This window comes from Prochlorococcus sp. MIT 1201 (assembly GCF_047303415.1).
GTDB classification, from domain to species: domain Bacteria; phylum Cyanobacteriota; class Cyanobacteriia; order PCC-6307; family Cyanobiaceae; genus Prochlorococcus; species Prochlorococcus marinus_D.
In genome coordinates, this window is record NZ_CP138947.1 from 568206 (window position 1) to 624110 (window position 55905).

Annotated in this window: 57 protein-coding genes and 3 pseudogenes (2 of these 60 running past the window's edge); 26 read left to right on the plus strand and 34 right to left on the minus strand. The window is 52.7% G+C overall.

Going from position 1 to position 55905, the window contains the following annotated elements; genetic code table 11:
• Positions 1-532: the 5' portion of a DEAD/DEAH box helicase gene (locus tag SIB41_RS02750; RefSeq protein WP_413361339.1), read on the minus strand. Its footprint begins 890 nt before the window's first position; the window shows 532 of its 1422 coding nt (coding positions 1-532); its start codon is at positions 530-532; its stop codon lies off the left edge, out of view.
• Between the two features lie 124 nt (positions 533-656).
• On the opposite strand from SIB41_RS02750, the gene SIB41_RS02755 reads away from it, so the two are divergent.
• A complete protein-coding gene (locus tag SIB41_RS02755; protein WP_413360256.1) occupies positions 657-833 on the plus strand; it encodes a hypothetical protein in 177 nt (58 codons plus the stop codon).
• 6 nt (positions 834-839) lie between these two features.
• Here SIB41_RS02755 and SIB41_RS02760 read toward each other — a convergent pair whose 3' ends face one another.
• Complete coding sequence (locus SIB41_RS02760; protein WP_413360258.1) at positions 840-1418, minus strand: EF-1 guanine nucleotide exchange domain-containing protein; 579 nt, start codon at positions 1416-1418, stop codon at positions 840-842.
• A 125-nt stretch (positions 1419-1543) separates the two neighbouring features.
• On the opposite strand from SIB41_RS02760, the gene SIB41_RS02765 reads away from it, so the two are divergent.
• From SIB41_RS02765 to SIB41_RS02780, 4 genes are read left to right on the plus strand one after another with little or no spacing between them, the layout of a single operon-like run.
• Complete coding sequence (locus tag SIB41_RS02765) at positions 1544-2686, plus strand: Re/Si-specific NAD(P)(+) transhydrogenase subunit alpha (RefSeq protein WP_413360260.1); 1143 nt, start codon at positions 1544-1546, stop codon at positions 2684-2686.
• Positions 2686-2991 (plus strand): NAD(P) transhydrogenase subunit alpha, encoded by a 306-nt coding sequence (locus SIB41_RS02770; protein ID WP_011130536.1) that lies wholly within the window; start codon positions 2686-2688, stop codon positions 2989-2991. Before SIB41_RS02765 ends, SIB41_RS02770 begins: the two co-directional genes overlap by 1 nt.
• A complete protein-coding gene (locus SIB41_RS02775; protein ID WP_413360264.1) occupies positions 2991-4430 on the plus strand; it encodes an NAD(P)(+) transhydrogenase (Re/Si-specific) subunit beta in 1440 nt (479 codons plus the stop codon). The genes SIB41_RS02770 and SIB41_RS02775 overlap by 1 nt, the downstream gene beginning before the upstream one ends.
• Entirely contained in the window at positions 4411-5523 is a 1113-nt protein-coding gene (locus tag SIB41_RS02780) for an alpha/beta fold hydrolase (protein WP_413360266.1), read from the plus strand. The genes SIB41_RS02775 and SIB41_RS02780 overlap by 20 nt, the downstream gene beginning before the upstream one ends.
• A 19-nt stretch (positions 5524-5542) precedes the next feature.
• Here the strand turns inward: SIB41_RS02780 and SIB41_RS02785 are convergent, their stop codons facing one another.
• Both SIB41_RS02785 and SIB41_RS02790 read right to left on the minus strand, forming a co-directional pair.
• Positions 5543-5890 carry a (2Fe-2S) ferredoxin domain-containing protein gene (locus tag SIB41_RS02785; RefSeq protein ID WP_413360268.1) on the minus strand — a complete coding sequence of 116 codons (348 nt, stop codon included), beginning with the start codon at positions 5888-5890 and terminating at the stop codon, positions 5543-5545.
• Positions 5887-7140 carry a 1-deoxy-D-xylulose-5-phosphate reductoisomerase gene (locus SIB41_RS02790; protein WP_413360270.1) on the minus strand — a complete coding sequence of 418 codons (1254 nt, stop codon included), beginning with the start codon at positions 7138-7140 and terminating at the stop codon, positions 5887-5889. Before SIB41_RS02790 ends, SIB41_RS02785 begins: the two co-directional genes overlap by 4 nt.
• A 78-nt stretch (positions 7141-7218) precedes the next feature.
• Here SIB41_RS02790 and SIB41_RS02795 point away from each other — a divergent pair, with 78 nt between their 5' ends.
• A complete protein-coding gene (locus tag SIB41_RS02795) occupies positions 7219-8550 on the plus strand; it encodes a sodium-dependent transporter (RefSeq protein ID WP_011130531.1) in 1332 nt (443 codons plus the stop codon).
• A 130-nt stretch (positions 8551-8680) separates the two neighbouring features.
• Here the strand turns inward: SIB41_RS02795 and cysS are convergent, their stop codons facing one another.
• The 4 genes from cysS to SIB41_RS02815 all read right to left on the minus strand — a co-directional run bounded on the left by cysS (position 8681) and on the right by SIB41_RS02815 (position 15471).
• Positions 8681-10180: a cysteine--tRNA ligase gene (gene cysS, locus SIB41_RS02800; protein ID WP_413361341.1), complete on the minus strand. Its 1500-nt coding sequence runs from the start codon at positions 10178-10180 to the stop codon at positions 8681-8683.
• A 70-nt stretch (positions 10181-10250) separates the two neighbouring features.
• A complete protein-coding gene (locus SIB41_RS02805) occupies positions 10251-10910 on the minus strand; it encodes a Coq4 family protein (RefSeq protein ID WP_413360273.1) in 660 nt (219 codons plus the stop codon).
• A 397-nt stretch (positions 10911-11307) separates the two neighbouring features.
• Positions 11308-14268, minus strand: coding sequence for a DNA polymerase I (polA, locus tag SIB41_RS02810; protein WP_413360276.1), 2961 nt, complete (start codon positions 14266-14268; stop codon positions 11308-11310).
• A gap of 24 nt (positions 14269-14292) precedes the next feature.
• The gene (locus SIB41_RS02815; RefSeq protein WP_413360278.1) at positions 14293-15471 is read right to left on the minus strand and encodes an efflux RND transporter periplasmic adaptor subunit; all 1179 of its coding nucleotides are present in this window, start codon (positions 15469-15471) and stop codon (positions 14293-14295) included.
• A 154-nt stretch (positions 15472-15625) separates the two neighbouring features.
• Between SIB41_RS02815 and ychF the strand changes: the two genes are divergently transcribed.
• The 6 genes and pseudogenes from ychF to SIB41_RS02845 all read left to right on the plus strand — a co-directional run bounded on the left by ychF (position 15626) and on the right by SIB41_RS02845 (position 19772).
• Positions 15626-16717 carry a redox-regulated ATPase YchF gene (ychF, locus tag SIB41_RS02820; protein WP_413361343.1) on the plus strand — a complete coding sequence of 364 codons (1092 nt, stop codon included), beginning with the start codon at positions 15626-15628 and terminating at the stop codon, positions 16715-16717.
• Between the two features lie 952 nt (positions 16718-17669).
• A complete protein-coding gene (locus tag SIB41_RS02825; RefSeq protein ID WP_011130525.1) occupies positions 17670-17813 on the plus strand; it encodes a high light inducible protein in 144 nt (47 codons plus the stop codon).
• 11 nt (positions 17814-17824) lie between these two features.
• Positions 17825-18028: a chlorophyll a/b-binding protein gene (locus tag SIB41_RS02830; protein ID WP_063397986.1), complete on the plus strand. Its 204-nt coding sequence runs from the start codon at positions 17825-17827 to the stop codon at positions 18026-18028.
• A gap of 163 nt (positions 18029-18191) precedes the next feature.
• Positions 18192-18293, plus strand: a pseudogene (locus SIB41_RS02835) (chlorophyll a/b-binding protein); the annotation flags it as partial.
• Positions 18294-19041: 748 nt separating this feature from the next.
• On the plus strand, positions 19042-19431 hold the full coding sequence (locus SIB41_RS02840; protein WP_413360281.1) for a hypothetical protein: 390 nt from the start codon (positions 19042-19044) through the stop codon (positions 19429-19431).
• Positions 19416-19772 carry a hypothetical protein gene (locus tag SIB41_RS02845; protein WP_413360283.1) on the plus strand — a complete coding sequence of 119 codons (357 nt, stop codon included), beginning with the start codon at positions 19416-19418 and terminating at the stop codon, positions 19770-19772. Before SIB41_RS02840 ends, SIB41_RS02845 begins: the two co-directional genes overlap by 16 nt.
• 158 nt (positions 19773-19930) lie before the next feature.
• Here SIB41_RS02845 and SIB41_RS02850 read toward each other — a convergent pair.
• From SIB41_RS02850 to SIB41_RS02860, 3 genes and pseudogenes are all read right to left on the minus strand, one after another.
• Positions 19931-20388, minus strand: a pseudogene (locus SIB41_RS02850) (iron uptake porin); the annotation flags it as partial.
• Positions 20389-21113: 725 nt separating this feature from the next.
• Complete coding sequence (locus SIB41_RS02855) at positions 21114-21485, minus strand: hypothetical protein (protein ID WP_063415457.1); 372 nt, start codon at positions 21483-21485, stop codon at positions 21114-21116.
• 244 nt (positions 21486-21729) lie between these two features.
• Entirely contained in the window at positions 21730-22230 is a 501-nt protein-coding gene (locus SIB41_RS02860; RefSeq protein WP_413360286.1) for a glutamyl-tRNA amidotransferase, read from the minus strand.
• A gap of 385 nt (positions 22231-22615) precedes the next feature.
• Here SIB41_RS02860 and SIB41_RS02865 point away from each other — a divergent pair, with 385 nt between their 5' ends.
• Positions 22616-24208, plus strand: a complete 1593-nt coding sequence (locus SIB41_RS02865; protein ID WP_413360288.1) for an alpha/beta hydrolase — start codon at positions 22616-22618, stop codon at positions 24206-24208.
• On the opposite strand, the gene SIB41_RS02870 is transcribed toward SIB41_RS02865, so the two are convergent.
• Both SIB41_RS02870 and SIB41_RS02875 read right to left on the minus strand, forming a co-directional pair.
• A complete protein-coding gene (locus SIB41_RS02870; protein WP_063402971.1) occupies positions 24202-25221 on the minus strand; it encodes an ABC transporter permease in 1020 nt (339 codons plus the stop codon). The two genes, SIB41_RS02865 and SIB41_RS02870, sit on opposite strands and share 7 nt — an antisense overlap.
• On the minus strand, positions 25221-26810 hold the full coding sequence (locus tag SIB41_RS02875) for an ABC transporter substrate-binding protein (protein WP_413360292.1): 1590 nt from the start codon (positions 26808-26810) through the stop codon (positions 25221-25223). The genes SIB41_RS02870 and SIB41_RS02875 overlap by 1 nt, the downstream gene beginning before the upstream one ends.
• A 16-nt stretch (positions 26811-26826) precedes the next feature.
• On the opposite strand from SIB41_RS02875, the gene SIB41_RS02880 reads away from it, so the two are divergent.
• The gene (locus SIB41_RS02880) at positions 26827-27015 is read left to right on the plus strand and encodes a hypothetical protein (RefSeq protein ID WP_413360295.1); all 189 of its coding nucleotides are present in this window, start codon (positions 26827-26829) and stop codon (positions 27013-27015) included.
• 188 nt (positions 27016-27203) lie between these two features.
• On the opposite strand, the gene SIB41_RS02885 is transcribed toward SIB41_RS02880, so the two are convergent.
• From SIB41_RS02885 to SIB41_RS02940, 12 genes are all read right to left on the minus strand, one after another.
• The gene (locus tag SIB41_RS02885) at positions 27204-28520 is read right to left on the minus strand and encodes a homoserine dehydrogenase (RefSeq protein WP_413360298.1); all 1317 of its coding nucleotides are present in this window, start codon (positions 28518-28520) and stop codon (positions 27204-27206) included.
• 37 nt (positions 28521-28557) lie between these two features.
• Positions 28558-29019 carry a SufE family protein gene (locus SIB41_RS02890; RefSeq protein ID WP_413360300.1) on the minus strand — a complete coding sequence of 154 codons (462 nt, stop codon included), beginning with the start codon at positions 29017-29019 and terminating at the stop codon, positions 28558-28560.
• Positions 29020-29028: 9 nt separating this feature from the next.
• On the minus strand, positions 29029-29505 hold the full coding sequence (locus SIB41_RS02895; protein WP_413360302.1) for a hypothetical protein: 477 nt from the start codon (positions 29503-29505) through the stop codon (positions 29029-29031).
• A 282-nt stretch (positions 29506-29787) separates the two neighbouring features.
• Complete coding sequence (locus SIB41_RS02900; protein ID WP_413360304.1) at positions 29788-30642, minus strand: hypothetical protein; 855 nt, start codon at positions 30640-30642, stop codon at positions 29788-29790.
• Between the two features lie 256 nt (positions 30643-30898).
• On the minus strand, positions 30899-31468 hold the full coding sequence (locus SIB41_RS02905) for a 5-formyltetrahydrofolate cyclo-ligase (protein WP_413360306.1): 570 nt from the start codon (positions 31466-31468) through the stop codon (positions 30899-30901).
• Positions 31465-32232, minus strand: a complete 768-nt coding sequence (locus SIB41_RS02910; RefSeq protein WP_413360308.1) for a class I SAM-dependent methyltransferase — start codon at positions 32230-32232, stop codon at positions 31465-31467. Before SIB41_RS02910 ends, SIB41_RS02905 begins: the two co-directional genes overlap by 4 nt.
• Before the next feature lie 8 nt (positions 32233-32240).
• Complete coding sequence (ruvC, locus tag SIB41_RS02915; RefSeq protein WP_011130508.1) at positions 32241-32705, minus strand: crossover junction endodeoxyribonuclease RuvC; 465 nt, start codon at positions 32703-32705, stop codon at positions 32241-32243.
• 4 nt (positions 32706-32709) lie between these two features.
• Positions 32710-33801: a magnesium chelatase ATPase subunit I gene (gene bchI, locus SIB41_RS02920; protein WP_063406522.1), complete on the minus strand. Its 1092-nt coding sequence runs from the start codon at positions 33799-33801 to the stop codon at positions 32710-32712.
• Entirely contained in the window at positions 33798-35216 is a 1419-nt protein-coding gene (locus SIB41_RS02925) for a DUF3370 domain-containing protein (protein ID WP_413360311.1), read from the minus strand. The genes bchI and SIB41_RS02925 overlap by 4 nt, the downstream gene beginning before the upstream one ends.
• A complete protein-coding gene (locus tag SIB41_RS02930; protein WP_011130505.1) occupies positions 35213-36373 on the minus strand; it encodes a serine hydrolase in 1161 nt (386 codons plus the stop codon). Before SIB41_RS02930 ends, SIB41_RS02925 begins: the two co-directional genes overlap by 4 nt.
• Before the next feature lie 30 nt (positions 36374-36403).
• On the minus strand, positions 36404-37153 hold the full coding sequence (locus SIB41_RS02935) for an RNA methyltransferase (protein ID WP_413360313.1): 750 nt from the start codon (positions 37151-37153) through the stop codon (positions 36404-36406).
• Complete coding sequence (locus SIB41_RS02940) at positions 37150-37527, minus strand: c-type cytochrome (RefSeq protein ID WP_413360315.1); 378 nt, start codon at positions 37525-37527, stop codon at positions 37150-37152. The genes SIB41_RS02935 and SIB41_RS02940 overlap by 4 nt, the downstream gene beginning before the upstream one ends.
• Before the next feature lie 56 nt (positions 37528-37583).
• Between SIB41_RS02940 and petG the strand changes: the two genes are divergently transcribed.
• Positions 37584-37700: a cytochrome b6-f complex subunit V gene (petG, locus tag SIB41_RS02945; protein ID WP_011130502.1), complete on the plus strand. Its 117-nt coding sequence runs from the start codon at positions 37584-37586 to the stop codon at positions 37698-37700.
• A gap of 10 nt (positions 37701-37710) precedes the next feature.
• Here the strand turns inward: petG and rsmD are convergent.
• The 5 genes and pseudogenes from rsmD to SIB41_RS02970 form a co-directional block, all read right to left on the minus strand.
• A pseudogene (gene rsmD / locus SIB41_RS02950) lies at positions 37711-38274 on the minus strand (16S rRNA (guanine(966)-N(2))-methyltransferase RsmD); the annotation flags it as partial.
• Positions 38271-38912: an imidazole glycerol phosphate synthase subunit HisH gene (gene hisH / locus SIB41_RS02955; RefSeq protein ID WP_413360318.1), complete on the minus strand. Its 642-nt coding sequence runs from the start codon at positions 38910-38912 to the stop codon at positions 38271-38273. The gene hisH and the pseudogene rsmD, both read right to left, overlap by 4 nt.
• Positions 38913-39006: 94 nt before the next feature.
• A complete protein-coding gene (trxA, locus tag SIB41_RS02960) occupies positions 39007-39330 on the minus strand; it encodes a thioredoxin (RefSeq protein ID WP_011130499.1) in 324 nt (107 codons plus the stop codon).
• A gap of 224 nt (positions 39331-39554) precedes the next feature.
• Entirely contained in the window at positions 39555-40718 is a 1164-nt protein-coding gene (locus tag SIB41_RS02965; RefSeq protein ID WP_063406598.1) for a GuaB3 family IMP dehydrogenase-related protein, read from the minus strand.
• A 75-nt stretch (positions 40719-40793) separates the two neighbouring features.
• On the minus strand, positions 40794-41933 hold the full coding sequence (locus SIB41_RS02970) for a CAAD domain-containing protein (protein ID WP_413360321.1): 1140 nt from the start codon (positions 41931-41933) through the stop codon (positions 40794-40796).
• Positions 41934-42091: 158 nt separating this feature from the next.
• Between SIB41_RS02970 and gyrA the strand changes: the two genes are divergently transcribed.
• Both gyrA and crtL read left to right on the plus strand, forming a co-directional pair.
• Positions 42092-44719 (plus strand): DNA gyrase subunit A, encoded by a 2628-nt coding sequence (gene gyrA / locus SIB41_RS02975; protein ID WP_011130496.1) that lies wholly within the window; start codon positions 42092-42094, stop codon positions 44717-44719.
• 2 nt (positions 44720-44721) lie between these two features.
• Positions 44722-45948: a lycopene beta cyclase gene (gene crtL, locus SIB41_RS02980; RefSeq protein ID WP_413360323.1), complete on the plus strand. Its 1227-nt coding sequence runs from the start codon at positions 44722-44724 to the stop codon at positions 45946-45948.
• On the opposite strand, the gene SIB41_RS02985 is transcribed toward crtL, so the two are convergent.
• On the minus strand, positions 45945-47513 hold the full coding sequence (locus SIB41_RS02985) for a glycoside hydrolase family 57 protein (RefSeq protein ID WP_413360326.1): 1569 nt from the start codon (positions 47511-47513) through the stop codon (positions 45945-45947). The genes crtL and SIB41_RS02985 overlap by 4 nt on opposite strands.
• A gap of 147 nt (positions 47514-47660) precedes the next feature.
• On the opposite strand from SIB41_RS02985, the gene SIB41_RS02990 reads away from it, so the two are divergent.
• Entirely contained in the window at positions 47661-49283 is a 1623-nt protein-coding gene (locus SIB41_RS02990; RefSeq protein ID WP_413360328.1) for a 2-isopropylmalate synthase, read from the plus strand.
• A gap of 3 nt (positions 49284-49286) precedes the next feature.
• Complete coding sequence (locus SIB41_RS02995) at positions 49287-50150, plus strand: carbohydrate ABC transporter permease (RefSeq protein ID WP_413360330.1); 864 nt, start codon at positions 49287-49289, stop codon at positions 50148-50150.
• Between the two features lie 61 nt (positions 50151-50211).
• Here SIB41_RS02995 and SIB41_RS03000 read toward each other — a convergent pair whose 3' ends face one another.
• Positions 50212-50574: a hypothetical protein gene (locus SIB41_RS03000; RefSeq protein WP_063419906.1), complete on the minus strand. Its 363-nt coding sequence runs from the start codon at positions 50572-50574 to the stop codon at positions 50212-50214.
• Positions 50575-50716: 142 nt separating this feature from the next.
• Between SIB41_RS03000 and SIB41_RS03005 the strand changes: the two genes are divergently transcribed.
• Both SIB41_RS03005 and SIB41_RS03010 read left to right on the plus strand, forming a co-directional pair.
• Positions 50717-50962 (plus strand): Nif11-like leader peptide family natural product precursor, encoded by a 246-nt coding sequence (locus SIB41_RS03005; protein WP_063419908.1) that lies wholly within the window; start codon positions 50717-50719, stop codon positions 50960-50962.
• A gap of 519 nt (positions 50963-51481) precedes the next feature.
• On the plus strand, positions 51482-51700 hold the full coding sequence (locus SIB41_RS03010; protein WP_413360332.1) for a hypothetical protein: 219 nt from the start codon (positions 51482-51484) through the stop codon (positions 51698-51700).
• A gap of 254 nt (positions 51701-51954) precedes the next feature.
• On the opposite strand, the gene SIB41_RS03015 is transcribed toward SIB41_RS03010, so the two are convergent.
• Positions 51955-52251, minus strand: coding sequence for a hypothetical protein (locus tag SIB41_RS03015; RefSeq protein ID WP_236066050.1), 297 nt, complete (start codon positions 52249-52251; stop codon positions 51955-51957).
• Between the two features lie 845 nt (positions 52252-53096).
• On the opposite strand from SIB41_RS03015, the gene SIB41_RS03020 reads away from it, so the two are divergent.
• The 5 genes from SIB41_RS03020 (at position 53097) to SIB41_RS03040 (ending at position 55181) form a co-directional block, all read left to right on the plus strand.
• Positions 53097-53594 (plus strand): hypothetical protein, encoded by a 498-nt coding sequence (locus tag SIB41_RS03020; RefSeq protein ID WP_413360334.1) that lies wholly within the window; start codon positions 53097-53099, stop codon positions 53592-53594.
• Positions 53595-53629: 35 nt separating this feature from the next.
• Positions 53630-53791 carry a hypothetical protein gene (locus tag SIB41_RS03025; RefSeq protein WP_413360336.1) on the plus strand — a complete coding sequence of 54 codons (162 nt, stop codon included), beginning with the start codon at positions 53630-53632 and terminating at the stop codon, positions 53789-53791.
• A gap of 57 nt (positions 53792-53848) precedes the next feature.
• Positions 53849-54013 (plus strand): hypothetical protein, encoded by a 165-nt coding sequence (locus SIB41_RS03030; protein WP_413360338.1) that lies wholly within the window; start codon positions 53849-53851, stop codon positions 54011-54013.
• Positions 54014-54081: 68 nt separating this feature from the next.
• Positions 54082-54489, plus strand: coding sequence for a hypothetical protein (locus SIB41_RS03035; protein ID WP_413360340.1), 408 nt, complete (start codon positions 54082-54084; stop codon positions 54487-54489).
• A gap of 68 nt (positions 54490-54557) precedes the next feature.
• Entirely contained in the window at positions 54558-55181 is a 624-nt protein-coding gene (locus SIB41_RS03040) for an RluA family pseudouridine synthase (protein WP_413360343.1), read from the plus strand.
• Positions 55182-55271: 90 nt separating this feature from the next.
• On the opposite strand, the gene SIB41_RS03045 is transcribed toward SIB41_RS03040, so the two are convergent.
• Positions 55272-55905: the end of an HDIG domain-containing metalloprotein gene (locus SIB41_RS03045; protein ID WP_413361345.1), read on the minus strand. 1460 nt of this gene lie beyond the right edge of the window; 634 of the gene's 2094 nt are visible here — the last part of the coding sequence; the start codon falls outside the window, past its right edge; it ends in the stop codon at positions 55272-55274.

The window sequence follows — 55905 nt, forward strand, 5'->3', positions numbered from 1 at the left end:
GCGTGCCAGTCAGACCAAGCCGTATTTTGCTGCTGCCAGTGAGAGCAAGAAAGGTGCGTCCCCAGGCTGGGCCCTGAGGTTCATCTGGATTCATCCCGAGGTGGTGGGCTTCATCGGCAATAGCGAGTAAGCCGTCACCGGCCCAGTCTTTTAGCTCTGCTATCAGGGTCTCTAACTGAAGACCGGCACCTTGATAGGTCACTGCCCAGCCGTCTGCTTGTTTGAGGATCTCGGGTTGTTCTGGGCAGGCTTCCCAGTCCTGCAAGTTGAGGCCTAGTTGTTTAGATGCTTGGTGCCATTGATTCAGGATCGAGTTGCGGTGGCAAAAAACTATGAATCGCTTTAAGCCACCGCCTCGCTGCATGGCCTCGAAGCTGAGGAGGGCGCCGAGGGTTTTGCCTGCACCTGGGCCGGCATGCACAAGCACATCTCGCCCTTGAATTGCCTGTGGAGACAGTCTGCGACGAAGCAGCTGAATCAGCTGTTGCTGCCAAATCCGGGGTCGGATTTTGGGTTGGCAGGACTCTCTCAGCAGTTCAAAGGAAGGCTTGGAGATGACATTGCACGAGAAGATAGGTCTTTCTAACCATTTATTTCGCTGCTGGCATCTTTAACTTCTGGCCAAGATCTTCTGGGGTTTTCGGCCCCCTGGCACCATGGCCAAGCGCCGCCATTCATCACAGTTTATTTTTCAGCAACGCCGCAGCCTGGAGCAGTGCTGGCTCCATGAATTTGACATTGATCCGTTGATCCTGAGAGCACGCTGGCTCCATAGCCAAGGGTTGAGGCTTGAGGCCTTGGCTATGGAACAGGAGTTGTTACCAATTGTCTGACTGAGTTCAGAGCGCTTCGGTGTGGTTTACGAGCAGGTGCTCAACCTCATTGAGGCCTTCGCTTGCGGCAGTGTGTGCGATTTCGAAGTTGCCCTGAGCCTCATCCATGAGTTGACCAGCTAAGCGATCGAGCAATTGCTCCTTTTTCTCCTTGAGCATCGTTAGCAATTCGTTTTCGATCAGCTTTTGAACGGCTGATGCCCTCAGGGTGTCTGAACCGGCTTCAGCAAAGGTTCCCTGAACCAGTTCTTGAATGAACAGTCTGTGGACTTCACTGCTGCGGAGGAAACTCTCGGTGGCGTTGATAATCCCGTCTACCAAAGCCTTGTCAGGCTCCGACTCCTGTTTGTCGAGCTTGAATTCCCAATCCAAATGGCGTCGCTGCCATCCTGCGGAATGGAGGCTCGGCATCACTGTTTGGGAGAAGGTATCCACCGAAATCTCGTAGATCCGTTCTGCCAGGCGTTCACACCATTCTCTCCCATGTCCCTGGAGGTTGTGCTGCATTGTGGAGCGCTCCACGGCATGGCCTCCGTGATGGCTATGGCAAACACCATCTGGACATTCGATTGCGGTTAGGCCCATTGAGGCAGTTGGAGTCAACACTCCTTCATAGCTAAAAGTTCAGCTAAAAAAACTTTTCTTCAGGAAAGCTCCCGGTATCGGGAGGTCGACCCCGTAATCTCGCCTGGTTAAACCAGTCTTCTCTCTTGCCCAGACTCTTAATTCAGCTGGAATCGGCGATGGGAGAAACCCGTGTTGCGGCTTCGCCGGACACGGTGAAAAAGTTTCTTTCTCTGGGCAGCAAGGTTGCCATTGAGCGGGGTGCCGGCCTTGCCGCAGGTTTTGTTGATGCTGCTTATGGAAACGTTGGTGCTGAGCTGGTCACCCCTGGGGATGAACAGTTCTGGGGTCAGACGGATTTACTCCTCTGTGTGCATGCACCGTCTGAAATCTCATTGCAGAAGCTGCGGCCTGGAGCCACCATTGTTGGCTTGCTGGCCCCTTACAGCAATTCTGCTTTGGCGGCGGCGCTGAAATCGGCCAAGCTCTCAGCGATGGCCCTAGAGCTTCTGCCGAGAATTAGTCGGGCACAGTCTGCGGATGCTCTTTCCTCTCAGGCCAATATTGCTGGCTACAAGGCGGTGCTGTTGGCTGCAGCTGCCCTTGATCGTTACTTCCCGATGTTGATGACGGCAGCTGGCACAGTGCAGCCAGCACGGGTCGTGGTATTGGGTGCTGGTGTGGCTGGATTGCAGGCAGTTGCTACGGCAAAGCGGCTGGGTGCGGTGGTCTACGTCAGTGATGTTCGCTCTGCCGTGAAGGAGCAGGTGGAGTCACTTGGAGCACGCTTTATCGATCCCCCTGAGATTGAGCAGAGGCCAGATGAGTCTGGTGGCTATGCCAAGCAGGCTTCTGAGGCTTTCCTGGCGGCTCAGCGTGAGCAGCTCTCCAATCAGTTGGCGGAGGCCGATGTGGTGATCTGTACTGCTCAGGTGCCTGGGAGAAAAGCTCCCAGATTGATCAGTGATCTCATGCTCGATCGCATGCGCCCAGGAGCTGTGGTGGTCGATCTTGCCGTTGAACAGGGTGGAAATTGTGCGAATACGCGTCCTGGTGAAACAGTCGATCGCAACGGCGTGAAGTTGATCGGTGCCTCCGATCTCCCTTGCAGTGTGCCCAATCACGCTAGTGCTCTTTACTCCCGCAATTTGGTGGCTCTGTTGGAGCCCGTTTTGAAGGACGGCCAGCTCAGTCTCAACATTGAGGATGAGTTAATTGCCGGGTGCCTGATCAGTCACAACGGTGAGATTCGCCATAACAATGTGTTCAACATGGGAGGGGCCAACTGATGTCGTTCTTGAGTGAGGCCCTTTGGGTGCTGCTGCTTGGCAGCTTGCTTGGCCTTGAACTGATCGGCAAGGTGCCCCCCACTTTGCATACGCCTTTGATGAGTGGTGCCAATGCGATCTCGGGGATCACGATGTTGGCCGCTCTCACCCTGATCATCAAGGCCGGTAACAACATCCCTCTGCTGGCGATGGGGGCTGTTGCTCTTGGTTTCGCCTTGTTCAACGTGATTGGCGGATTTCTCGTGACTGATCGGATGCTGGCCATGTTCAGCCGCAAGTCCGCTCGCCGTAAGGACAACCACTGATGAATATTGCTGAGATCCTCAAGTTCGCGATTGATCTGGTCGCGGTTTTACTCCTTGCCCTTGGGATCAAGGGCCTTTCGAAGGTGCGCTCTGCTCGTGAGGCCAATCTCCTTGCAGCTTTTGCCATGGCGCTTGCCGTGGTGGGTTTGATCGTGAACTATCTCGGCACCAGCGGTATCGCTGCTGAAGCCTGGATTTGGATCATCTTCGGCACGGTGGTCGGTGGATGTCTCGGTGCGATCACAGCGCAGCGAGTGCCGATGACCTCCATGCCGGAGACCGTTGCTCTGTTTAACGGCTGCGGAGGCATGTCGTCGTTGTTGGTGGCTCTCGGCGTTGCAATCTTCCCGACAGCCGCTGGTGCTGGCGAAGCAGGCAGCGCAGTGGTTGAAGACATCTCGATTGTGGTGTCTGTTTTTGTTGGCTCGATCACCTTCTCAGGATCCATCGTGGCGATGGCAAAGCTGCAGGGCTGGCTGTCAACACCCCCTTGGATGCAGAGCAGGGTTCGGCATGCCGTGAACATTGCGCTTGCTGTGATGTCTTTAGTGGCTGCCATCGAACTTGGCCGCCGTGGCGACAACGTCAGTGCGCTTTGGTTGCTGGTGATCGGGTCTGGTTTGTTGGGAATCGGCGTAACGCTACCGATCGGCGGCGCTGATATGCCAGTGGTGATCTCACTTTTGAACAGTTATTCGGGAGTTGCGGCGGCGGCTGCAGGTTTCGTTGTTGGTAGTCAGTTGCTGATTGTGGCTGGCGCCATGGTTGGAGCTGCTGGTCTGATCCTTACTCAGGTGATGTGCAACGGCATGAATCGCTCGTTGGTATCCGTGTTGTTTGGTGGAGCGTTAGGAGCAAGCGCTGCTTCTGGCGGCGGTGGCGAATATAAAAACATCACCAGTTGCAGCGCTGAAGAGTGTGCGCTCACCCTTGAGGCAGCAGAGCGGGTTGTCATCGTTCCCGGTTACGGCCTGGCTGTAGCACAGGCCCAGCACACGCTTAGGGAAGTCACCCGTGCTTTGGAGGCAGCTGGAGTTGAGGTCAGCTATGCCATCCATCCGGTTGCTGGTCGGATGCCTGGTCATATGAACGTTCTCTTGGCGGAGGCTGATGTTCCTTATGAGCAGCTCAAGGAGATGGATGTGATTAATCCTGAGTTCCCAGCCACTGACGTGGTGCTGGTGCTAGGGGCGAACGACGTTGTGAATCCTCAGGCCAAGACCGATACAAGTTCACCTCTTTATGGCATGCCTGTGCTTGATGTGCAGGAAGCTCGCACGGTGTTCGTGGTGAAGCGGGGCATGAGTGCGGGCTACTCAGGGATTAAGAATGATCTGTTTGAACTTGCCAATACTTCCATGGTGTTTGGTGATGCCAAGAAAGTGTTGGGTGATCTTTTGGTTGAACTAAAGGAGCTTGGTGTTGGCAAGAAGGGGTGAACCCCATCCCGAGCTGCTTCAGCAGCTCGGGATGCCTTCTTTTAGACAGAGATTGCCTTGGCTTGGCGGTGATTTGCAGACCCTCAGGGACACTCTGAGACCGGTGCGCTTGCCGAGTGATCGAGGCGAAGCGATTGAAATTGCAGTACCTGCCTTGCCGAGCGGTATGGCGGGTTCGGGTCATTTATTGGCTTTGTTTGATCGCCCTCAAAGCACCCGCCAGGCGCGTGGCTTGGTTTTGCTGCTGCATGGATTGGGGGGCTCTAGTCGACGTGAAGGCCTACGACGCATGGCCTGCGCTCTTCAGACGGCTGGTTTCGCTGTGCTGCGTTTGAATTTGCGTGGTGCAGACCCTGGCCGGCATCTCTCAGCAGGGACCTATGCCGCTGACTGCAACAGCGATCTTGGCCCGGTGTTGTTACGGGCCAGGCAGCTCTGTGATCAGCTGGGGCGCGAGGGTGTTGCTTCGAGAGGGGCAGTCCCTCTGCTTGGGGCAGGCATTTCCCTTGGGGGCACGATGCTTCTCAATGCCTGTCTTGAGCCAAGCCACGCGCGCGCGCCTGGCCAAGCGGTTTTGGATGGATTGGTTTGTACCAGTAGTCCCCTTGATTTAGCGGCTTGCAGTGCCTCAATCGAGCGTCCCCGCAATAGGGTTTATCAGCGTTGGTTGCTGCAGCGATTGATTCGTCAAACCTTGGCGGATCCCTTCGGCGTGACTGTGCAGGAAAGGGGAGTGCTCAATGGGGAGAAGGGTCAGAGCCCGCCAGCAACGATCCGAGAGTTTGATGCTGCCATCACAGCACCGCGCTGGGGTTATGTCGATGTTGATGCTTACTACGCTGGCGCCTCACCGTTGATCGCCTTGCTTGAGAACCCCAGTCGCCTGCCGCCAACACTGCTCCTGCAAGCGCTAGATGATCCCTGGGTGCCAGCAGAAGCCGCTCAACAGTTGGCAGCGAATATGTCTCCATCCAGTGAGCAGCGAATCCAAGTGTTGTTGACAGCTCACGGCGGCCACAATGGTTTCCATGCCATCGGAGGCTGCTGGGGGGATCAGGTGGTGGCCCGTTGGCTGTCAAAGTTTGGAGCTTGACTAAAAACCCAGTAAAAATTCAGGGATGTCTCTGCTGCTGAGGGGTCCGGCGGATGATCCAGGCTTCGATTGGTTGGCCGCCAAGCACATGCTCTTTCACGATTGATTCGATTCGTTCTGGTGTCACTCCGCCATACCAGATCCCGTCTGGCCAGATCAGCAGGATTGGTCCGTCGTTGCAGATGCGAAGACAGTCAACCTTGCTACGCAGAACCACACCTTCTGGACGATCGATGTTTTCGAGGTCATGATATTTGATTTGTTTTTTGAGATTGGCCCAGCTGGCGTTGCCGACATCTGCACTGCAACAGGCCGCCTTGTTGGCTGTGGCGCAAAGAAGTAGGTGATGACTCACCTTGAAATTCATGCTGTCAAGGCTGGCAGTGGCAGGCGACGGGTGCCCCGTTTCACCTGCTCTTGTACGGCCTTGCGTGCCCATGCATCGACGGCAAGCACGTCATCAAGCTGGGGTTGTGTCTGCAGGTCGGGCTTGTGGCGTTCACAGGCAGCCTCGATCACTTCCGGGATGTCAAGAAAATGGATGCGCTCCTCAAGGAACTGGGCCACTGCTTCTTCATTGGCAGCATTGAGGACGGCTGGCATGGTTCCGCCGGCCCGTCCTGCGGCGTAGGCAAGTTTCATGCAGGGGTATTTTTTGGTATCAGGGGCGCGGAAGGTGAGTTCGCCTACTTCGGCGAGATTTAGTCGCCGCCAAGGAGTTTCGAGCCGCTCCGGCCAGCTCAGGCAGTAGAGGATAGGTAGTTTCATGTCTGGCCAGCCGAGCTGCCCCAGCACGGAGGAATCAGCCAGCTCGATCATCGAGTGGATGATGCTTTGAGGGTGGATCACGATCTCGATTTGGTCGTAATCGATGCCAAAGAGGTAATGGGCTTCGATGACCTCTAGCCCTTTATTCATCAAGGTGGCTGAATCCACGGTGATTTTGCGTCCCATGCTCCAGTTGGGGTGGCTGGTTGCATCGGCAATGGTGGCTTTCTCGAGATCTTTTGTTGACCAGTCGCGGAAGGCACCTCCAGATGCTGTGAGCTGGATGTGGCGCAGTCCAGGGGTAGGAACTCCTGTGGAGAGACGTGCGTTTTCCGCCCAGGGTGTTCCTTGCAGACACTGAAAAATGGCCGAGTGTTCGGAATCTGCTGGAAGCAGCCTGCTGCCGCTGCGTTTTAATTCCGGCAGCACGACAGGTGCTGCAGCGATCAGGGTTTCTTTGTTGGCGAGGGCAAGATCCTTGCCGGCTTTGATTGCTGCCAGTGTTGGCAGTAGCCCAGCACAGCCGACGATGCCGCTGACCACGAGATCAGCGCTATCCCATGAGGCGGCCACATTGAGCCCTTCTGGGCCCGCTAACAACTGAGGTAAGTGAGGTGGTTGTTGCTCGCTAGGCAGTGCGTTGAGTTGCTGCTTCAGCTCTGGCAGTAGCGACGCGTCGGCGAGCGCTACAACCTCGGGATGATGTCGTTGGATCTGCTCCACGACAAGAGAGACGTTCGTGCCGGCCGTGAGTGCCACCACCCTGAAGCGCTCAGGGAATTCTTCGGCAATCTCGAGGGTTTGAGTACCGATCGAACCTGTGGAGCCCAGCACGCTGATGGCTTTCACACTGTTCCGGCAGTTGAAGCCAGTCTCCCACTAGATGGCCAGACACTGGCAAGCTTGTCTTAACAAGGAGCTCCAGTCATGGCAGTTCGGGAACATTGGCGATCGGGCGTGGGCTTTGTGCTTGCCGCTGCAGGCAGTGCCGTGGGGCTTGGCAATCTCTGGGGCTTCGCTTATCGATCCTCTCAGGGGGGTGGGGCGGCTTTTCTGCTTCTCTATGTCGTGATTGTGTTGGTGGTTTGCCTGCCGGTGTTGATTGCCGAGATGGTGCTTGGCCGCAGTACGGGCAAAAGCCCTCTGCTAGCTCCGGTTGCAGCAGCTGGGGCCCGTTGGCAACCGATGGGCTGGCTGTTTGTGATTGCCCCTTGCGGAATTTTGGCTTTTTATGCCGTGTTGATGGGTTGGACCGGTCACACTCTGTTTCATGCCCTGTTGGTGGGTTTGCCCGCTGACATGACGGAGGCGGAGAGCTTCTTCGGCGTCGTGAGCAAGGGCAGCAACGCCCTATGGGGGCAGATGGTCAGCTTGGTTCTTACTGCTTTGGTTGTGGCAGCCGGTGTTCGTGGTGGTATTGAGCGCCTCTCTCGCTGGGGGCTGCCTTTGCTTTTTTTGTTGCTGATTGCACTGGCGTGTTGGGCGTCCACTCTCGAGGGAGCCTTGCAGGGCTATCACACCTTCCTGTTCCGCTGGGACGCTGATCAGTTGTTCAATACCACGACGGTGCGCAACGCCTTTAACCAAGCCTTCTTTTCAATTGGCACTGGTATTGGCTGCATCCTTGCCTATGCAGCCTATTTGGATCGCCGCAATCACCTGCCTCGCGAAGCGGTAGCAGTGGTGAGCATGGACACAGCCGTGGGTTTGTTGGCAGGGATGATCACCTTCCCAGTGGTGATGACGTTTGCTCTCAAGGATGTGATCAGCGATTCCACCGTTGGAGCCTTATTCATTTCTATCCCTACGGGGTTGGCTTCTCTCGGAGACACTGGTCGTGTTGTGGCTGTGCTTTTTTTCGCGCTTGCTTACATCGCTGCGATCACCTCTGCGGTGTCTTTGCTTGAGGTGCCAGTGGCTTGCCTGATCGATCGCTTTGGTTGCAGCCGTATTCGGGCGGTATGGCTTTCTGTAGCAGTGATTTTTGTGCTCGGTCTACCGGCGGCTACATCAACGGATGTTCTCGGCTGGATGGATTCTTTGCTGAATCTATTGTTAATTCTTGGCGGATTACTGCTGGCTCTTTTGTTGGGTTGGGTGGTGCCCCGTCGCTTCAAGGAGGATCTTGCTGGTTGTGAGACACCGTTTGGGTTAAGTCGCTTGTTGCTATTCATGCTGCGTTGGGTGTCACCACCTGTTGTTGCCTTTGGTTTGATCGTTAGCGTCGTGGATCTGCTGCAGACATGGACTGGGACCTGATCAAGCGTTCACGGTTGGGGCTCATGGACTCAGTTCTCTAAAGCAGAGGTGGGTATTGTCGATTTGGATGAAGCGTTTGTATCCCTAGAGCTGGCGAAGCCGAAGTCGCTCATCGAGGCGCGGATGATGATCAGCTGCTGATCCAGTCTGTGAGGCCTCCTGGTTTATCGATCAGTTCGATGCCTTGGGCGCGCAGCTCGTCGCGGATGCGATCGGCTTTGGCGAAATCACGGGCAGATTTGGCCTCTTTGCGAGCGGCAATGGCGCGTTGGATATGGTTTTCATCAACCCTGTTGTTTCTCTCGGGGTCCGTTTGCGCGGCTTTTTCGGCCTCAAGCCCGAGCACATTGGCCAGCTCCACCAGCAGTTGCCAACGTGGGAGCAAGTTCAGGTGCGCTGTTTCTTGAATTGCCTTTGTGTCACCACGCTCCAAGCGGTTCGCTAGGGCACGCAGGGGGCGGGCAAGATCGAACAGCACGGCGATGGCCCCTGAGCTATTGAGGTCATCGTCCAGTGCATCGATGAAGTGTTGACGTATTTCGTTGCATTGCTCCTGATTGGAGGAATGGGCGGCTTGAATGACTCCTTGCGGTAGGGGTTTGTATTCAGGCCAGTTCAGGGTTTTGGCATAGATGTTCCCGAGGCCAAGGCCTGCGTTAAGACCTTTCCATCCGGTGGCTGCAGCGTTGATGGCATCGGTAGTGAAGTCGAGCGGTTTGCGGTAATGGGCCTGCAGGATGAACAGGCGTAGCGTCATTGGGGAGACGCCGCTTTCTAGTAGGGCTCTGATCGTGGTGAAGTTGCCGAGCGACTTGCTCATTTTCTGACCGCCGACATTCACCATGCCGTTGTGTAGCCAATAGCGAGCAAGCTGCTTGCCTGTAGCTGCCTCAGATTGAGCGATCTCGTTTTCGTGATGAGGAAAGATCAGGTCAGCTCCCCCCAGGTGGATGTCGATTGTTTCGCCCAATTCCTCGCGCACCATGGCGGAGCACTCGATATGCCAGCCCGGGCGCCCTGCTCCCCAGGGTGAGGGAAAGCTTGGCTCTCCGCTTTTAGCTCCCTTCCATAGTGCGAAATCAAAGGAGTGTTGCTTGCGCGCCTCTTCGGCATCGGCCACACGACCATCGGCGTTTTGCTGCTGCTCATTGAGGTTACGACCACTGAGCTTGCCGTAGCCGTGATGTTTCATCACGGCGAAGTAGACATCGCCATCGACGGAGTAGGCAGCCCCACTGGCTTCCAATTCTCCGATCAAGCTGCGTATCCCGTCTAGGCATTGGGTGGCGCGGGGCATGCGATCGGGCCGCAGGATACCTAGGGCATCCATGTCTTGATGGAAGGCTTCGATGTTTTGCTCGCTGATCTCCTGCATGGAGCATTTCTTTTCAGCGGCACGCTTGAGGATTTTGTCGTCGATATCAGTGAAGTTCTGCACGAAGGTGACTGAGTAGCCACGCCAGATCAAATAGCGACGCAGCACATCCCAGGCGATGTAGCTGCGGGCATGGCCGAGATGGCAGAGGTCGTAGACCGTGACGCCGCAGCAGTAAATGCTGACGTGCCCGTCTTTGAGCGGAGTGAAGGGTTCCGTGCGGCGAGTGAGGGTGTTTGTGAGCCGCAGTGACACTGGCAGGGCTGGAGTTTGCTTTGAGGCTAGGGCCACGCGTTCTGAACCTGCGTTCGGCTCGGGCTGATTCTTAGCTCGCGTTGGGGTGAGGCAGCCTTAGTTCTTCGCGCCATTGCACAAGTGGCCGCTCCCAGCCTTCTTCAAGTTTGTGAGCAATAACTAAGTCAGCATCCAGTCCCATCTGGAAGCCTTGGCTTAGAGCCTGAAGCAGCGGGCCAAGCGGCTCATCGTCTTGCAGTGCGTTGAGCATGCCGCCAAAGATCAACATCACGGCCAGGGGTGAATGGTTCTGAGCAAGGTTGAACCCTTGCAGGCCAAGCTCACTGACCCCATCGATACCGAAGCCTGTTAGCACGTGAACGATGTCGTGCGTTTCCTTGAGGCGATGCACGATGAACTCCTTGGGGGAAGTCACAGGTGTTGGATCAATCAGCGCATTTGGATCGATGCCTTGGCTGAGGAGTTGATCGGCGTAGCTGCGGCCAAGGCTTCCTTGCGGAAGCTTCTGCAGATCGTTGAGGTCTATCGGTTTTGGCCGCCAACCCTCGTCAACGATGGCCTTAAAGCGTGCATTCGCCATCAGGTGGCGTTCCATCTTCTCGGCCAGGGGGCTGTCTTGAAGACTGCCTGCAACTGCAAACACGCTGTCCAGGCCAGGATCTTTTAAAAAGTTGGCCAGACCGGCTACAAGTTTTAGATTTTGCAGTCGTTTGCGCAGGTTGAGATTCATCAGCAGGATTGCCTTGTGGAGGGTTTTATTGAATCAGGGAATATGGCTAGTTCTTTTCAGACATATCGGATGAGGATTATGGAAGAGTTGATTCTAACAAATCTATTCTTCGTTCGATTTAAGAATATCTAGTCAACTCTAAAACTATTGCTGGGCTGCCTTTTTGGCTTGTAGTACCCAAGACTTTCTCTCTCAGGCTTGCGATTTTATTGTTTGGATGAACCATCAATTTAGATCCACAGATTCAGTAGATCCACAGATTTAGATCTCTTGCAAGGCTCGCTTAGCGGGCCTTTTTATTGCTTAAACGCATGCTCTGAATTGATACAAACAAGTGTTTGCTTGGCCTTGCTGATGGAGGTCAACTGCCGTCTAGTTTTTTTGTCTGTTGAGGTTTTTATTTCGCGTCCATCCAGTTATCGCCAATGCCTGTTTCCACCACGAGTGGCACGCTCAGTTCAACAGCCTTTTCCATCGTTTGCATCACCAACTGCTGAACATCTTCAAGTGCGGTGGGGTCTACTTCTAACACCAGTTCGTCGTGCACCTGTAGCAGCAGGCGTGCCGGTAGATCTGCTGCCGTTAGCTGTTGTTGCAACTGCACCATCGCCACTTTGATGATGTCGGCACTGGAACCCTGGATCGGTGCATTGGCTGCCGCCCTGAGCTGTTGGGCTTCCATGCCACCGCGGCGGGCTACGTCGAGATCAATGTCCATTGGATCTTTGCCCAGCAATCGGCCTAATCCGTTGCGATCGAAATGGAAGGGCCGCCGCCGCCCTAACAGGGTTTCTACATAGCCTTTGCTGAGTGCAAGCCGCTCTTGCAGTTCGAGGAAGGTAAACACTTTCGCGTAGCGCTGTTTGTAACGGCTAAGAAAGTCTTTGGCCTCCGCTTGGCTAAGGCCGGTTGAACGTGAAAAGCGTTGGGCGCCCATGCCATAGATCACGCCGAAGTTGATGGTTTTGCCGAGTCGACGTTCATCAGAGCTGACTTCATCTTTGTCCAGCAGCAGCCTTGCGGTGAGAGCGTGCACGTCATCGCCATTGCGGAAGGCCTCTTGCAAAACCTCCTCTCCAGAGAGGTGGGTGAGGATGCGCAATTCGATCTGTGAATAGTCCGCACTGAGCAGTTTCCAGTTCTCTTGGGGAAGAAAAGCCTTGCGGATACGCCGGCTGAATTCCGTGCGGATGGGGATGTTTTGCAGGTTGGGGTTGCTACTGCTCAGCCGGCCTGTTGCCGTAACCGCTTGGTTGAAATCGGTGTGCACCCTGCCCGTCTCTGATTCCACCAGCTGCGGCAAGGCATCCACGTAGGTGCTGCGCAGTTTGCTGAGCACTCTGTGCTCCAGCACCAACGGCACCACGGGATGATCAGCTTCGAGTTTTTCCAGCACGTTGGCATCGGTGCTCCAGCCCGTTTTGGTGCGCCTGGATTTTTTGCGATTGAGCCCAAGTGTTTCGAATAGCAGCTCTCCTAATTGCTTGGGGGAGGCCAGATTGAAGTTCACCCCTGCGGCCTCTTGGGCTTGTTGCTCAAGTTTCTCCAGGGTGTTGCCTAGTTCAACCGAGAGTTCCTTTAAATAAGGCAGGTCGATGCGGATCCCAGTGGCTTCCATCAGCGCCAAAACCGGTTCTAGGGGTTGCTCAACTTGCTCCAGTAGGGGAAGCAGCTTGGCTCCCATGTTCTCAAGTTGCGCTCTCAGTCGGATGGCAAGTCGTCGGGTGAGATGCACGTCCATGCCGCAGTAGAGGCTGGCCGTTGGGATTGCGACATCAGCAAAGGTTTGGCCCTTGCCAACCAGCTCGCTGAAGCCGGTTGGCGTGATCTTGAATTCACGTTCTGCCATCACTTCCAGGCCGTGTTTGGCGGCGGCATCACGGAGGTAGTCGGCCAGCAACGTGTCCATCACGACCGCCTCGAGTGCGAGTCCATGGCGCAAAAGGATGAGCCTGTCGTATTTGGCGTTCTGCAGTGCTTTGGGGTGGTCGTTACTCGCTAACCAAGGAGCTATCGCTTTGAGCACAGCCTCTAGGGGGAGTTGGCATGCAGCGTCTGCATCCAGTAGTGCGGCAGGCGGATGGTGTCCGATCGGGATGTAGGCCAGGTCTTGCAGCCCCTCACCCCAACAGACGCCTAAGCCCACCAGTTCGGCGCAAAAGGGATTGAGGGCGGTTGTTTCTGTGTCGATTGCCACTGGCTTGAGGCGATCTCGACAGCCCATCAGCCGTTTGACAAGCTCTTGCAGCTCTTCTGGATTGGTAATCAGTTGTGGCTCTAGCGCCGGTAGTTCGTTGTCGTTTGTAGCCTTTGTTTCTGTTGAAGATTCAGGTTCTGCTGCGCTTGTCGCAGATCTGGATGGTTCAAGTTCGTGGCGATTGGCTTTGAATCCCCCGCTGGAGAAGGTGGCCACGAAATTTGGTACTTGGCGCACCAGGCTGTTGAGTTCCAGGGCGCTCAGGCGGTCAGTGAGTCCATCATTGTCAACGCTGCCCAGCTCTAGGCGTGGCGCTTTTGGCAGGGGGATATCGACCAGGATCTCTGCGAGATGGAGCGACAGATAGGCGTTATCACGATCGTTGCTGAGCTTGCTTTTGAGTGCTCCTTTAATGGCACCGCGGCTGGCTTTCTCGCCTTCTGCTTCCACTTCAGCCAGCGCGTTGTAGATGCCATCGAGATCGCCATTCTCCTTAAGAAGGGTGATGGCTGTTTTAGGACCCACACCTTTGACCCCGGGGATGTTGTCGGAGCTGTCGCCAGTGAGGGCCTTGAGCTCAACCACCTTGCTTGGGATGACACCAAGTTTGCTGAGCACCCCAGCTTCATCGATCAGGCTGGGACCACTGTTTTTGGCGTACGGTCCACCACCCATATAGAGCACGGCAATGTCGCGCTGATCATCAACCAGCTGAAAGAGGTCACGGTCGCCGGAGAGGATGCGTACACCCCAACCATCTCTGCTCGCTTGGTTGGCGAGGGTGCCGAGCACATCATCGGCTTCATAGCCAGGGGCAAGGCAAAGGGGAAGTTGCAGGTTGTTTTCAAGGATCTCTTGCAGTTGTTTGAGGTCCTGAAAAAAGATGTCTGGCGCAACATCACGATTGGCCTTGTAGTTGATATCTGCTTGATGGCGGAAGGTTGGCTCAGCTGTATCAAAGGCGATCACAATCCCTTGCGGGCTAAGGCCCTTGCAGTTGTCCAGCAGGGCTTTTAGGAAGCCATAGGTAACGCTGGTAGGGGTACCGTCTTTTGTGGCCAATCCCCCTTCGCCACCTTTGCTGAAGGCATAAAAGCTGCGGAAGGCCAGCGAGTGGCCATCCACCAGCAGCAACAGTGGCTTGTTAGCAGCCTCAGGCATGAGGCGGATTGATGGGGGTTGGCATCAGTCGCGTTTTGGTTTGGCCCATGGGGGCAGATCGATAAAAATTCGCGTGCCGGGCTTGAGCCCGCTCAGGATGGCTGTTTTGCTGCCACTACTGGTGCCTAGTTCCACCGCTTGAAAGCGTGGTTGATTTTTTTGGCCCACCAGAAGCACTCCAGGTTTGCCCTTTTCAGTCACAATCGCCACGGTGGGAACCAACGTGCTGGGTGCAGTCTTGCCCGTTTGAAAATCCACGTCTGCGGACATGCCTATCAGCAGTTGGGGCGAAGGCTTGATCAGGTTGAGCTTGACTGCGAAAGAGATGACATTCTCAGTTTTTGCTGCCCTCGGGGCGATCTCGCTGACGCGGGCCATAAAACGTTGTTCTGGGAAGGCGTCAACACGCACGCTGGCATTTTGGCCGATGCGGATGCGGCCGATGTCGCTTTCGGGCACTTTGGCGTTCACCTCCATTCCTTCTGAGAGTTCAACCAGGGAGGAGCTGCTGGCGCCGGCAGTTGCAGAGGCTGCTGTTGTTGGGGTCACAAAGGCTCCTGGCTCCGCATAACGGGCTGTGATCACACCACTGAAGGGTGCTCTGATCAGCAGTTCGCTCCCTTCAGTAATGCGTTGTTGAACACGCTCTTGTGCGGCGGCAAGGTTGGCGCGGCTGGTCAGGTAGAGGCGGCGATATTTGCTCGCGTCGTCGGCTGAGATGGCTCCTTGTTGGTAGAGGTTGTCGCGCCGCTCATGGTCTGCTTTTCTCGTTTCGTATTCAGCTTGCTCTTTTCTTTCAAGGGCCTTCGCTTCATCTAAGCGGTCGTTGTAGTCGCCACTATCCATGCGAGCGAGCACCTCTCCCTTTTTGACCTCGTCGCCTTGATCGACATAGAGCTCTTTCAGCAAACCTGCTTTTTTGGGACTGACATTCACGCTCCGCTTCGCCTGTAATTCGCCGTTGGAGTTCACGATCCCAGGAAGGGTGCCCCTCTCGGTTTCTACGGTGTAATTGCTGAGATCGCGACCCAAGCGCTGCTGGGAGCTGAACCTCCATGCCATCCCCCCTGCGGTGATTAGCACCACAGCTGCACTGAGGCTGATCAAGCGTTTGCGTTGCCCTAAAGCACCTTTGAGTTGTGTGAGATGGACCAATCCCTGCTCCTGATGTGCCGATATGGGCGAGGCCTTTGTACTGGCCATCAACCCACCAACGATGTCAAGCAGTCTCGCTGGTCAGCGAGCCTGACTGCAGCAAGGCACGATTACGTTGCTGTTAAGTATCTATAGCGTTGCTGTATAGTGCCATCTTGCTTTTGCAATGGTTCCTGGCATGGGCACGGCTAGATTTGTCCTCATGCTTAAAGCCGGAATTGTTGGACTACCAAATGTGGGTAAGTCCACGCTTTTCAATGCACTTGTGGCCAACGCGCAGGCTCAAGCTGCCAACTTTCCCTTCTGCACCATTGAACCGAATGTGGGCAGCGTTGCGGTACCTGATGAGCGCTTGCAGCTGCTTTGCGATCTAAGCAAGAGCAAGGAGCTGATTCCAACGCGCATGGAGTTTGTTGATATCGCTGGTTTGGTCAAGGGGGCTAGTGAGGGAGAGGGGTTGGGCAACAAATTTCTTGCCAATATTCGCGAGGTTGACGCCATCGTGCATGTGGTGCGTTGCTTTGAAGACGAGGATGTGATCCATGTCTCTGGATCAGTTGGCCCTTCTAGGGATGCTGAGGTCATCAACCTTGAACTCGGCTTTGCAGATCTCAGTCAGATCGAGAAACGGCGCTTGCGCTTGAAAAAACAGACGCGCACAAGCAATGACGCCCAGCTCGAAGATGCTGCGCTTGAGCGGATTCAATCTGTGCTTGAGCAAGGTGGTGCTGCTCGTGCTGTAGAACTCAGTGATGAAGAAGCAAAGATGATTAAACCGCTTGGCCTGTTGACAGCGAAGCCGATTATCTATGCCACCAATGTGAGCGAAGATGATCTTGCCGACGGCAATGCCTACTGTGAGGAGGTGACGACCTTGGCGACGCGTGAGGATGCTGAATGCGTGCGCATTTCAGCTCAGGTGGAGGCTGAGTTAATTGAACTCGGCGAAGCAGAGCGTATTGATTACCTAGAAGGCCTCGGAGTGAGTGAGGGGGGGCTGAAGAGTTTGATCAAGGCGACCTATCGGCTTCTAGGTCTTCGTACCTACTTCACCACAGGGGAGAAGGAAACCCGTGCTTGGACGTTTAAGGCTGGCATGACGGCGCCGCAGACAGCTGGTGTGATCCATACTGACTTCGAGCGTGGTTTCATACGTGCTCAAACGATTGCTTACCAGAAGTTGCTTGAGGCCGGTTCCTTTGCTGAAGCACGCAACAAGGGCTGGCTGCGTAGTGAGGGTAAGGACTACCTCGTAGAGGAGGGTGATGTTATGGAGTTTCTCTTTAACGTCTAGTTTTTATTTTTCTGGGGCATACTTTCTATCCGACCAAAAAAAGCAAACCAAACCATAGCCCTGAAGGTAAGCAAAACTCTTGGTTTGTTGATTGATCAAGTCAATCTAATTTCTATTCAGTTCACCTTGAGTTCTGAACTCACTAAGCTGAACTCGCATAGATGATCTACCTGGCAAACGGTAATTTAAAAGACTTGAACAGGTGGTAAGAGCACCAATAAAGGCTTCTTGCCAGTTTGTTGAATGTGATGAGCTTGTCGCCATCAGCCAAATGCCAGTATCTATGGAATAGCTCTTTCAAGAGACTAGGGAGGGCTTTGAAATAAATTCTTCCAATTACGGCCCATACCAAGCGGCGCCTAGGTGTTTACACCTAAGCCTTTAGAGGTCGTGGAATTTTTGCTTGATTCAGGCTTGTGCAGTCCAAGCCTTTTGAGGCTTTGATGCAAGTTCTAAAATTGAGAGAGCGGTTGAGCAAGCATGGACGGAGTGCTCTTTTGAGCATTCATTAGTCGCCTGCCTCTATATTGAGTTAGATAGAGAAATGATAGAGGCTTAAGTTTCTAAACTCTCTTACAAGAATAGTGAGAAGAATTCAAATCCAATAGGCTTGGTGATGTTTACATTATTAAATGTTGGCAAGGAGCTATTGATGCTGCCATGAATGATTGAGATCATATGAGCCAAGGTGTCCAAAAAAACATCTTAGTAATATAAATTCGCGCATATTTCTAAAATTATCTTCTTTTAATGCATTAATTTGAGAGCTTGGCGATAAGATATAGACATGTAAATTCCCTGCTTTGAAGGGAGTTTTGAGAGCTTTAAGCCGGTGAAGCTGCCCCTGCAAACAGGATCGTCACACTTCGCAACCTCTTGTGTTAAGCTTTTGTAACGAAGGCCGGAGCGCTGGTCTTCGTGATCAAAGGGACCTGAACTCAAATTCCTTCTTATGAAAAAAACACCCAAGACCAATAGGGTCGAAAATCAGAAGTTAACCGCTGAGCGTGTTAATGGAATGGCCGCAATGATGGGATTTTGGGCTGCGGTCGGAGCCTATCTAACGACAGGCCAAATTATTCCTGGTGTGGTTTAAGCAGAAAGATCATGACTTCTTCTACAAATGTCATCACTGAAGACGGTGGACGTCAGAACATGTATGCAAGCGAACCTCGCATGCAAATTGATCCTGAATACACCGCTTTTAGTAAAGAAGCAGAACTGGCCAACGGACGTTGGGCAATGATTGGCTTCTTATCTGCTGTCGTGGCTTATTTGTTCACAGGGCAAATCTTACCCGGCATTTTTTGATTTTAATGATCATTATTCAGGCTAATCATCTTTTTTAAACAGTGGATTAGCGGAGAATATGCCATTGACTCTCCTTCTTGTCTGATTGCCAATTGGCATGAGACCTTTTTGCCTTTCCTGACCTTTCCTTACACAATTCCTCTACCTCTCAATCATCATGAATGAAAATGCAGAGCTACAAAACGGCCGCTGGGCAATGATTGGCTTTATTGGAGCACTCGCCAGTTATGCGGCTACAGGGCAGATTATCCCTGGATTATTTTAAGCAATTTATAGACATTAATGCCCTTAAGTGAAAACTTAAGGGCATTAATAATCTCTTCTTACTTATTATGGAATTCAATCCCCTTAACTCTCTCAAGAAATTCACAAAAAGGCTTGTTAAAAAGTCTAATCGCTATGATTATGCACTGACTGGCTGGATTATTCCAGGCATCTTTTGAAAAATTCTTTTTAGCTAGAGGCCGCTCCTCTTCTCTGGACTAGGGCCTCTAGCTATTAAGGATAGTCTGTTGAGTATGTATTGATAGTTTTGTTTAGATGATCAATTCAAGGCTTGGTTGTTACTTGCCTTTTTCATTAACGGTATCCAATCTTCTTGGAGGTTTCTTCAAGAGAAGCTCGTTGCTTTGATGAGTTTGTATTACCCTTGCAATGGCTGCTGAGGTGGGATTGATTGTGCTAACTCAGCTCTGATTGCTCTTAAATAAACCTTTTTCAGGCTTGTCTTGCTTTATACCAGAGAGGTTACTAATCCAATTGGATAGAAAATGGTTTTGAATGTTAGGCTTTCAATAACCGTTTTAGACCTTTTAGATTCTATTTGAAGAGAATGTTAGCTTGATAGGTTCAGCTTGTAAATCCTTGAAAACTAAGCCATCTTGCCGCGCATCTTCATTCCATAACTTGCGAGCATTTAGGCCGGAGTGCAAGCTGCTTTCTTGGCTAGAGTCAATTTTATAACTTTGCTTACGATTTTCGACTCCTTATTTATGCCCAGCAGAAATGGCGCCATGAGTGTAGATCGTGAACGGATTAGCCTTGGAAATGCCTTGATTCGTTTTGCTCTTAAGCAAGGCGATGCAACGGCTATTTCTCGGACTACGCTTCAGCTTTGTAAGGGAGATAGAGAGAAGGCAGATCTACTTTCTCTCTGGTTTATTGATGTTGGTAAAAGTTGCAAGGAATATCTTGGGACCATGACGGACAATCAAGTATTTATGCGCATGTGGATGCTAGGTAATGTAGACATCAAGCAGGTCTCAGAATCAGGTGAGCCAATCTTTATTTTAACAAAGAAAGGTGTCGAAAGAGTTAGGCATTCGCCGAAAGAGAAATGGTTCTATAAACTTTTATGGGATAATCATCAGGCCTCTAGGGACGAGGAATGCGTCATTTCTTAGCAGGATTAGTGTTATTGCTCTTGCTTGTAGTACATAGTGAATCTGCTTTCGCTGATGGGGCACAAGAAGAATTCACGAACCACATGCTGGAATGGAGAGAAAAGAGTGAGTTGGCTCAGGATAATTTAAGAGGAGCGGAGGAGGAATTAAAGGCTGGCTCTAAGTATAAAGCCTGTATCAAGCAAAGAATCGCAAGCAAGTATGGCGTCGAGGCATTTCAAGCATTAATTAAAGCCCAACAAATCAATGACTCAGAAAATGAGTTTGACAACTTAGAAGAAAATTTCGCCAAGTGGAATGATCTACGTGATTGTAATGCTGATGGTTCGTTATTGAACTAACCTTATATGTATAGACGTTGAGAAGATCTCTTTTGCTTGGCCTGATTGAGCTAGCTCTTTACTGATGATTGTTGTAAGCCGATCTCATTCTGATAAAAGTCAAAGCAGTATTTGTATTGAGCAACGCATTTGATCCAGGTTTCTTTGAGTCGTCGACTTATTAAGAATGCCTTATCAACAAGCTTGGTGGTGGTGGAGAACTGAGTGGCTTCCAGTTCACCAACGCGGGCTTGGCCATCAACACGGCCTTGAGGATGGCGAGCTCCTGCTCGAATTCGTTGAGCAGACGACGCAGTTCGTCGGTGACTTCAGTGATGCGATCGAGGCATGCATTCAATAGAGCAGCCGCTTCAAAGCGGGTCATTGCTCTGTTGCCCAGGTAGCTACCACTTGGATAGCCAGCCACACAGCCGTAGCGCTCAATCAGGTTGCTCAGCGCCTGATAAGCCCAATCGGTTGGGTAAACATCTTGGAATTGGGAGATGCTGGTGACCTGCTCGCTGGAGGCCGAATAATCGGACACACCTTTGATGTCTAGGTCTGCGGCATTAGCAGCCATAGGAGCCATCAGGCCCAAGGCAGCAGGTGCCACCAGCAATTGCTGGAAGAGTTTCATTTGGTTCCTCACACAGATAGGCGCAATGCGCCGATTGAATATTGGCCATTAACCTCTCTTTAAACACATCTAGGTGTGAAAATCAGGCCTGTAGTGCTTAATGTTTCGTGAATTTATCTCTAGAATTAATTTTAAAGTTTGCTTATTAGATGTTCAAGAGAAATGTTTGTGGCTAATCAATGCCTTTGCCTGTACTTGTTCGTGAATAAGTATCGGCTTTTCTGGCGAACATTGTTTAGCAGTCATTTTTCATTGCAACCTAATTCTTCCTTGTAGTTTATCTAGCCTCTTCGAATTTAGAGCCCCTGTGGGCAGCATGAGTTGATTCGTTGATGCTATTTGTTTATGTTCTCATGTCTTCTTCGAGAGTGTTCCGTATTGGTGGCTGAATGTAAATATCGAGTTATGATTGGCGGCTAATTGTTATTCGTCTTCTTGTGTATTGGATGGTTTGCTTTTGCTTGGAATGTCCTGATTCCAGATGTCTATGTATTGATTGGTAGGCATCAGCTTATTAATGAACTATGCCTTTGGTAAGCCTTGGGTCGAACTGGCCTTTGTTTGATTGTATTTTATGCTATTAATTTTTCTTCTGAGGCTATTTATTTAAAGTTGAATTCATTGAAAATCTGGCCTTTCTCTAGGCTTGTGTAATTACAAACAACTTTTCGGAACGTTTATCTATATCGGTTGATGTTTATGACTTCTGGTGATCTGTTCTATGCCTAGAGCACTTCTTGGTCTGGGGCAGGAGTGGCTTGAGTGTCGTTGCTAGAAGCTTGTGACGCTTCAGCTTCGCCACTCACTGGAGCCACTGCTGTTGTTGCTGGAGCTGCGGCTGCGGCCTCAGCAGCCTTTTTGGCGGCTGCCGCTTCCGCAGCAGCTTTGGCAGCAGCTTGTTCAGCAGCCTGTTTGGCGGCAGCTTCTGCGGCAGCTTTGGCAGCAGCTTCGTCAGCAGCCTGTTTGGCTGCAGCTTCTGCGGCTTTCTTGGCTTTACTACCGCCTGTGGTTAGGTTGTTTAGCGCCCAAAAAACACCAATAATAATGGGGATATGCACCAAACCGCCCATTACGACTTGAGAATCGGGGTAAGCCATCTTTGGTGCTTAGGCAAACATGACAAATAATAGGCTGTCCTAGAGCCATTCCAGAGGCTTTGATTACTTATCTTATCTTTGTCAGTTGAATTGCATTTCTTCCTTCGCGCTAGTGGTTTGCCTGTTGTCTACGCTTTTTGTATCCCTTGGCCAGGCTAACGGTCTAGTTCATATGCTTTAGGAGAGGCTTGTTTATAGATTTTTGTTTTACTGATCTTTTTCCCGATTAGAAGTATTTCTATAGCTAATCTTTGATTAGACGATTGATGGCTTCGATGCTCATCTTCGTCGATGTGCAGGCAGCATTAAGTGTAGGGCTCAAGATTGAGGTTGCTTTGATGACCTGAGGATTGTCAAGGACTTCAGGGCTAATGCCAACCTCGAGAAGTGATAAGGGTAATGTCTCTTTTGCAATCCTCTTGCTCAGTTGTCCGCTTTTGACGAGACATTCGCTAGCGGCAGATGTCCCAATTGCAAAGGCGCGAATGCTCACCACAAGTTGTTTGCTGGCGTTTTTGATTTGAAGGTTGGTTTCATTGGCGGAGGCTGCGGATGTAATCAGAAGTGCTATAGCAGTTGTTGCGCCTAATAGCATTCTCATGTTGCTTGGATGTTGTCTTTTATAGGGGTGGAAATTGCTGGCAATCATAATGTATTTTATAAATTGCATTTGCGTGCGCAAATATTTCCTTGTACCATTCTTCCTACCCTTTAATGCTCGCTTGTTGCTTGGATCGCCCTTCATTGTTTGATTCGTCTCTTCTGCTGGCGTGTCTGGTGCTCTAGCAAGAGAGCCGCTTTAATTTGAAAATGATATAGCCGGATGGTTTTCGGCTACAGATCTCATGCGAGGTGTTTGGGGGCAATGATTGTTGTTATTCGCTGTGTTGATTATTCAGGTATAGGTGTTGACGAGATTGTTCATTGGTAGCTCTTTCGCGGCTAATTGGTTCGCTTGGCAAATGGCGGAAACTGCTAATAAGTCGTTTCTCGCCTGGCTTGAGCAGAAGTTGGAAGCTCAATGGCGGCATCTGATCTGTCGATGGCACCCAGGAGCACCATTCACTGATCCGATCTAAGCCCTTCAAGGCTTGAGTGAAAATGGTTTGACTTGTTAGCGGTATTCGGCGTTGGCATTAACACGCCCAATTGGACAGCGGATTGTGATTGGGCTATTCGGCGCTTTGCTGTTCGGATTTGCTGGAGTATCGCCGCTGAGAGCTGCCGAGCGATTGGAGGTGCAGCTTGAGGGGATGGTGATACCGGTTTGGATTAGGGAGTTGGTCGATTTGGGGCGGCCTGGGGGCAGCAGCAGTTCTGAACTCATCCCCTGGCTCAATTTGCTCGATGCCGATAGCCGCTTCGATCTCTTTGAGCTGCTTCAGGCATCTTTGCTTACAGATCAGAGCATGGCTCGACAGATGCTGCGTAGTTGGGCAGGACGTCAGCTGCTTGATGCCGTTAGTGATTTGGTGAGGGTCGATGCCGACAGTAGTGGCATTGTCTTGTTCAACACTCTGGAACTGCTCTTGAACAGTCAGTCAGAGGTGACCGCTCTGGACTTGCTTGAGGAGCTCCCTGCTGAAAATGTACGCCTCGATCTTGATGCTCTACTTCAGGTAGCAAGTCGCTGGCGGCGTCAGTTGCAACAGCAGCAGCAGTTGGTGTTAGCGCTCGGGAGGTTTCCCGCCACACAAGTTCCAGTTTTGCAAGAGCTGGCAGGTAAGGAAGTTTTTGCCGCAGGCCCTGAGTTCAAATCTTTGCCAGTGGCTCATCGCACCAAGCCCCTCCAGCTAGAGCTGTGGCGCCCACCTGATGGCACTCCGTTGCGGTCGAGCTGGGTGGTGCTCATGCCAGGCTTGGGTGGAAGCCAGGATCATTTTCGTTGGTTGGCTCTCAGCCTTCACCGTAAGGGCTGGCCGGTTGTGGTGCTTGAGCATCCAGGTAGTGATGCCAAAGCGGTGCATGCCCTGCTGAAGGGGCAACGACTTGCACCTGGAGCAGAGGTGTTGCCTGACCGCTTGGCGGATCTGCAGGCTGTCCTGCAGGCACGAGAGCAAGGCACGTTGGTATTGCCTGGTCAGAAGTTGGTGCTGATGGGTCACTCCCTCGGGGCACTGACGGCTGTATTGGCTGCTGGTATGACCCCGGAGCCTGGTTTGTATACCCGTTGTCGTAAGGCTCTAGACGATCTTCCTCTCACCAATCTCTCGCGCTTATTGCAATGTCAGTTGGTTGATGTGCAAATACCAAAACTGCAGTCAATCCCCCAGCTAGAGGCAATCGTGGCTCTCAACAGTTTTGGTAGCTTGCTGTGGCCTCGTGATGGGGCTGTGCCTTTGTCGGTTCCAGTGTTACTGACTGGCGGCACCCTTGATTTGATTACTCCTCCGCTGAGTGAGCAGCTCGATTTGCTTTTGGCAATCTCACCCCATCCCGCTAGTCGAGTCGTGCTTGTGGAGGGCGCTAGCCATTTTTCACCAGTGCGGGTTGAAGGTCAGATGGGTGAGGGTCGTGGCGATGATCTCTTTCAACTAGGCGAAGAGCTGGTAGGGCGTGAGCCGCTAGCTGTGCAGCGATTGTTGGCAGTGGAGATTCAAATCTTTTTGGAGCAGGTTGAGGCTGGCGAAGCCCTTCAGGGCTCCACACATCAGCAGGTCGGGGATTTGCGGCTTCATCGTTTGGATCGCAACGCAGCAGAGAGACTTCGCAAATCTCAGTAGCGGACGCGGGGATCAATCAGAGCAACGAGCAGATCCACGCTCACGCTTACCAGCACCATCAGGGCAGCCACGACAACCACAATCCCTTGAACCACTGGGTAGTCGCGTTGGTTGATTGCTTCTTGGAGCCGTAGGGCGATGCCTGGCCAGGAGAAGGTGACTTCAATTAACAGTGCGCCGCCAATCAGCGATGCCACTGTGATCCCAGCAATGGTGAGTACTGGCAGAAGGGCATTAGGGAGGGCATGGTTGAGCACCACCTGTTGCTCATTCAGCCCCCGGCTACGGGCAGCTTCAACGTAATCGGATTGCAGTGTGCGGCCTAGATTGAGTCGCAGGGTACGGGTGAAAATCCCACTGAGGAGAAGGCCTAGGGTCCCTGCCGGTAACACCAGGTGTCTCACTGCTCCTTGAAGAGATATCCAGTCGCTGCTCCGCAGACTGTCGAGGATCAGGAAGCCGCTCCCCTCTGGTGGCAGCAAGCTCGGGGGAAAACGTCCGCCAATTGGTAGCCAACCGAGAATGACTGCAAACAGCAGTTGAACGATCATCGCGGCCCAGAACGGTGGCAGGGCATAGGTGCCAATGCCGTAGAGGCGGCCTGCGAGATCTAGCTTGCCTTCCGGGCGGGCAATACCACTGAAACCAACGACCAGACCAACCACTGCTGCAATCAATAGTGCCGTCAGGCTTAGTTCCAAGCTGGCTGGTAGGGCTCTGGCAATGATCTTGCTCACTGGTTCCTGGTTGAGAAGAGCTTGGCCTAGATCGCCATGAATTAAGTCTTTGATGAAGTGCAGGTATTGATGCAAAAGCGGTTGATCCAGTCCAAGCTTGGTGCGCAGAGCAGCGCGGGCTGCAGCTGGCGCTCGATTGCCTAATACGGCATCGACTGGGTCTCCTGGTGCCACCCGTAGGAGGAGAAACACCATGCTGGCAATGAGCCAGAGCATCACCGGTGCCAGGGCCAAGCGGGTGGAGCTGTAGCGCAGTAGTTCTCTCCCGCGGCCCATCAGTGCAGCTCCCGTAGACGCTGGAGCATTAAATGGCCGCTCCCGTCAAACTCTGGCTTGGATAAGCGCCGCTGGGCCCAAGCTCGTGGAGCTACCAGCCAGATTGGTAGATAGGCCGCTCCGCCGGCGGCGGAGCGTTCGATCTCTTTGAGCTGGTGGAGACGATCGGGTCCGCGAAGTTCATCGCTGTGGCGAAGGCTCGTTTCCAGCCCATCTGTGGTCCAGAAGCTGCCGCTAATTGCCGCTTCCCCTTCTTCGCATACAGATCCATTGGCTTTGCTGCAGCTTAATAATGGAGCTAAATAGGCTTCCGGGTCGGGATAGGCGCCTCGCCACTCAAGGATGACGGCCTGGAATGCGCCTTCCCCCAGTTGGCGGTAAACGGTAGTCGATTCGACGCTATTGAGCTTCAGTGTCAGGCAATCCGAGAGATCATGTTCCACCTGTGCCTGCCATGTAAGTGCCAATAACTTGTCTGCTGGCACGTTGGAACGGAAAGTAAAAGGGAGTGTCAGCTTTTGAGTTGCGCAATAGCCTGCCTTTTTCAGCAGTTGCTTGGCTCGTTGAGGGTTGTAGCTGGGCCAAGGTGTGAGTGGTTCAGCCTGCAAGTTTGGCGGCACTAAAGACCGCAGCGGGCGTCTTAGTCCATAGCTCACGCGCTTCACCATCAGCTGACGGTCGAGGCTGTAGGCGAGGGCCTGACGTAAGAGGGGTTGATTGAGTGGAGGGGCATTACTGAGGAGAGTGATGTAGCCGATCTCAAGTGCTGGCCCCTCTCCTTCGCGGAGCTTCCCTTGCTTGGCAAGGTGATGGAGCGCAAGGCGTTGGTCTTCGTCCAGTGAATTGGAGAGGAGTACATCCACTTCACCGCTTCGTAGAGCACCAAATAGGGCAGTGGAGTTGCTCAGATTAATGAAATCGATTCCAGCATTACTGGCCTGGGTACTCCAGTACTGCAGAAAAGGCTCAAGGCGTTGTTGCTGGGTTTGAAAGCTAGTGAGTCGGTAAGGGCCGGTTCCAATGAATTGTTTATTGAGGAACTGATCTCTGTGCTTGGCGTAAGCAGTTGGTGATATCGGCGTCAGATTGATTGAGGTGAGTAGTCCCTCTAGAGAAGTTGAGGGTCGCGTTAATCGAAGGCGTAGCAGGTAGGGACTGGCTGTCTCCACGGTGGCAATCCGTCCCCCTATCACGTAGTTGAGGGTGCCGATACGCAGAAATCGCCGCAGACTGAACGCCATCGCGGCGGCATTGAAGTGGGTGCCATCGTGAAACAGCACATCCTTCCGCAGAGGGATCGAGATGGTGAGGCCGCCATCACTGATCTGAGGCGGAGCGGATGCCAGACGTGGCTCTAGGTCCCCTTTGTGATTAAGCCGGTAGAGGGGCTCCCCCAGGGCGCTCAGCAGTTGCAGAGCATCAAAAGTACTGGCCTGGGCAGGATCGAGGGATGTGATCTTGCCAGCACTAGCCACGATGAGTCGCTGACTATGGCGAGCAGGCTGACAGGCAATTTGGCTCAGCGCTAGGGAGCAAGCAAAGAGAGCAGCGTCCCAGCGTAGAGAATTACGACGGCCGGAGCTGGGCACAACGCGTGCGGATCGGATGGCCTTGATTCAAAGATTTGCTAGTGAGTGTCGTTGTGTTTTATGGGAAGAGCAGGTGATGTGTTGCATCGACACTTCAAACACCGGGGATCCATTGGGCAGTAGTGGCCAACGTCTCACCCAACAGCGATTGTGGTCATCGTCGATTCCGATTACTTGGAATTGGTCTTTACCATTGAGGAGTTGAACACAGTCACCTTGATGGAGATCCATGATGGGTCGGAAGTCCGGCTTGGAAAAGAGTTGGACTCTTGATATCATCGAAGCGGTAGACATGAACCTTTGGGGGCACAGGTCAGCGTCTGCAGACTTGCCTCTCAACTTGTTTTATAACTCTTACGTAAGCAGGGGGCTCGTCCTCAGGGGGGCTGGAAGTTAAAGGCAGCTGAGATGGGCGGCAACTCCTTTGACCTCAGCCATAGAGGTGATTGCAGTCAGGGCATCTTGCATCTGGCCTTGGCTTATTTCATGGGTAATCACAACGATTTCGGCGCCGGTCTCTGAGGCATCGAATTGCACGATTGATTGAATCGAGATGCCACGATCGCCGAAGCAGCTACCGATCCGACCGATCACTCCTGGGGTGTCTTCTGCGTTGAAGCGCACATAGTTGCGCTGACGGATTGCGCTTGGATCAACGAGGTGACAGGAACGCCAACTGCTTGCGGCAAGAAGGGGGTCGAGGCTGCCGTTGATTTCCCCTAATTGGCGTATGCCAGCGATGTTGAGGATGTCCGCCACCACAGCTGAGGCGGTGGGTCCAGAGCCTGCTCCTGGGCCATAAAACATCACGCGGCCGATCGGATCGCCCTCAACCAGGATGGCGTTGTTCACGCCATTCACGCCAGCAAGAGGGTGGTCGAGAGGAATCATGGTTGGCTGCACCCTTACAGCTAAGGGCAAGGACTGACTGGTCTGAGCGTCTGAGTTGAGACGTTCGGCGATAGCCAATAGTTTCACCCTGTAGCCAAGCTGTGTGGCGTAGTCCACATCGCGGCTTTGAAGGTTGTTGATGCCTTGGGTGGGAATTGAGTCACGGTCGACAGGTCCACCGAAGGCGAGCCCAGTGAGGATGGCAATCTTGTCGGCCGCATCGAACCCCTCAACGTCGGCAGCTGGATCTGCCTCTGCGTAGCCAAGATCTTGGGCGGTCTTGAGCACGTCGTCATAGGCCACCCCTTCCTGTGCCATGCGGCTGAGGATGTAGTTGGTGGTGCCGTTGATGATGCCGCTCACGCGTTCGATCCGGTTGCCACCTAGTGATTGCTTAAGTGGCTCGATGATCGGGATGCCACCGCCGACGGCAGCTTCGATCAGGACGTAGACCCCAGCAGCAGCAGCAGCAGAGGCAATCTCTTCGCCATGTCTTGCAATCACCGCTTTGTTAGCTGTAACGACCGCTTTGCCGGCGGCAATGGCTCGCATGATCAGGGTTCGGGCTGGTTCGATCCCTCCCATGACTTCAACAACCACGTGAACAGAGGGATCATCAACAACGGCCTGTGGGTTGTTGGTCAGTAAGGATGGGCGGAGCTCAATCGGGCGAGGTCGTTGCAGATCTCGAACCGCTACACGGACCAGTTCAAGCTCAGCCACCAGTGGATGCCGCCCTTCAGGGGCTTGGAGGATGCCTGCTACACCTGCGCCTACTGTTCCAAGCCCCAGGAGACCGATTCCTAATTTCGTGCCCATGGCAGCTGTGTCCAGTCGTGTAATTGCTGGCCGGACTCTAAGAAGTTGTGGAAGACGAAACCCTGGCAAGTTGCTGTGCCTGGGCCTTCATGTTGAGGAGGATATTGAGGAATCCGTTAGCTCTTGATGGGGTGAGGCTGCCTTGAAGGCCTGTGGCTTCAATGAAGCTTGGGTCCACGGCCATGACTTGCTCAGGTGTGAGATTGCTGAGGCCTTGAATCAGCATTGCCAGCAAACCTCTTGTAATCAGTGCGTCGGAGTCTCCCTGCCAGTGAAGCCGTCCTTCCACGAGTTCACCAAGCACATGGACCTGAGAAACGCATCCCTTGACCTTGACGGCGTCGGTTTGTAATTCCGGGGACATTGGTGGCAGCTTTTTGGCCAGCCATAGAACATATTCGTAGCGGCGGCGGGGATCAGAGGTGCCGTTAAGTCTCTCGACCATGCTGTCTAGGGCTTCACTGCCAAAGCTTGAGGGTGCGGCGGTGGGCTCAGCCATGGCGAAGGATCAGAATTTGAGGCGCTGCTCACGCACGCTAAACAAAACACCTGCAAGACCAAGCAGGAGAGGCGAGCCAGTGCTGATCAGGAACGATGGTGTTTGTGGAGTCTTGGGTTGGCTGACCACCTCATCCAGCTGCACCTTGCCTGAGCGGATTGGCAGCATCAGATAGTCACGGTGACCTGGGCCAGCATCCACCTGCAGGTCGAGGGTGCCTTCCTGCATGACTGGCAGGCTCAAGCTCAGTTTTCCCTGTTGATCCATTCGACCCAGCTCTCGGCCTGGTGTTCCGTTGGCTTCTAAGACGCGTACCACTGCTCCCTCAACAGGTGTTCCTGTTGAGAATTGGCTGTGAAGTTCCAGGCTGCCATCGAGGTAGTTGAGAGTGCTTTCAATGGCATGGGCTTTCGCTGGCTGACCTTGCCCGAGACCAAGAGATGTTGTTGCGATCAATAGAAACAAAGGCTGGATTAGGGTCCGCATTGAATGATCTCTGAAAACTCTGAAAATCATTTTGAGAGATTTTTGCAGGATTGACTAGTACCTGCGTGGCAGCCTTGGAGACGTGTGATTATTGTCGTACGAAATATTTACAAGAGGCGAATATTTTGCTGATAAAAAATGGCAGCAATGGCGTGTTGAATATTTTTTTTGAGACCAATTCTTGGAATTAGATTTGATTCGAATCCAATTCACTTTGTTTTGGCTTTCAATTGATCAATGACCCATGTGCAACGAATGAGCTATTTCTTCATGATCACGACCTCAAACAGGAGTTGGATGTTGTAAGTCGATATTCCATTGAATTTCAGTGCCTTCAGTAGCAAGGCCTGGATGAAGTTGATTAACCCCTTGAAGCATGAGGTCTTTTAAAAAGCTATCTTGAGTCGCAGAGCCTTGCAGTCCGCTGACAAAATAAGAGCTGAAAATATTTTCTATCTTCCCGCTGCCATGGGCAGACTTTTCAACGCTAGCAAGGGTTAGTAAACCACTATTGGTGTCTTTATCCCTGATAGGGATGAATGCAGCCTCTTCTTTAGTGAATTCATATAAATTACCTTGTGGTGTGGTGATGTTCCCCCGAAAAAGCCATTTGAGTTCATCAACATAGATGTTTCCCTCTCCTGTAATAGGGTCGATCGCTCCTCCAACTTGGCCGACTTCTACTTCTCCTGTAAGGTCAAGAGTGTAGCCTAGTAAAGACGTATTAAATGACCTTTGAGGGTAAATAAATGAAAGAATATTTCCCTGGCTATCCGTCTCGACTGAAGCGATTGATTGCCCAAATAACAGTTCTCCAGGATTGTCTACTATAGGATCGTATTGAAAAATAACATCCTCTGCTTCTAGCAGCAAGTTCACTTCTGAGTCTAAGGAATGATTTTCGTGAAGCTCAATATCTTCCTCATATAGCACCACGGCATTCTCCATGCCTTCCTCGAATTCCTCATCGCTAATCTGATTGTCATTATTTTGGTCGAGAATCTCAACGATTGCAGCGGCATCATCATTCTCGAGTTCCAGGGTTATGTTTGGCCCTTGATCATTAACAGCAGCCTCAAAGGTGAAGTCTTTGCCTTTGATGGTGGCCTGGAATGCATAATGATCACCCTCGTCCAATGAATGGAATAAGTTAGAGCCAATAGCTGGCCTAATGGTGACAATGTCTTCTTTGCCATCTATCTCTATGGACTGAACTATTGCGTACGAATTTAGTGCCCGTGGTGGCATTGCGCTTGATAGCTTAGTCCTTAAAAGGCTAATAGAAAGATTCCTAGTGTCAAGAAAGTATTGAATTCAAGCCTTGTCTCTTTGTGATAGCAGGGCTTTCTTGATGCATTTTTATTCGTAATTTGGGAGCCGAATCTAAGTTTTTTTATTTTACTCTGAAAACTCCTGTTTCACTAATCCAGCCATCAAGGGGCACATCCCAACTGTCGCGAGGCAGTAAGTCTGTTGATACGCAGGCTTGTGGCAAGACTGCAAGCGATGGAACTTTGCGCCAAGCCAAATTGCTTCTGAAGCGGTCGAAGAAACCGCCTCCATAGCCGAGTCTGATCCCACGTTGATCCATCGCCAGAGCAGGTATCAGCAATAGGCCTAATTCATCAGCTTCAAGGGCAGCCTCATCCACCGGTGCAGGAATCATGCAGGTATCTTTCCGCAGTGGAGTGTGTGCCCATGGGTGGTAACTGAGACTTCTGTCCTCTCCACTGACTGGTAGAGCTAAGGGTAACTTCAAATTGAGTTTCAGTTCGCGGAGGTCTATTTCTCCGCTAAGCGGCCAATAAACACCAATGTGCCCTCGTAGCTTCCCAGCTTTTAAGTAACCCTGAATAGCGTTGACAACCTGCTGAATGATTGTGTCTTGAACCGCAGGTAATTGTTGAGCGCGTAGGGCCTTGAATTGACGACGAAGCTTGGCTTTGGCGCTGGCTTGATTCATTGCGTTAGATAACCCCAGCGGCCCATGAGTGGAAAGATCAGGGGGATTGTTGTTTGATCTGCTGGCCAGAGTCTCTGCAGTTCCATGCTGAGTTGTGGCAGCAAATCATGTCCCTCCTGCGTTGCTTTCCTCAAAGCTGACCAGGTTCCTATGTAACCGATCAGCTGATCACAGCTCCATTTGAGGGAGATGCAGAGCTCTTGGGGCAAAGATTTGCTGATGGCGGGGAATGGCAGGTTCTGATAGTGGTTGTCGACATGCTGACGCTGGGGAGGCCACCAGCTCGATAGCCTTTCGCCGTAAAGCTGTTCTAGCCACAACTGCAATGCAGGGGGAGCCCCTTGCGGGGGGTCATAGCCCACCCAGACCATCAGTCCACCTGGGCGTGCCACCTTTACTGCTTCTTCGTTGAATCGGGGTACATCTAGCCAGTGAATGGCGGCAGCCACCACAATTGCGTCCATGCATGCGTTGGGAAACCCGGAATCTTCAGCCGCTGCTACTTGGTAATGAATGTTTGAGTGAGCTGGTGCGGCATCAACCTGAGCGGGGCTGAGATCGGTTGCATCGACGCGATCAAAGTGCCTTGCAAGCCCTAGAGAGGCCTGGCCGCTACCACAGGCCACGTCCCAGCAACGTTGGTGGCCGGCGGCTTTGCTGCTTATCCAGGTAAACAGGGATTCCGGGTAATAGGGGCGCTGTTGGGCGTAGGACTCAGCCACGCTGTCAAACCAGCCGTGTTTTGGTGAGCAGGAGGAGTCCATCAGTGGTTTTAGCGCTGGAACCAACCTGTGAGTGCTATGGCCAGGGCGTCGGCGGCATCATCGGGTCGGGGCGGCTGATCAAGATTCAATTCACGCATCACCGCATCGAGCACTTCATCTTTTTCAGCATGGCCTGAGCCCGCCAGAGCAAGCTTGATCTGCATCGGTGGAAATTCCATCACTGGCACTCGAAAGCGTGCCAGGGTCATGATGATGACTCCACGTGCCTGGACCACGCTGATTGTCGTGCTGGAGCGGTAGAAGAAGAATTTCTCCACAGCGGCCAGTTGGGGCTTCCAACGACGGATGAGCTGGCGTAGATCGCTGGCGATTTCCACCATCCGTTCACCATCGTCAATGCCTGGATTGGTGCGGATGATGCCGCAATCGAGCATCTGCTGTTGTCCGTTGCTGGTGTCGATGACCCCGTAGCCCACCCTGGCAATGCCAGGGTCGATGCCAAGGATGCGCAAGCGTTCAGCCTGCTTGAGTTGTTAGCGCGAAGTCAGCCTGATCGCTGTTCTCGCTGCGTTCGAACACTTTGCAGAAAATTTTGACGACCCGATCCCCTGAATCAATCTGCTCGAGGGGGTCTTTTCGCAATCGATGGCGTAGAGAGCAAGAGATCACGCGTGCCACATCTTCTTCCGAAACCTCTGTTCGTCCTGCAAAGGCTGCTAGAGCCCTGGCGGCACGGTTTGTGACGATATCGCCACGTAGTCCATCTACATCTAGTTCGCCACAGACAGCCGAGATTCGTAGGCGCAAATCGTTGTCGAGGCTCACCTGTTCAAGACGTTGCTGGGCCTCAATAACACGTTGTTGTAAGGCGTCTTGGTTGGCTTGCACCGATGTAGCAAAGGTATCGGGATCGCTATCAAAGGCGGTGCGCTGATCAACCACCTGCACCCGTAGATCTGGATCGCGGACAGTGCGCACCTCAACACTCATGCCAAAGCGATCAAGGAGTTGGGGGCGTAGCTCGCCCTCCTCGGGGTTGCCGGAGCCGATCAGTACGAATCGGGCAGGGTGTCGCACTGATACCCCTTCACGTTCCACCGTGTTCCATCCTGATGCTGCTGAATCCAGCAGCACATCGACAAGATGGTCGTCAAGCAGATTGACTTCATCGACGTAGAGCAAGCCGCGGTTGGCCTTGGCCAGCAGGCCTGGCTCGAATGCACGAACTCCTTCGCTGAGGGCCTTCTCGATGTCGATGGTGCCGCAAAGACGATCTTCAGTGGCACCGAGAGGCAAATCCACCATCGGCACCTGTCGCTCCTCAGTGGCAAGGCTTTCACCATGTTCAATGCGTTGGCGCACGTCACTGCTCTGTAGATCCGGATCAGTGGGTGAGCTGTTGTAAGGGTCGCCAGCGACGACATCAATCCCTGGAAGGAGATCTGCTAGGGCTCGGATCGCGGTGGACTTGCCCGTGCCTCGATCTCCCATGATCATGACTCCGCCGATTCGCGGGTCGATCACGTTGAGCAGCAGAGCCAGTTTCATCTCTTCCTGGCCAATCACGGCGGTAAAGGGAAAGACCCTGCGCTTGCGGGTTGAGCTCACGGGTTGATGTCTGGAGTTGTTTTGGATTGTTTCACAGGCAGGAGTGTGAGCACTTGCGGTGGGGTGGCATCAGCGGGGTAGATCAGTCGAATTCGGACATCTCTAGTTTCTCCTGGCGTCAAGCTGATGCGACCAAGGTCTGGCCCCATCTGCCCCTGCCGCAGGACTAGGTGGAAGCGGCGACGGCCCATGGGTCGACTGGACTCGCTATCGAGTCCACTGACCTCGATTAGCCCTCGATACATCACAGGTCCGCTGGCTGAAACGCGAAAGTCCAGGCTTGTGTTGTTGTTGTCCTTCTTTAAGGGGGACTCAAGGGTCAGCAAGAAGGATTTTTCCTGCTTTGATCCGTTGTGTAGCGGCAGGGTGAGGTCATATTCAACTCCGTAGTTGCCATGGGCAGCCCATGCAGTGTTGTCGTAGTGCGCTTGTAATTCAGCAGTTTGGACCTGATCTGTGCCGAGGCTGCCCCTCTCGAGGCTGCTGATAGGCCAGGAGATGGGAGTGTTGATTGCGCTTAGCACGGTGCTATCAGGATCAGTCAGGGTTGTCTTCCATGTGCTGCCCAATTGGATTCCGCTAACGCGCGAATACACGATCTTGCCGCTGCTACCTCGAGGCGTGGGGTGATGTTCCTTGGGGCTGAGTTCGCCGCTTTCAAGCAGCTCAATCCAGCGAGAGAGTGGAGGGGCTGCTTTGGGATTGCCGTATGCAGCCACGGTTGCCAGTGAGATGGGGCCGGAGCTATGCAGCCGCATCTGAAGGTTGCGACCGTTGAGCAGTGGATCGAGACCTGCTACGGGAATGGGGAGTACCAATAGGGCACTTGGGCTGCCTGGCAGGAGTTCCCATCGCTCTGGCAGCTCTTGAGCTCGCTCTCCCCGCAGCAGATCGCCAGCTACCCTGCTGCCTGGGCCAGCGGCAATAGGGGTCGTGGTTTCGGCAATCACTTTCGGCAGAGGCAGAAATGGTGCAGCTGTCTGTCCTGCTTCGGTGGCTTGCGATAGGGAGGTGCTGCCTCTCAATAGGGTCAGTTGCACAGGCTCGTCACCCCGTGGCTGAGCCAGCACTGCTAGCCAGAGGGTGGATTCGAGATGATCAGGAAGGCCGGCATACACGTGGTGACTGAATAGATCGAAACGACCATCGAGTGGCACGGCCAGGTTGCTTTTGTCAGCTTTGGCGCTTGAGCTTTGTGTGTTTTTGGTAGGGAAGGTGGAGAGCAGAATCCCTTCGCCTGTAATGAGTTCGGGATTGTTGTCATTAACCATCAGCACCTTGTCAAGCCCGCCTGGTAGGGGCCTGACCTGTTGCTGTCTTTGTTTGACGGTTGGAGCAGCAATCAGAGCGGGGGTGTCAAGCACTGCTCCGGATAAGTTGAAAAGCGCAACTGACAAAAGGGCGGGGATCTTCATGGCTGATTGCTGTTTGTTGATTCCGTTCGAGGTGTCGATGGCTTTGGCTTGAGTACTGGAGCCATAGCGGCTGCCATGTCGCGGATCAGTTCTGTGGAGCGGGGGTCGTTGAAGGGGCCTTTCACCATGAACCCTGCCACTGCACGACTGCCATCAGGTAGTTCGATCAGGCCAGCATCTGCATAAGCGATGCCGATGTCGCCGGTTTTGTTGTAGATGCGGTAGCCCTTTGCCAGGAGGCTGTTGTCAGGCTCTCCTTGCTTGCCGCCCAGTCCCTTAAGAAATCCACCAGGTAATAGGCGGTTGCTGACGGAGGTGCTCATTGCCTCCCTGAATAGATCCCGTGTGCGTGGGCTAAGGGCTTTCCCAGTATCGACAAGTGCGATAGCCCGTGCCAGATCGTGGCTGCTGGTGGTATTGGTGCCTTGTAGATCCGGCAACCAGTTATTCACCACCGTGGAGCTCAGGCCGAGAGCATTGAAGCGTGCATTGAGGACGTCCTTGCCACCAATTCGTTGAATCAGCAGATTGGTGGCGGTGTTATCGCTCACCCGAATCATCTCGGTGGCAACTTCGTGGGCAGGGAATTGGCTGCCAAGCGGCTTGCTGGCCATCCAGCCAGCACCACCACCAATAATCTCTTTGGTGAGCTTCAGTGGTTCATTCCAGCTGAGCTGACCGGAATCGATGAGTTCGAGAGCTACCAGCAGGATTGCTGTTTTGATTGAGCTAGCTGCAGGCAGTGCTGTCTCGGCGGAGAGCTCGGCATAGCGTCCATCATCAAGCACTAGCAAGAATGCGCTTGCTTGTAAGTCTTTTTGTTGCTTGGCCAGTTCTCTCCAGCGGTTGCTCAACGTTGTGAGTTCTTGCTTCGTCTGGAAATTGCCAAGTTGCAAACTATTCCCATTGCTGAGCATGGGGTTTGTGGCTTCCTCAACGATGTTGAAGCGACTGGGGAGGCCCTTCAGGGAAATCCAATTTCGCCCAGGAAGCCACTCCGGCAAGTCCAGTTTGCCCTGCTTCACCTGTGGGCCGAGCATCTTGAGCGCTGAACCTGTAATCACGCCTAGGCCGATGCCCATCAAGATCAGACGCAACAAAAGCCGTAGGGGTCCAGCCCCGTTTGAGCGGTTGCGGTAAGGGCGACTGCTTGACAAGGAAGTGAAGATCAGTGAGTTCGGCTGAGGTTAAGAGTGACGAGAATGGATGGCCCAGCGCAGTTGCCTCACCATCCCTCTCAGCAGGGCTACTTCCTCGGGACGGACGGCAGCGCGTTGAAGTAAACCACGGACTTTGGCCATGCGGGCTTGGGCCGTATGGCTCAAAAGAAATCCCACCTCTAACAGGAGATCCTGGGCGTCTGTTAAGCATGCGTCGAGTTGACGAGGTGATGCTGGGTCGGGCCATGCCGATTGCCCTTCCCTGAGCGTCCCTTGCCCTTTGCAACGTTGTAGCTCATGCAGCACGATCGCTACTGCATGCGAGAGGTTGAGGGATGGATATCCATGGGAGCTGTGCAGAGTGAGTACACGTTGGGCGAGTTGAAGTTCCTCGTTGGTTAGGCCCCTGTCTTCACGGCCAAATACCAGTGCCACAGGTGCTGCACCCATGCTCTCTAATAACCATGACACTGCTTGTTCGGGGGTTTGCAGGGGGATGTTGCCATGATCCAATCGGCCGGAGCTGGCTATAACTCTGTGACAGTCAGCTACGGCATCGAGCAAGCATGAGAATTGTTTTGCCTGCTCAAGCATTGCTACGCCATGGACAGCCATGCGTCGTGCCTCGGGATCAGCAGGGTCGCAGCGGGGCGAGACCAGGCGTAGTTCTTGTACTCCGAAGTTGGCGCAGAGTCTGGCCACACTGCCCAGATTCAGTGGACCAATTGGCTCAACCAGAACAACAGTCGTTTGGATTGAGCGGATGTCCTTGTTCAATTCAGGGAATTTAAATAAGCCAGTAGGTCGGCCATTTCTTGAGGCTCCAGCTGGAACCTGGGCATGGGCGGCGTATTGCCGCTTACCACTTGCCTGATCAGCTGGGCATCGTTGCGGCGTTCGCTCACGTCAAGGAGATTCGGGCCTAAGTTTCCTTGGGCAGTAATCCCGTGGCAGCCAGCGCAGTTGATGCGGAACAGCTGACCTCCTTGCTCCAAAGATCCCTCCAAATCAAGGGTGGCGTTGACGTAGGGGTCTCGTTGTGAGTGCCCTAGTACCCATAACAAAATTGCAATGCAGACAGCTGCTGCCAGTACCACTAGGGCTCCAATGAACCCGTTTTTGCTTTGATTGTTTGATGACGGGCCCGTCACGGTGAGTTCAGGAGCATGAAACAATTGTGCTTAATCTTTCAACTGGGCGCGAGGCCATGATCGAACCACTTCTCTGCGGAATCGTTCTGGGTTTAATTCCGGTCACTTTGCTTGGATTGTTTGTGGATGCTTGGAATCAGTATCGTCGCGATACTGTTCTGGGGGATTGGTGAACAGTAAGGCGCTGCTGCCATAGATACGGCGATCTTGTTCAAGCCACTGCATTGGGGTTTCCACGCTGTTGTTCGTGGCATGCTCACAGATCACGAGGGCATCTCTCTGCAGCCAATGGCCTGAAAGCAGGGCTTTGAAGACTTCTGAATAGAGTTTTGAAGAATAAGGTGGATCGAGGTAGACCAGGTTGAAACCAGGGTTTTCCCCTTCCCAAGGTTGATTGAACTTGGCGGCATGGCAACCTCTCTTCAGCCAGCTCAGTACGTCATGGCGGATCACTTCAATGTTGGTCTGCTGGGAGAGGCCAGAGGCGGTGGCAATTAGGTTGGCCTGACAGACTTTGGCTGTCTTCGCGTTTCGTTCAACAGCTACTACACGTCGTGCGCCGCTTTGCAACGCCTCACAGCCCATGACTCCACTGCCGCTAAATAGGTCAAGCCAGTGGCAGTCATGCAAGCGTGGGGCTAGCACGTTCATCACTGCTTCACGAACACGACTCGTCGTGGGTCTAGTGCCTTGGCCAGCGGGACTCTGAAGCTTGCGCCCTCCGGAAAGCCTTAGCTGGCTACTCATGGCACAGGTTTTGCGCCGGTCTCCAGCCAATTCAGCCAACGCCGCAGCATGCGCTCGCCGGCTGCGGCGGATTTCTCTGGGTGAAACTGACAGGCCCCTAGTCGGCCTTTCCAGACCATCGCTGTGATGTTGTCTCGGCCAAACGGCGCTATGGCCGCAAGATCACTGTTTTGCCTGGGGACTGCAGCATAGGAATGCACGAAATACATCCAGCTGTCTGGATCTTCCTTGTCAAGCAGCGGGCAGTCGTTTCGATATTCTAGAGCAGCCCAGCCCATGTGGGGAATGCGTTCGCCTTGATTGGAGGGCAGTCGTTGAACGTGGCCCTTAAGCAACCCTAGGCCGGTGGCATTTCCTTCGTCACTCGATTCGAACAACAGCTGCAGGCCCAGACAGATGCCTAGCAGAGGTCGTCCTCCTTTCACCCAACTCTTTAGGTCTGGAACCAATCTGGTCTGCTCAAGGTGCACCATGGCGGGATCAAAGGCACCGACTCCAGGCAAGATCAAGGCATCACAGCCGCTTAGGTCGGCGGGCTGCCTCACTATGTGAAGAGCCTTGTGGAGCCTTTCAAAGGCAATCTGCACAGAGCGCAGATTGCCCATGCCGTAATCAATTAAGCCTAGACGTGTAATCAAAGAAACCCTCCGCAATCTGGCCTTTTAGCCATGTGAGGCATTGAATCAGGCCAATGGTGATCTAGGAGTGCTGGAATCGAAGTTGGATCAAGCTTCAGAGGTACTTTGAAATGGTTCCAGAAAGAGTGGCTTTGGGCACTGCACCAACAACTGTGTCGACTTTTTGACCTCCTTTGAACACCATCAGGGTGGGGATACTGCGAATACCGTATTGGCTGGCGACGTTGGGGTTTTCGTCAGTGTTGAGCTTGAAGACTTTGATCTTGCTCTCGAATTCCTTGGCAATCTCATCGACGATCGGAGCAACCATGCGACATGGGCCACACCAAGGCGCCCAGAAATCAACTAGCACAGGCACGTCGCTTTGAAGGACGTCCTGCTCGAAGGAGGCGTCGGTAACTGCGGCGGCATTGGACATTCCTTAGGTCGTTGATTTTGCGGAAATTTAGCAATCGTTTGTATTTTATTCATGCTTAAGAGCCTCCACAGGTAGGAACTGTGACGGTCTCTTGCACAGAAGACGAAAAGCCCGAGCTCGTCGGGCCGGTGTGTGTGAGGAGTGTGTGGGCCGTAGCCCTCACGAATTCATACTAGCCATGGCCTCTCTCGGATCCAATTGGTTTTCGTCTGCGATCGGAATGTTTACTTGCCCATGCCTAGCTGCTGGGCTTTCTGATAAACCTTCCCTTCGGTCAGCAGAGATGGGGCGATGACGACCTCAACCTGTTGCATCTCTTTGATCGTACGGGCCCCAAGAGTGCCCATGGACGTTTTGAGAGCTCCTAGAAGGTTATGGGTGCCATCGTCTAGCAGAGCAGGCCCTCTAAGGATGCGTTCCAGGCTGCCTGTGCTGCCCACCTTGATTCTTGTGCCCCTTGGCAGTACTGGACTGGGAGTGGCCATGCCCCAGTGGAAGCCACGACCAGGAGCCTCCACTGCTCGGGCGATCGGAGAGCCGATCATGACCGCATCGGCACCGCAGGCAATGCATTTACAGACGTCCCCTCCTGTGATGATGCCGCCATCTGCGACGATCGGAACGTAGCGACCACTCTCTCGCTCGTAGTCCTCACGGGCGGCAGCACAGTCCGCTACGGCGGTGGCCTGGGGGATGCCCACGCCAAGAACCCCACGAGAGGTGCAAGCAGCACCAGGGCCGATGCCAACCATCACCCCTGCGGCACCTGCACGCATGAGTTGCAGAGCGACCTCGTAGGTGACGCAATTACCCATCACCACAGGGACCCCCATGCCTTGACAAAGGGCTTCGAGATCGAGAGTTTGTTGACCTTCAGGACCAATGTGTTCGGTTGAGACCACTGTCGCCTGCACAAAGAAGAGGTCAGCACCCGCTTCTGCAATGGTTTTGCTAAAGCGCATTGCTGCCACGGGTGTGCCACTTACAGCAGCAATGCCCCCCTGATTTTTGATCTCTTTGATGCGTTGATAGATCAGGGCTTCTTGCACAGGTTTGCTGTAGATCTCCTGCATCAGTGGCACGAAGGCGTCCTTTCCGATTGAGGAGATCCGATCCAGTACTGGGTTGGGGTCTTTGTAGCGGGTTTGGACTCCTTCCAGATTCATTACGCCGAGGGCTCCAAGGCGAGATAGTGCAACAGCCATATCGACATTGACAACGCTATCCATAGCGCTCGCAATGATCGGTATCTCACGTTCGATGCCTGCAAGGTTCCAGCAGGTGTCAGTGATCTCCGGGTCTACGGTTCGTCCACCCGGAACAAGGGCGGTTTCGTCGATGCCATAGGCCCGGCGAACGACCTTGGTGCGTCCGAGCTGAATGTTCACCACAGACCGAATAAAGTCACGCCAAGTTACCAACTGGGGTGATTCAAATTTTGCCTTGAGGAAAAGGAGCTTTGGCTAGGGCTTGTTGTCAGTTGTTCCACGGAAGGCTTCCCATCGGGTGCGCACTTTGGAGATCACATCCTGTCGATCTTCGCTGCGGATCAGGCGGGTGATTGAAAACCATGTCAGCCAAAGGATGCCGGCCAGTTCGAAGAGAGATGGAGCCAGAGGAACGCTCTCAATCGTGGACAAAATACCGCCGTAGATACGAACAAAAATCACAAGGGTGATCAATGCCGCAATGAGAAGAACGGGGCGTCTCAGTTGTTGCCATGGGCTTGTCTGATCGTCTTGCTTAATCCAGTTGCTCAACTTGAAGAAGTTGCGCAGTCTCTCCAAAAGCAGCTTCAACTCCTCTCCTTGATCAAGACCTTCGGGCTCGTTTGAGGGTTTGGGAGTTGGTGTTGGGCTTGAGGGGATGGTGCTTGGCTTGGAGATAGCAGGGCTGTCTTGAACTGGAGCAGGTTGTTGTTGAGCTGGTGTCTTAGGGACAGCAGGGTTGGCTTGTGAGGGAGCAGCTTGGGCTGCACTCACTTTGAGGTCATCTGAAGCGTCTGAGGGTTTGGGAGTTGGTGTTGGGCTTGAGGGGATGGTGCTTGGCTTGGAGATAGCAGGGCTGTCTTGAACTGGAGCAGGTTGTTGTTGAGCTGGTGTCTTAGGGACAGCAGGGTTGGCTTGTGAGGGAGCAGCTTGGGCTGCATTCACTTTGAGGTCATCTGAAGCGTCTGAGGGTTTGGGAGTTGGTGTTGGGCTTGAGGGGATGGTGCTTGGCTTGGAGATAGCAGGGCTGTCTTGAACTGGAGCAGGTTGTTGTTGAGCTGGTGTCTTAGGGACAGCAGGGTTGGCTTGTGAGGGAGCAGCTTGGGCTGCACTCACTTTGAGGTCATCTGAAGCGTCTGAGGGTTTGGGAGTTGGTGTTGGGCTTGAGGGGATGGTGCTTGGCTTGGAGATAGCAGGGCTGTCTTGAACTGGAGCAGGTTGTTGTTGAGCTGGTGTCTTAGGGACAGCAGGGTTGGCTTGTGAGGGAGCAGCTTGGGCTGCACTCACTTTGAGGTCATTTGCAGCAGCTGAGGACTCAGCGGGTTCAGATGAGGACTCGGTGCCTTCCGTTGCTTCGGAGGTTCCTTCTGCTTTGGATTCCTCAGCCGAGCTCATGGTCCAAATATCACACTCTAAATAGTTTAAGAGGCCTCTTTAATACTGAGCCTTTAGCTGTATTAAGCCCTAACAGTGCAGAGGCTGGTTTTTGTTGATGCTGGTGGCTCAATTCTTCAGCTTCCGAGATAACCTGAATATTGGCAACCAGCTCTTTTATGGCGGATCCATTGGGACCCAGTGACGGCGGTCCCGGCGAGTCCGACGATCGGATCATCCAGACGGACCTGCGCATTGAAATGTCGCGCTCCTATCTGGAGTACGCGATGAGTGTGATCGTTGGGCGTGCGTTGCCCGACGCTCGCGATGGTCTCAAGCCTGTGCATAGGCGCATCCTTTATGCGATGTATGAGTTGGGCCTGACCAGCGATCGGCCTTATCGAAAGTGTGCCCGAGTTGTTGGTGAGGTTCTGGGTAAATACCATCCCCATGGGGATACAGCCGTCTACGACGCGCTGGTTCGCATGGCTCAGGATTTTTCCATGCAAATGCCGTTGATTGATGGTCACGGCAATTTTGGTTCGGTCGATAACGATCCACCTGCGGCCATGCGATACACCGAATCGCGTCTTCAGTCGCTTACGACAGACAGTCTGCTTGAGGATATCGAAGCAGAGACAGTTGACTACGCGGACAACTTTGATGGCTCCCAACAGGAGCCAATGGTATTGCCAGCACGTATTCCTCAGTTGCTGCTGAATGGCTCCTCAGGGATCGCCGTTGGCATGGCTACCAATATTCCACCGCACAATCTCAGTGAATTAATCGATGGTCTGCAGGCTCTGATCAGTAATCCCGAGCTAAGTGATTCTGAGTTGATGACGCTTATCCCTGGGCCGGACTTTCCAACTGGTGGTCAGATTCTTGGTCGTAGTGGTATTCGTGAAACCTATCTCACCGGTCGTGGTTCGGTAACGATGCGCGGCGTGGCAAATATTGAGACGATTGAACATCCCGGTCGAGCAGACCGGGATGCAGTGATCATTACTGAATTGCCCTATCAGACCAATAAAGCAGCGCTTATTGAGCGGATTGCAGAGATGGTTAATGATAAGAAGCTGGAGGGTATTTCTGATATTCGCGACGAAAGCGATCGCGATGGCATGCGTATTGTCGTGGAGCTGCGACGTGATGCCTACCCTCAGGTAGTGCTTAATAATCTTTTCAAGCTCACTCCTCTTCAGAGCAACTTTAGTGCCCATATGTTGGCGCTAGTCAATGGCGAGCCGGTGCTGCTCACCCTGCGCAAGATGCTGCAGGTATTCCTCGATTTTCGCGTTGATACTGTTGAACGTCGGACCCGCTATTTCCTTCGTAAAGCTGAGGAACGCGACCACATCTTGTTGGGTCTTCTGCTTGCTCTCGATCAGCTTGATCCAATCATCGCGTTGATTCGTGCTGCCTCTGATACGGCTACAGCTCGTCAACAGTTGCAGGAGCATCATGGTCTCACGGAGATTCAGGCGGATGCCATCCTGCAGATGCAGTTGCGGCGTCTGACCGCTTTAGAGGCTGACAAGATTCGTTTGGAACACGAGGATCTTGTCACCAAGATCGCCAATTACAAGGACATCCTTGGCCGACGTGAGCGTGTTTTCGGTCTAATTGAGGACGAATTGACCAAGCTGCGCGAGAAGCATTGCTTGCCTCGGCGCACCGAGATCCTCGATTTAGGAGGGGGGCTCGAAGACATCGACTTGATTGCCAACGAGCGATCTGTGGTGTTGCTCACTGAGACCGGTTATCTCAAGCGCATGCCGGTAAGCGAGTTTGAGGCCACTAGTCGTGGGACACGAGGCAAGGCAGGCACTCGCAGTCAAGGTGAGGAGGCGGTGAAGCTGTTTATTAGCTGCAATGACCATGACACGTTGCTGTTGTTCAGTGACCGCGGTGTCTCCTATGCCCTTCCTGCTTATCGTGTGCCTCAGTGCAGCCGCACAGCGAAGGGAACACCTGTCGTACAGCTCTTGCCCATTCCCCGTGAAGAGGCAATTACCTCCCTTCTGTCAGTTATATCCTTCGATGACGACACCCACTTGTTGATGTTGACGAAGGGTGGCTTTATCAAGCGCACCTCTCTATCAGCTTTCAGCAAGATTCGTTCCAATGGTTTGATTGCCATTGGTCTGGAGGAGGGTGATGCTCTTACTTGGGTGAGGTTGGCAGTTCCTGGTGACAGTGTTTTGATTGCTTCTAGGGCTGGAATGACCATTCATTTCCGACTCTGTGATGAGGAGTTACGACCCTTAGGACGAACTGCTCGTGGCGTGCGTGCCATGAATTTACGAGGCGGCGATTCCTTGGTGAGCATGGATGTATTGCCTGTCGAGCTTGCCGATCAGGTCGCCAAGAGTCTTGAGGATGATCAGGATGAAAGCGGCGAGACCGTTGTCGTTAGTGATGGACCATGGGTGCTTGTTGCTTCCGCTAGTGGACTGGGTAAGCGGGTACCGGTCAATCAGTTCCGTTTGCAGAAACGTGCAGGCATGGGTCTGCGTGCCATCAAGTTCAGGCGCGAAGGAGACGAGTTGGTGGGTTTAAGGGTGCTTGGCTACGGAGAAGAGCTTTTGTTGGTAAGCGAGCGTGGAGTGATTGTGCGTACCAGTGCCGATAAAATTCCTCAGCAGTCAAGGGCTGCTACTGGTGTTCGGCTTCAGCGCTTGGATGCAGGTGATCGCCTCTCTGAGGTGGTGCTTGTGCCGCCTGATTCTGAGGATCAGGACCAGCCAGATGATCGATCTGATCCCAGTGAAGTGGCTGGGGTTGACGACGCTCCTTCCAGCTGACATTGACCAGTCGTACGGATGTTTTAGTGATGGGAGCTGGTCCGGCGGCTCTCTGTATCGTTGCTGAGTTAGTCGAGCAAGGCTTGGCAGTGACTGCCCTCGCCTCGCATACACCTGAGCAGCCATGGCCCAATACTTATGGAATCTGGGCTGAGGAGCTTGAGTCTCTTGGGATGGCTTCTTTACTGGGCCAGCGTTGGACCAACACAGTTAGCTATTTCGGTGATGGTGATAATGAGGAGGGTCTTGCTCCAATTCACCATCATTTCGACTACGGCCTTTTCGATCCAGCCGCATTACAAGATTCATTGCTGAGTCGTTGTGGTGAGTTGAGTTGGAATGTTGAAACCGCTGTGAGCATTAAGGTGTTGGGGAGAGATACGGAAGTTCTCTGTCACTCTGGCAACGCTTATCGAGCACGGGTTGTCATTGATGCCAGTGGTCATCGCAGTCGATTTATCCGTCGCCCTGATCATGGGCCCGTAGCGGAGCAGGCGGCCTATGGCGTCGTGGGACGCTTCAGTTCATCACCAGTGGAGTCTGGTCAGTTCGTATTAATGGATTTTCGTCCCGACCATCTCAGTGATGAACAACGAGAGAAACCCCCCAGCTTTCTCTATGCCATGGATTTTGGTGAGGGAATCTTTTTTGTTGAGGAGACTTCGCTTGCCTGCGCGCCTCCATTGTCTTGGAGTGAATTAAGGGAAAGGCTGCATGCACGCTTGTCTCACCGCGGGGTGGAGATTAAAGAAGTGATCCATGAGGAATATTGCCTGTTCCCGATGAACTTGCCTTTGCCTGATCGTCGTCAACCTTTGCTCGCGTTTGGTGGTGCAGCAAGCATGGTCCATCCTGCTTCGGGCTACATGGTTGGAGCTCTTTTACGTCGAGCTCCGGCATTGGCAAAGCATTTGGCAATGGCTATGGCTGTGGAGCCTCCTCTGGATTCTTCCGCTCTTGCTCGGGAAGGGTGGCAGGTGCTTTGGTCGCCGGAGCTTGTGCAGCGTCATCGCCTTTATCAGTTTGGTTTGCGGCGACTGATGAGCTTTGACGAAGCTCGCTTGCGCAGCTTCTTTGCCACTTTCTTTCGGTTGCCACGTGAGGATTGGGCAGGTTTTCTGGCCAACACGCTGCCACTACCTCGTCTTCTGATGGTGATGCTGCGGTTGTTCTTGCTTTCCTCCTGGGAGATTCGGTTGGGGATGCTTTTTGGGGCCTCTTCGACCTAGTCACGAATGCGAGCCCAGTCCGTCGCTTGAATGAATGGGAAGAGGCCATCTTCCGATTCGAGTGTGATCAGCCAGTCTTCGGGCAGATGTTGCTTGTCATTGATGGCCTGCATTAATTGCCAGAAACGGTTGAGGTGGCGATGGATGCGTTCCTTCGCAAGCTCCGTGGTTGTGCCTGCTCGCAGAATGAAACTCCAGTCGGAGGACTGGGCCAGGAGGAGTTCTCGAGCAGCCTGTTGCAGCAGCCGTAGGTCCGATTCTCGAGCCACTCCTAGGCTGCATCTCTCCACCATTGCTTTTCCGGCTCGGCTCCACTCAGGAACTACCCATGCATTGCTGTCATTGAGCCAATAGTCGTGGTAGCCACCTTGCCCCCAGCTTGAGGGACATGGTTCACAAAGTTGGAGTTGGGGGTTTGATGTGAGGACGTCTCGAAGCCTGGTGAAATACACCTGCTCCTTGCTGGCCTGGCGGAAGATTTCGGCAAGGAAAGTTGGCCCCTCAAACCACCAGTGTCCAAAGAGCTCTGCGTCGAAGGGAGCCACTAACAATGGCTCGATGGCCATGGTGTTAGCTAATTGATCGAGTTGGATACGGCGACCCTTTAGGTAGAGCTGAGCGTGTTCTTTGGTACGTGCGCAAGCTATGGCGGGCTCATAAACTGCTTTGGCCTCAAGGGGTGACGTTTGGTCTGTCACTCGATGCAGTTTCAGCCCTAAGGGTCTGGGTTCCTTTAGCCCGATCCCATGGAGTTGTTCGATTGGTAGGTCCCAACCAAGATCCCTATGAAATTCACGGTAAAAAGGGTCGCCTGGATACCCTTGCTCTGCTGACCAGACAGGAAGCGTGGCATCACTGTCTCTGCCGAAGAAGGCCACGCCATTTCGGCTGCAGATTGGGGCATATACGCCATAACGCGGACGAGGAGTGGCATGCAGGAGGCCATGCCCGTCGAGCACGGTGTAGCGCAGTCCAGCATCGAGTATCCAACGGTCCAGCCCTTCGTAGTAGGCACATTCCGGCAGCCAGATTCCCAAGGGGTGCTCTCCTAGTAGGCGGTGGTGCTCGCGTACGGCAGTGCGCAACTGACCACGCACTGCCTCAGGGTGTTCCCTCAGTAATGGCATGTAGCCATGGGTGGCTCCGCAGGTGAGCAGGTCGACAACCTTTGACCTTTGAAGTTGGGCAAAGCGACCAATGAGATCGCCTTCGCATGCCAACCACTGATGCAGATGTCGTTGGATGATCTCAGCGAGGTGGTCCGCTGCAGGTTGTAGGTCTGAGGAGGTTTGGGCTAGGAGGTCCAGACGAACAGCGAGCCAGGCGGGGAATCGGTGTTTTAGATCGTCGTCACTGAGTAGGGAGAGCAGGGTCGGAGAAAGGCTGATCGTGAGCCTGGGGTGTTGGTTGGGTGCTGCGGCAGCTTCTTCCAGAACCTGGAGAAGAGGTAAATAGCACTCAATCAGGGCTTGAAAAAACCAGTCTTCTTCCAATGAACCGGGCTCTGCCGATCGCACATATGGGAGATGGGCATGGAGAACCAGGGCCAGAGCACCTTTGCCCACGTTCTGATTTCAGTGGAGTTGAATTTAGAACGACTTTGTTGATAAAGCCGACCTTGGTTTGCTGAGTTGTCGCTTCGCAGTAGGCAGTCCCCCCTTAGACTCGCTTAACTCATAGTCATTTCGACTAACTCCCTGAAGGGTGCTGTCATGGCCAAGGATCCAGGCCGCGTTTTGATTTTTGACACCACCCTCAGGGATGGAGAGCAGTCCCCTGGGGCAAGTCTCAATCTTGAGGAAAAGCTGGCTATTGCCCAGCAACTCGCTCGTTTGGGTGTGGATGTGATTGAAGCTGGCTTTCCTTTTGCCAGCCAGGGCGATTTTGCTGCCGTGCAACGTATTGCCCAGCAGGTTGGTGGGGATGAAGGGCCAATCATTTGTGGCTTGGCTAGGGCTTCGCGTGCTGATATCAAGGCTTGTGCTGATGCCGTTGCCCCAGCACCTCGACGACGAATTCACACATTCATTGCCACGAGTGATATTCACTTGGAGCACAAGCTGCGTAAATCTCGGGCGGAGGTTCTGGCGATTGTTCCAGAGATGGTTGCCTACGCCCGCTCACTTGTTGATGATGTTGAGTTCTCTTGTGAGGACGCCGCTCGAAGCGATCCTGAGTTTCTTTATGAGGTGATCGAGGCTGCGATTGCTGCGGGGGCGGGCACCATCAATATCCCCGACACAGTTGGTTTTACAACTCCCTCGGAGTTCGGGGCGTTGATTGCTGGTATCGATTGCCATGTTCCAAACATGAATGAGGCGGTTATTTCTGTTCATGGTCACAACGACCTCGGACTGGCTGTAGCCAATTTTTTAGAAGCTGTGAAGAGTGGAGCCCGGCAGTTTGAATGCACAATCAACGGCATTGGAGAGCGGGCAGGGAATGCTGCGCTTGAGGAGTTGGTGATGGCTTTGTATGTGAGGCGGCGTTATTTCAATCCCTTCTTTGGGCGTGAACCTGATAGTCCTACACCTCTAACAGCCGTTCGCACGGAGGAAATCACCAAGACCTCTCGATTGGTCTCAAATCTCACCGGCATGGTGGTGCAGCCCAATAAGGCGATTGTAGGCAGCAATGCTTTCGCCCATGAGTCAGGTATTCATCAAGATGGTGTGCTTAAAAATCGTCTGACTTATGAAATTGTTGATGCCCGTACGGTTGGGCTGAGCGACAATCGGATCTCGCTGGGCAAGCTAAGTGGCCGCAGTGCCGTCCGAGCTCGCCTTGAGGAGCTCGGTTACGACTTGACTCGGGAGGATCTTGACGAGGCCTTTGCACGATTTAAGGATCTGGCCGATCGCAAGCGCGATATAACAGATCGAGATCTTGAGGCCATTGTCAGCGAACAGGTTCAGCAGTCTGAAGCTCGTTTTCAGTTACGACTGGTGCAAGTCAGTTGCGGTAGCAGTCTTAGGCCTACGGCTACTGTCATTCTTGCGCAAGAGGATGGACATGAGCAGACTGCCGCTGCAGTGGGCACCGGTCCAGTAGATGCTGTCTGTCGTGCATTGAATGCTCTAGCTGGCGAACCTAATGAGCTGATCGAGTTCTCGGTGAAGTCGGTAACGGAAGGGATTGATGCGATGGGTGAAGTCACGATTCGGCTACGTCGGGATGGGCAGCTTTTCTCAGGTCATTCCGCTGACACTGATGTGGTTGTTGCTGCAGCTCAAGCATTTGTGAATGCGCTTAATCGGCTGGTGGCAGGTTGCGGTCGCGAGTCTCTTCATCCCCAACATGATGCTGTGCTAGCTGATCTACGGTCAGGCATCTAAACAATGGGGCGTTTTCCCTATGTGGAGATCAGGCGTAAGAGCTTGGCTTTGCCACTGCTGAAAGGTCTTCAGTTAGGGGTCCTTATCGTGTTAGCGCTTGTCATTCTCCTTCCATTGCTTTGGCTGGTAAGCACGTCCTTGAAAGGGCCCGCTGAAGAGATTTTTACTAGTCCTCCAGCCTTACTACCTGCCGAACCGAGCCTGATGGCGTATTGGCGACTATTCGCCGACAATCCGCTAGGGATTTATTTGCTCAACAGCACAGTAGTGAGCTGTTTGGCGGTGGTAGCCAATCTGCTTTTCTGCTCCCTGGCGGCCTATCCACTCGCTCGGATGCGCTTTGCCGGAAGAGGTCTGGTCTTGGCCCTTGTGGTGGCAACCATCCTCATTCCTTTTCAGGTGGTGATGATCCCTTTGTATCTTTTGATGGTGCAGTTGGGATTGCGTAACTCTCTGATGGCCTTGGTGATTCCACAGGCCGCAACAGCCTTTGGGCTCTATCTCTTGCGACAGAGTTTTTTGACGGTGCCCGTGGAACTTGAAGAGGCTGCGCGAATCGATGGTTGTAGTCGATTGGGTGAATGGTGGAACGTGATGATTCCGGCTGCTCGTGCTGATCTAATCACCCTGGCCATGTTTGTGTTTATCGGCACTTGGAGCGATTTCCTCTGGCCTTTGGTGATCTTGGATGACCCCAGCCTTTATACCCTTCCACTCGGCCTACAGCAGCTCGCCAGCAGCTTCTCTCTTGACTGGAGAATTGTGGCGGCTGGGTCGGTGGTGTCGATTTTGCCGGTGCTGGCACTCTTCATTCTTTTGCAGCGTTTTATTCTCCCAAGTGCAAGTGGGGATGCGGTGAAGGGATAGGTTTTTGATCGCCAAGAATCAATCCCAGGTTCTTGTCAAGACTTTTAGGGCTCTATGAAGCTCAAGGTTGTGGTGACAGCCTTGGAGCTGATGGTGTAGCTGGAGGGTCAGGTTGCATTCGCCATGGGTCAGATTGACTGTGGATGGACTCTTTTTGCGGCTTGGTGATCTGTCGTTGTTGTTCGATGAGTGCGTTAAGCCTTTCCCCTTGATTATTGAGCCGGATCTGAAGGCTGTGTAGTTGCTCGCCCAGCAAACGGCTGCTGCTTGTTTGTGGTTTTTGTTCAAGCTCACTCAGCCGTTCCATAACTTGGTTAAGAGTGTTGGTCTGCTTGGCAACCGCTTGCCAAATCACGATAAAAAGCACTGTCAGCATGCTCATCCCTCCGGCACCAATCAGCCGCCAGCCTTTCCAGTTCTTCATGCCGTCGTTAAGGAGACTTTATGGGTGTAGCGGTTCTGTGTTGACTTTGCATCTATGCAGCTACAAATTCAGGCATGCTTGAACGCATCATCTGCCAATTTGCTGCTGGCTGATGTAGACCGATCACTCTCGCATTGGGGTCGTGTCGATTAAGGACCTAGACCGTCTGTTGGCTTTAAGGGAGGAGGATCCATTGCTCGATAAGCAACTTGAGGACGCTATCGAGGTTGAGCAGTTCCTGGAGTTAGCGCAGGACCGTGGGCTTGATGTGACGGAAGCTGATCTTTTTGCTGCTCAACAACGCGATGAGGGTTCTCTTTCTGCTGTGGAATTGCAACGCCGCATGGCTGAAGAGTCTCGTCGTTTGCGTCACTTCATCCAAGGCTGACAAGATTAATGAGGATGGCGACTAAGCAAGACGACTCCATAGAAGTTTGTGTGCTGGCTGCCTAAAGTTAATGTGGCGCCATAAATTCGACTTTGACCTTTTCGATTGACTGGCTATTAATTCAGTATGACTTTGAATCATTGATGATTGCATACATGCTTTTAGAGATAAATACAGTAGTTATTTTATGGCAATAACAGGATTTACCCCGTAAATATCTCGTGGCAAATCCTAAAATTCGACCTGCGATTGTTGCTGCAGGAACCAATTGCTCAAAGGCTGGAGGTTGAAATGTGAACAGCTAGTGGTTGCTTGATCTTCACTGGCCTTCTGGATGTATAGAAGTGTATTTTTCATTGAAAAAGAGTTTGTGTGGCAGTCTTGTTGATCAAGTTATGGCAGGCTCAGTAGAGAGAAAGGTTTTTGGCAGGGAAGAACACTGCTAGAGAGATCGTTTTCTGGTTTTGCAAGTTTTTCCACAATCGTGAGATTATGCGTGTGTTGAGCAAATGAAGAAATATGGCGCCCCAACGACTGCTTTACAGGTTGGTTGCTCTTGATGGAACTCCCCTCCCTGTTCTGGATTCTCCATATGACTCAGATGAAGCAGCTCTTGCCGCTGCAAAGAATTGGCGTGATGGACAGGGGCTTAACTGCTCAATCAGTCAAAGGGCTATTGGTGTTGAAGTGATGACGCGTAGAGGGTCTTGCCGAACTGTGGGCTATCCCAGAAATTGAGGCTGACCCATTGTGCCAACTTGATACTCGAGTGGCTAAATATACAGTTAGGGCCTTGGCGATGATGTATAAACACAAATTAAATACAAGAGGCGTTACTCCTATTGCTGCTAAGGATGTCGTGGACCTGGTTAACTGTTGATTGCCTGATCTTGAGTCCGGTTGTCAGTCCAGCGGCTATTCATTGGCTGGGTTGACTAGACGCTATTTCATGAGCCAATTTTACAACATTTGGATGAGTGAAATGCTCATCCTTAAGGGATTAGAGGTGTAGAGGCGTCACGACGCCTGATCCCAGATTCCTCCCTGAGCGCTTGGCGGCGTTGTGCGAAAGGAAGGTCGTCAAACATTGCCGAATCGAAGGTTTCCTCTGGCATGTTGGTGTTGCTAAGGATGTCATCCTGCTTGGCATAGTCCAAGGCAGCCCAGCTTGGTTGCATTGGTAGCAGAATCAAAAGAGCTCCTGTCAGTGCAGTGAAAGCCCTAATAATCAGGCTGAGCTGATTGCGCAGCTGCGCGCGATGGCTTTGTGGTTGGTTCTTTTGTGACACCTTGGAGACAGTGCTGAAATGTCTTTTTAACAAATGGCCAGCCTTTCTGGTTGGAAAACTATAGGTTCTATTGGGTGCTTGGGTTGGCAGTGCATTGACTTGTAAAAGTGTGGCGAGTGCTAGGAGGGCTATTTTAATTTTAATAGATTTTCTATCTTAGGCAAGAAGAATGCATGAAAAGTTTGGCAAGGTCCAGTGGTAAAATTTTCTGTACTGATGCTTTTGAAGGCAGGGTTTGAAGTCTGATTCGAGCAAAAGTTGGCTTTATTTTTAAATATTCAAGAATACTTGCCTTGGTCTTTTGGTGATTCTTTGTAGCTTTTTCTCAAGGGGGCTTGTCGACATGTACTGCAAGGATAGGATGAAAATAAGGGTTTGAATTGGTGACGGACTCTTTTGGCTTCAAGATTTAGTCTGCGGAGATTTGAATTTCATCTGACTTGTATCGGCAAAGCTTTTTTCTTTGATTTCCGCAGAAGTTTTAGGCGGATTGTATTTAGGGATTTGCAGGGTTTTTCTTGAAGAGATTCCTGGAGGGATAGGCCTAAGAAATGATTTAATCTTTGGGATTCTTGTGAGCCTGATTGGCAAGGCTTTCCGATCAGGCCTTGAACGACTAACTCGTGACTCGTCTTGGTTGAATGTGGGGACGCTCCCGCCCCTTCCTCTGGCTGATAAGGGCCCTGCTCAGCGCATTTGGTCAACCCCATGCTGAATCGGTCATTGCGTTGAGGATCCCTAGGGGACTTTTGCTCTGAGGAGCTTGAATGAAAACCGAGAAGTTCGGTGCATTGAAGCAACCAACGCGGCCGATCTGTATCCAATAAGAACAGAGGATTGCCCGATTGGCTGTGGTGTTATTGCGATGGTTGGGATGTTTGCTGGTTTCCGTGTCTGGTTTGGCTTGGCTTGATGTTTGCAATGCCAGTAGTTGGGAGCAGATTGGTCGTTATCAAAACCTTTTGCAGCAGGCTGGTACGAATACTCTGGTAGTGGGTGACTGTCCATCAGGATTGATGGGTGCTTTTCATGTTGGCAGGAATGCAGTGCTGCTTTGTGCCAACAACCTTGAGGATGATCCGACAGAGGTTTGGACAGTGCTTGCCCATGAGTCGGCCCATGTGATGCAAGCTTGCAAGGACGGTCCCTTGTTGGCAGATCATCAGCTAGGCAAAGCACTTTTAACTGTGCAACGGAGCTCTCCGGAGGTGGTGAGGGAGCTTCGCCTCTATCACCAGACTCAACAACGTGAGGAGGTTGAGGCACGCCTTGTGCAGGCCCTTGCTTTTGAGGAAGTGAAAAGTCTTTTTTTGCAGTACTGTGCTGACCGCTTAGAGCCTTAGCTCATTGAGATTGGTCCACCGCGCCATAGATGGTCATGGCAGATGATTTGACCACGTCTCTAATAGGGCCAACGATTGATAGCGAAAGTCTGCTCACTTACCTGGGCGAAGATTGGCGCCGTTATGTGGTGTTGGAGTTTGATGGCGATGATCTTGGCCTGCAACGTTTTACCCAAGTATCGAAAGCTCTTCGCTAACTAAGGCGGCTGATCCAGGAGATTGAAAGCCTTTGCTTGGGCTCGATAGAGTGGGTCATGGCCTCTCCTCTAGGATGTAAAGAAGCTATAGCACTGTTGTTTTCCACTCTTGAGAGTGCAGGAGAAGTCTCTAGCGATGAGGCCGCAAACAATGACGCCGCGGCTGAAAAGTCTTCTCAAGGTGGCATTCTTGTCGATCAGCGAGCTCAGTCCAATTCCTGAATCAACCTGATTTCTTTTAGAAGCGTCTAGTAGGCCTGCTTACGTTGGCAGTAGTCAGGGTCTTTGTGATGAGTGCTGTGGTTCGTGGTTATTGGTTGATGGCCTGGATCGGCTTGCTAGCCAACGTGGCGGCCCTCCCCATTATTGGAGTGGTTGCATTTACTAATCAGGCTCTGCAGACAACCAATATCAGCCTCGCCTTTAGCCTCGCCTGGCCGGCTGCCATCGTTGGCATCGTTGCATCTGCTGGCCTTTTGGCTGAGCGGCGATGGGGCGTCATCGTTGCCATTGTTGCTTTATCGATGGCCTTAGCAGCGTCGTTGCCTTACGGAATTGTCCGCCTGGTTTTGGATAAGGCATTGATGGTGCCTGACTCTCAGGCTCTTGGTGGCTTGTCCCTGCTGATGTTCGTTTTGAATCTGCTGGCGCTGCTTTATTGGTGTCGTCCGATTCATCGTCAAGGAGGACGACTTTGATCTCAGTTGTTGATGATTTTTTGATCAGTTTTCACTGCCTGTTCATTGAGCTCGCGTGGGCTTAATTAATGAGGATTTTATTTCAGGATTCCTGGCTAATAGCTGTGGAGAAGCCACCAGGCTTATTGAGTCAGCCTGGTCTTGGTGTTGATCAGCACGATTCTCTGATTGGTCGCATGCAGTTTATTGACCCTGAGCTGCGATTGGTGCATCGCCTTGATCGAGACACCTCAGGGTTGTTGTTGTTGGCGCGAGGGGCGGAGAGCTTGCGGCGTTGCAGCATGCTTTTTTCAGCGCGTCGAGTGCGCAAGCTTTATTTGGCAGTGGTGGTTGGCCGGATGAATCGCAATGCTGGAACGATCAGCTTCCCGATAGCTCGGCTACAGAAGAATCCGCCTCTATATGGCAAGAACCCGCAAGGGAAAGAAAGCCGATCCCAATGGAGGCTTAGAAGCTGCCACGCAAACGGCTCAACGTTATGGCTTTGGCCCTTGACAGGTCGATCCCATCAATTGCGCGCACACTTAGCAAGTGTTGGACATCCGATTTTGGGTGATCCGATTTATGGCAAAGACGTTTTCTTTGAAAGGATGTATCTACATGCGACAGCCTTGAGCTTTCGACATCCTTTTACAGGTCTGAGGCTTCGTCTACGAAGTAGGGCTCCATTCCTTCCTGCTCAGGAAAATTAAGTAAGAGAAAAGTACAGCTTCAAAAATGTAGATAGGTCTTTGTTGGTTGTTGCTGAAATAGATGAATGTCCAGCAAATTAGACAGTGCCTTTAATCGGGGAAAGCCTTTTGTGCAGGTATCGGGTAAGGGATACGGCGATGGCGCATTCGTCGCCAGACGCGTACGAAAGCTCGTACAACGAGTTCTACTTCGCCTCGGCTGAGGCTGCTTTTATTCAGTTGGCCATCCCGTTGCCGCTCCTCAATAATCCTCTTCACGGTGGAGTGTGCCTCGCGATCAGAGGTGTTCGGTGGTAGGGATCGAAGGCATGCTTCACAGCCGTCGGCCAGCATTAAAATTCCGGTCTCGCGGGAACGAGGTATCGGTCCGCGGTAGCGGAAGTTTTTTTCAGCAACGGAGGGGTCCAGTTCTCTTGCACGATGAAGGAAATACCCCATCTTCAAGGTGCCTTGATGCTCAGGGATGAAGTCCGCTACTCGGCGCGGTAGGCGGTAGCGACGGGCAAGTTTTAATCCCTCATCCACATGGGCTTGAAGGACCTCTGCGCTGGCGAAGGGATTGTTCAGTTGATCGTGAGGGTTTTTTTCTCCTTCGACCTGATTCTCTATAAACCATTTAGGAGCGTGGAGCTTGCCAACATCGTGGTACAAGGCTCCGGTTCGGATCAGGTCTACATCGGCACCGATTGCTCTGGCCCCTTCCTCTGCAAGTCCGCAGATCATT

Bases quoted from the DNA above. Each gene is read 5' to 3' on its own strand.
- SIB41_RS02755 (WP_413360256.1), top strand. From the start codon at position 657: ATGGCCAAGCGCCGCCATTCATCACAGTTTATTTTTCAGCAACGCCGC.
- SIB41_RS02760 (WP_413360258.1), bottom strand. From the start codon at position 1,418: ATGGGCCTAACCGCAATCGAATGTCCAGATGGTGTTTGCCATAGCCAT.
- SIB41_RS02770 (WP_011130536.1), top strand. From the start codon at position 2,686: ATGTCGTTCTTGAGTGAGGCCCTTTGGGTGCTGCTGCTTGGCAGCTTG.
- SIB41_RS02775 (WP_413360264.1), top strand. From the start codon at position 2,991: ATGAATATTGCTGAGATCCTCAAGTTCGCGATTGATCTGGTCGCGGTT.
- SIB41_RS02785 (WP_413360268.1), bottom strand. From the start codon at position 5,890: ATGAATTTCAAGGTGAGTCATCACCTACTTCTTTGCGCCACAGCCAAC.
- SIB41_RS02795 (WP_011130531.1), top strand. From the start codon at position 7,219: ATGGCAGTTCGGGAACATTGGCGATCGGGCGTGGGCTTTGTGCTTGCC.
- SIB41_RS02805 (WP_413360273.1), bottom strand. From the start codon at position 10,910: ATGAATCTCAACCTGCGCAAACGACTGCAAAATCTAAAACTTGTAGCC.
- polA (WP_413360276.1), bottom strand. From the start codon at position 14,268: ATGCCTGAGGCTGCTAACAAGCCACTGTTGCTGCTGGTGGATGGCCAC.
- SIB41_RS02815 (WP_413360278.1), bottom strand. From the start codon at position 15,471: ATGGCCAGTACAAAGGCCTCGCCCATATCGGCACATCAGGAGCAGGGA.
- ychF (WP_413361343.1), top strand. From the start codon at position 15,626: ATGCTTAAAGCCGGAATTGTTGGACTACCAAATGTGGGTAAGTCCACG.
- SIB41_RS02825 (WP_011130525.1), top strand. From the start codon at position 17,670: ATGAAAAAAACACCCAAGACCAATAGGGTCGAAAATCAGAAGTTAACC.
- SIB41_RS02830 (WP_063397986.1), top strand. From the start codon at position 17,825: ATGACTTCTTCTACAAATGTCATCACTGAAGACGGTGGACGTCAGAAC.
- SIB41_RS02840 (WP_413360281.1), top strand. From the start codon at position 19,042: ATGAGTGTAGATCGTGAACGGATTAGCCTTGGAAATGCCTTGATTCGT.
- SIB41_RS02845 (WP_413360283.1), top strand. From the start codon at position 19,416: ATGCGTCATTTCTTAGCAGGATTAGTGTTATTGCTCTTGCTTGTAGTA.
- SIB41_RS02855 (WP_063415457.1), bottom strand. From the start codon at position 21,485: ATGGCTTACCCCGATTCTCAAGTCGTAATGGGCGGTTTGGTGCATATC.
- SIB41_RS02860 (WP_413360286.1), bottom strand. From the start codon at position 22,230: ATGAAGGGCGATCCAAGCAACAAGCGAGCATTAAAGGGTAGGAAGAAT.
- SIB41_RS02870 (WP_063402971.1), bottom strand. From the start codon at position 25,221: ATGGGCCGCGGGAGAGAACTACTGCGCTACAGCTCCACCCGCTTGGCC.
- SIB41_RS02880 (WP_413360295.1), top strand. From the start codon at position 26,827: ATGGCCTTGATTCAAAGATTTGCTAGTGAGTGTCGTTGTGTTTTATGG.
- SIB41_RS02885 (WP_413360298.1), bottom strand. From the start codon at position 28,520: ATGGGCACGAAATTAGGAATCGGTCTCCTGGGGCTTGGAACAGTAGGC.
- SIB41_RS02890 (WP_413360300.1), bottom strand. From the start codon at position 29,019: ATGGCTGAGCCCACCGCCGCACCCTCAAGCTTTGGCAGTGAAGCCCTA.
- SIB41_RS02895 (WP_413360302.1), bottom strand. From the start codon at position 29,505: ATGCGGACCCTAATCCAGCCTTTGTTTCTATTGATCGCAACAACATCT.
- SIB41_RS02905 (WP_413360306.1), bottom strand. From the start codon at position 31,468: ATGAATCAAGCCAGCGCCAAAGCCAAGCTTCGTCGTCAATTCAAGGCC.
- SIB41_RS02910 (WP_413360308.1), bottom strand. From the start codon at position 32,232: ATGGACTCCTCCTGCTCACCAAAACACGGCTGGTTTGACAGCGTGGCT.
- SIB41_RS02925 (WP_413360311.1), bottom strand. From the start codon at position 35,216: ATGAAGATCCCCGCCCTTTTGTCAGTTGCGCTTTTCAACTTATCCGGA.
- petG (WP_011130502.1), top strand. From the start codon at position 37,584: ATGATCGAACCACTTCTCTGCGGAATCGTTCTGGGTTTAATTCCGGTC.
- trxA (WP_011130499.1), bottom strand. From the start codon at position 39,330: ATGTCCAATGCCGCCGCAGTTACCGACGCCTCCTTCGAGCAGGACGTC.
- SIB41_RS02970 (WP_413360321.1), bottom strand. From the start codon at position 41,933: ATGAGCTCGGCTGAGGAATCCAAAGCAGAAGGAACCTCCGAAGCAACG.
- gyrA (WP_011130496.1), top strand. From the start codon at position 42,092: ATGGCGGATCCATTGGGACCCAGTGACGGCGGTCCCGGCGAGTCCGAC.
- SIB41_RS02990 (WP_413360328.1), top strand. From the start codon at position 47,661: ATGGCCAAGGATCCAGGCCGCGTTTTGATTTTTGACACCACCCTCAGG.
- SIB41_RS02995 (WP_413360330.1), top strand. From the start codon at position 49,287: ATGGGGCGTTTTCCCTATGTGGAGATCAGGCGTAAGAGCTTGGCTTTG.
- SIB41_RS03000 (WP_063419906.1), bottom strand. From the start codon at position 50,574: ATGAAGAACTGGAAAGGCTGGCGGCTGATTGGTGCCGGAGGGATGAGC.
- SIB41_RS03010 (WP_413360332.1), top strand. From the start codon at position 51,482: ATGGCGCCCCAACGACTGCTTTACAGGTTGGTTGCTCTTGATGGAACT.
- SIB41_RS03025 (WP_413360336.1), top strand. From the start codon at position 53,630: ATGGCAGATGATTTGACCACGTCTCTAATAGGGCCAACGATTGATAGC.
- SIB41_RS03030 (WP_413360338.1), top strand. From the start codon at position 53,849: ATGGCCTCTCCTCTAGGATGTAAAGAAGCTATAGCACTGTTGTTTTCC.
- SIB41_RS03035 (WP_413360340.1), top strand. From the start codon at position 54,082: ATGAGTGCTGTGGTTCGTGGTTATTGGTTGATGGCCTGGATCGGCTTG.
- SIB41_RS03040 (WP_413360343.1), top strand. From the start codon at position 54,558: ATGAGGATTTTATTTCAGGATTCCTGGCTAATAGCTGTGGAGAAGCCA.